Genomic DNA, 57,671 nt, shown 5'->3' on the forward strand with positions numbered 1-57,671 from the left:
GCCATGCCTGTTGCCGTGTGGATCTCGGGCTGGACCTGGCAGCCGGGACACAATGTCTGGTGGTTAAAAGCCCTATACTGGGTAACTGAAACGGTCACTCAGCCCTGGGGAATTATCACCCATGTGATTCTGTGCGTCTGGTTTCTTTGGTGTTTACGCTTTCGCCTCAACGCGGCCATTATGCTATTTGCGATCCTCGCTGCGGCGATTATGCTGGGTCAGGGGATAAAATCCTGGGTCAAAGAACACGTACAGGAACCCCGTCCGTTTGTCATTTGGCTGGAAAAAACGCACCATATTCCTGTTGATGAGTTCTACACTTTAAAGCGTAAAGAACGTGGTAACTTAGTGAAAGAACAACTGTCCGGACAGCATGATATTCCGAGCTTTTTACGCAAACACTGGCAAAAAGAGACGGGTTTCGCATTTCCTTCCGGACACACGATGTTTGCGGCCAGTTGGGCATTGCTGGCCGTGGGGCTGTTATGGCCCCGCAGACGAACTCTGACAATTGCGCTGTTATTGGTTTGGGCGACTGGCGTGATGGGGAGCCGGATGGTATTGGGGATGCACTGGCCTCGCGATTTAGTGGTGGCGACCGTGATATCCTGGCTTCTGGTAACGCTTGCGACCTGGCTGGCGCAACGGCTGTGCGGGCCTTTAACGCCGCCAGTGGAAGAGGTTCGTGAGATAGCTGAACGTGAACAAGAAGACTGATCGTGGTTGATTTTCCGTAATTTGCCCTTAAATCATTTGTTGGCAGGGCGCTTTTCCATTTCGCACTCGTCGTGAAAATGGTAATTTAACAGGATGAATGCGGTAAGTTGAACACGATTTATTCGCTCAAACCACATAACGGGAAGTAATGTGAAATATTTACTCATTTTCTTACTGGTGTTGGCGATTTTTGTTATTTCGGTAACATTGGGTGCGCAAAACGATCAACAGGTGACGTTTAATTATCTGTTGGCTCAGGGCGAGTATCGTATCTCTACCTTGCTTGCCGTCTTATTTGCCGCAGGTTTTGCCATTGGTTGGCTGATTTGCGGCCTGTTCTGGCTGCGTGTTCGCGTTTCGCTGACGCGTGCAGAACGTAAAATTAAACGACTGGAAAACCAGCTTGCACCTGCGACCGACGTTGCGGTAACTCCCGATTCGTCGGTTGCGAAGGAATAATCATTTATGTTGGAGTTGTTGTTTCTGCTTTTACCTGTAGCGGCAGCGTATGGCTGGTATATGGGTCGCAGAAGTGCGCAACAAACAAAGCAGGATGAAGCTAACCGCTTGTCTCGCGATTATGTCGCTGGGGTTAACTTCCTCCTGAGTAACCAACAGGACAAAGCGGTGGACCTGTTCCTCGATATGCTAAAAGAGGATACCGGCACCGTTGAGGCTCATCTCACCCTCGGAAACCTGTTTCGCTCACGTGGCGAAGTCGACAGGGCTATTCGTATTCACCAAACCTTGATGGAAAGCGCATCGCTAAGCTATGAACAGCGTCTGCTGGCGATTCAACAGCTTGGCCGTGATTACATGGCTGCGGGGCTGTACGATCGCGCAGAAGACATGTTCACCCAACTGATTGATGAGACCGACTTTCGTATCAGCGCGCTACAGCAGCTGCTGCAAATCTATCAGGCGACCAGCGACTGGCAAAAAGCGATCGATGTCGCGGAACGGTTGGTGAAACTCGGCAAGGATAAACAGCGTATTGAGATTGCCCATTTCTACTGCGAGTTAGCACTGCAACAGATGGGCAGTGACGATATGGATCGTGCTATGGCGCTGTTAAAGAAAGGTGCCGCGGCAGACAAAAATAGCGCCAGAGTCTCGATTATGATGGGGCGGGTCTACATGGCAAATGGCGACTATGCCAAAGCAGTTGAGTGCCTGCAGCGCGTCATCTCTCAGGATAAAGAGTTGGTAAGCGAAACGCTGGAAATGCTGCAAACCTGCTACCAACAGCTCGGGAAGAATGATGAATGGGCTGAGTTTTTACGTCGGGCAGTAGAAGAGAACACCGGCGCCGCTGCAGAATTAATGCTGGCTGATATTCTGGAAGGGCGCGAAGGCAATGATGTCGCTCAGGTCTATATCACCCGTCAGCTGCAGCGTCATCCTACGATGCGCGTATTCCACAAACTGATGGATTACCACCTAAATGAAGCAGAAGAAGGGCGCGCCAAAGAGAGTCTGATGGTGTTGCGCGATATGGTCGGCGAACAGGTGCGCAGTAAACCCCGTTATCGCTGCCAGAAGTGCGGCTTCACGGCGTATACGCTGTACTGGCACTGTCCTTCCTGCCGTGCGTGGTCGACCATCAAGCCTATTCGCGGTCTTGACGGCCAGTAGTTTTAAAAAAAATCGTAATTTAGTTACAACATCCTTATTGTTTTTCATCCCGCAACCTCCGGCAATCGTGCAACGGGGTCTGGCAGGAACGCAAACGCGCCTGTTAATTTGAGCCTCTCGCGGGTAGAATGCACGCCGTTTACCTATTTCGCGCCACACCCGGCGCCCATCATAAGAAGGTCTGGTCATGACGTTTACTGCTTCATCTTCTTCTCGCGCTGCTACTGATTCTCCTGTCGTTGTTGCCCTGGATTATAATAATCGTGATAAAGCGCTGGCTTTCGTCGACAAAATCGATCCTTGTGATTGCCGCCTGAAAGTGGGCAAGGAGATGTTCACGCTCTTCGGGCCGCAACTCGTTCGTGATTTGCAACAGCGTGGGTTTGATATCTTTCTCGACCTGAAATTTCACGATATTCCCAATACCACCGCCCATGCGGTTGCCGCCGCAGCAGAACTTGGCGTCTGGATGGTCAATGTGCACGCTTCGGGTGGGGCGCGGATGATGACCGCCGCACGTGAGGCATTAACACCTTTTGGTAAAGACGCGCCATTGCTGATTGCGGTAACGGTACTGACCAGTATGGAAGCGAGCGACTTGCTTGATCTTGGCGTGACGTTGTCACCTGCGGAACATGCAGAGCGGCTGGCGCGTTTAACGCAAAACTGTGGTCTGGACGGTGTGGTCTGTTCAGCGCAGGAAGCCGTACGTTTCAAACAGGCGTTTGGTGAAGCGTTTAAACTGGTGACGCCGGGTATCCGTCCTCAGGGGAGTGACGCTGGCGATCAGCGCCGTATTATGACCCCGGAACAGGCGATGTCTGCGGGCGTGGATTATATGGTGATTGGCCGTCCGGTGACGCAGTCAGAAGATCCTGCACAAACCCTGAAAGCCATCAACGCGTCTCTGAAACGAGGAGCATAATGAACGATTCCAACAGTCGTCTGGTGTATTCAACAGACACTGGCCGTATTAATGAGCCAGAAGTTGCGCCTGAGCGCCCTAAAGGTGACGGCATTGTCCGCATTCAGCGACAGACCAGTGGTCGTAAAGGTAAAGGCGTTTGCCTGATTACCGGCATTGATATGGATGATGCTGAGCTGACAAAACTGGCCGCTGAACTGAAGAAAAAATGTGGTTGCGGCGGTGCGGTCAAAGAGGGTGTCATTGAAATTCAGGGGGATAAGCGCGACCTGATTAAATCGTTGCTGGAAGCCAAAGGAATGAAAGTCAAATTGGCTGGCGGCTAACGAAAAAAGCCACGGTATTTTCCGTGGCTTCAAATACAGCTGTAAATATTATTTTAAGTCAGACCAGGTCAGAAATAGTGTATTTTTGTATCGAGCCGGTCAACCGTAAATTATTTACCCACCTGGTGGCCGATAATACCACCCACAGCAGCACCACCCAGCGTACCCAGCGCGCTGCCGTCAGTTAAGACCGCGCCGCCGACTGCACCAGCGCCTGCACCAATTGCCGTGCTGCGGTCTTGTTTTGACCAGTTAGAACATGCGCTCAGAGACATCGCAAGGGTAATTGCCAGAACTGCGGCGGTCATTTTTTTGCTCGTTGCAAACATAATACTTTCTCCTGAATTAATGATTCACGGAAGCAAGTCTCTTTAACTATAGCTAAAATAGAGGCCATCAAAGAAGCATTCCGTAAAACCGTGTTGCGCAGGTGTGTAGTCTATTATCACGCAGGTGATAGTCACTTCCTGTTATATCGCTAACATTAATTTTACGACTTTGATTCATTTACTAAAGGTAAATAGTCTTAATTGGCTGATCGGAAAAATCTCAGAGAGAGGCGATGATTTGCCGGGCGGCAAATCATCTGAAAAGCGGTCAGGGCTGGGATTCAATGATGTTCACCGTCAACCCGGCGAGCTCCAGTTCCTGTTGGTCGTTAGCGCTGATTTTTGAATCAGTAATCACACGGTTGAACCTGGATAATGGGCCGAGCGTATACGGGTGTACGGTGCCAAATTTAGAGCTGTCGGTCAGCACAATGGCCTCCGCTCCTTTTTCAAGAACTGCATTGACCACATCAGAACGCATCATATCCCGTCCCGTAAATCCGGTTTCAGGCTGCCAGCCATCAATCCCGATGAAAGCCTTACTGAAGTGAACCTGTTGGATGAACTGTCGGGTTAAGGGACCGACCATACTTTCACTTTTTTTCTGATAGATCCCACCCAGCAGGATCACCTCGCAAGCCGTTTCCTTCAGCAAATGCGCAATGTAGCTGCTGACGGTAATAATCGTCACGTCTTTTTGTTCAGCCAGCGTTCTGGCCAGCAACGCGTTACTGCTGCCGTTTTCAATAAAGACTGACTCCCCCGGGTTGACCAGAGAAGCCGCAAACTCGGCGAGCTGATGTTTGAGGGTATAGTTAGTCATCATGCGCGTTTCAACATCTTCACTGTCCAGTGAAACGGCAAAACCATGTGCGCGGCGCAGGTAGCTCTGTTTCTCGAGCGTGTTGAGATCCTGTCGAATCGTCACTTCAGAAACACCGGTGATTTTTGCCAGCTCGGCCACACTCATGCGGCCTTTATCAATCACCATTTGTAAAATAGATTGTTGTCGGGAATTCATAGCTTTAATTTTTATAATGGTATCCATACCGTGGAGTAAAAGAATGCTACGTAGTCTGAGTCAGGTTATGCCCGACGTCAGATGGAGCCCTGTATTGTTAGATCTCCCAAGGAGATCTGGGGTGTTTTGACGACGATTCCACATCGTCTTTCACCTGGCTTAACAACTCTGCCTTCAGTATTTCAAGGTTATGAATGGCAGAGTGGTAATCGCCAGCGACAAGGATATCCAGCACGGTATCAATTCGCTCAGCGACACGTTGTGCGTCGATATCAGACATGGTTATCATCCTTACGTCAGAATGTGTTTGATTTTAATGATGCAGAAAATCATCGCAAAAGAGAAGGGAAAAATAGGATTACTCGCAACCCGTGAGAGATATCATATCTTCTGTCATAACAGACAGATAGGTTTGCGGTGAAATGACCTTTATTCTGTACGGTCAACGTCTCCTTGAGCGCCAACGCTAGCGTCTTTTTTTGTTCAGATACCGTTTATACCAGCGTTCAAATGCGGCGGCGGGCATCGGTTTGGCAAACAGAAAACCTTGCCGTTCGTTGATGCCATTCTTGGTTAAGAACGCATCTTCCTTCGTGCTTTCAACCCCTTCAGCAATCACCTGCAGATTCAGCGCCTGCGCCACTGCAACGATGGCGCGGACCAGCGATTGCGAGATGGACTGCTTGTGTATGTCTTTGACGAAGGTGTGATCAAGTTTGATGGCGTCAATCGGGAATCGGGCAAGCTGCGACAGGGAGGAGTACCCGGTGCCAAAATCATCCAGATGTATTTGCGCGCCCAGTTGGCTAAATTGTTGGATAACGGATAACGCAAGATCTTCATTTTCAATCAAACAGCTTTCCGTCAATTCGACATCAATGGGGCAATACTCAAAGTTAAGCTTATTAAGAACCTGCTTCAGGTCAGTAAAAATCGTCTGATCGGCGAGCTGTCGGGCAGAAATGTTAACCGCGACACGCAGATGAATCCCTTTATCGCGCCATTCGGCAACCTGTCGGACGACCTCGAGGATCACCCAGCGCCCCAGCGGAACAATTAAGCCAGACTCTTCCGCATACGAGATAAATTCACTGGGAGGGATCAGCCCGCGCTCGGGGGATTGCCAGCGCACCAGCGCTTCCAGGCTGCGAACTTCGCCTCGCCAGGTCAGTTTGGGCTGGTAGTGAATCAGCAGTTGATCACTTTCGAGGGCTTTACGCAGATGGGTATCCAGCCACAGATATTCGAAAACCCGTTGGTTCATTTCGGGGGAGAAAACGCAGAACTGGCCGCGTCCGCCTTCTTTGGCGGTGTACATTGCCGTGTCAGCGTTGCGAATAACGCTTTCGCTGTCGTGGCCGTGCTGAGGGGCCATCGCAATGCCAATAGAGCATCCGGTATGCACTTCAATCAGGCCGATACGGAAGGGCTGGCGTAAACGCGTTAAAATGCGGGAAGCAACGGCCTCAAGTGAACCCTGAGAAGTGTGGGTGGCAAGAATGATAAATTCATCACCGCCCAGACGGGCCAGTAGCTGATTCTCCTCCAGACAACTGAGGATCGCCAGTGACACGGCCTGCAATAACTGATCGCCAAACATATGTCCGTAGGCGTCGTTCACTTTTTTGAAATTATCCAGATCGAGATAAACAATACCAACCTGACTTTCCCCGGCGCTATCAATGGCGTCATCGATCAGCTCATGAATGGCATTACGATTGGGGAGTCCGGTAATCGTGTCGGTATTGGCTAACACCCGCAGGCGTTCCTGTGCGCGGCGCTCTTCGGTGATGTCGGTCCCCGAGCAGATCAGATAGATTTCATTTTTTCCGCTACCGCTATGGACAAATTTATTGCGAAACAGAAACAGGCGTTGGCCTTTCCGGGTCTTAACCCAGCGCTCGATTTCGTAAGAATTACCGTTACGGAAAAAACCGTCAATGTTACGCCGTGAGGCGGCGGCTTCGCGGCGACTCATAAATAACTTAAAAATGCTTTGCCCGATGACTTCGTGCTCTTTCAGGCCGGTATACTCTTCGCACAGACGGTTAAAGCGCTGAATATTGCCCCGGCTATCGAGGATCACAATGGCGGAATTGGCTTCGGAGACGACCTGTTCGGCAAAGGATAATCCTTGCACCAGATCGCGGGCGACGGAAGGGGTATCGTGCCAGGCGGATGCGCTGCCTGCCCATTCACGTTTATTGATTTTTCGACCCACCAAATGCACTGACAGATCGTAATCGTCGATGGGCAGCGTCATCATCAGGCTGGAGGTAATCACGGTCATTTCCCGAATGCGGTTGGCTTGTTCGGGCGTGAGTTCGACGGCCTGATCCGACTGTGCCGTCTCGGTGACCGATAAGTGCAGGATGTTGCAATCTTCCGACAAGTGCCAGTAAGGGCTGTGCGTCCCCAGGTAGCTAAACAAAGTGACCTGTCCCTGAATGTTTTTCATCATGCATACCGTTCCGTTTAAAGCGCTGTAGCCACCAGGATAAAGGTTAGCCATGGATACTGTTCGGTAACTATGGCTGAACATCTTGTTTTATTTATATTTTAATTTGTAATCCAGATTTAGAAAAATGCATACTCATCACAGAGAAATAGCCAAAAAAAACGTAACGAATAATTTAAGTGTAGTGTGCGTGGGCGGTTCAGGCGGGAAAAAGAAAACGGCCTTTCCTTATCGGGAAAGGCCGTTGTATTCGTCATACTTCACGTTGCAGGTACGGTGGTACGTTATGCGACCGGGCGAGCAATGACGCTACGGGTTTCCATGCGCACTTCGGCAATCGTTACGTCGATAACGTCAGTCACTTTGTAAACCACTTCGCCTTTAATCTGTACGGTTCCGTTTTCCTGGCTACAGACCATTTCGTCACGAACTGCATGCAGGAATGGCGCAGGGATAAAAGCAACGGCGCCGTTATCGACCAGACGAACACGCATTCCACCACGGCTGATATCAATGATTTCTGCCGCGAAACGCGTATCTGTACCGGCTTTGTCACTCAGGAAACGTGCGTACAGCCAGTCGCCGACATCACGTTCCGCCATACGGTTCAGGCGACGACGTTCTGCCATTTGCAGGGTCGTTTCATCCTGCGGACGCGCAACGGACTCACCCTTGATGATAGCTTTCAACAGGCGATGGTTGATCATGTCGCCATATTTACGGATAGGCGACGTCCAGGTGGCGTAGGCCTCCAGACCAAGACCAAAGTGCGGGCCTGGTTCGGTGCTGATTTCGGCGAACGACTGGAAGCGACGAATTCGGCTGTCCAGAAAACCGGAAGGCTGCGCATCCAGCTCACGACGGAGTTTGCAGAAACCCTCCAGCGTCAGGACTTCTTCGGCATTAACGTGCATACCGTGCGATGACAGCAGCGCCGCCAGGGCGTCGACGTTAGCCGGGTCAAATCCCATATGGACGTTATAAATACCAAAACCTAATTTGTCGCGGAGTACGCGAGCGGCGCAGATATTGGCGGCGATCATCGACTCTTCCACAATACGGTTGGCAATGCGACGAGGTTCCGCAACGATATCGAGGACTTCGCCTTTCTCACCCAGGACAAAACGGTAATCCGGACGGTCTTTGAACACCAGCGCGTGGTTGTGACGCCATTCGCCACGGCTCAGGCAAATGCGTTGCAGCAGTCGGATTTGCTGGGCAATGGCTTCGCTCTCTGGCTGCCAGGTTCCGGTGTTTTCCAGCCAATCGGAGACATTGTCATAGGCCAGTTTTGCTTTTGAAATGATGGTCGCGGCGAAGAACGTGATGTCGTCTTCAAGGGTTCCATCAGCAGCAATGGTCATCCGGCAGGCGAGAACAGGGCGAACTTCCTGCGCGCGCAAGGAGCACAGATCGTCAGAGAGTTCACGCGGCAACATGGGAATATTGAAACCCGGCAGATAGTTGGTAAACGCACGGACTTTCGCCGAGTTATCCAGCTTGCTACCTTCGGCAATCCAGGCGGTAGGATCGGCAATGGCGACGGTGAGTTGCAGTTTACCGTCTGCCAATTCTTGTGCGTATAACGCATCGTCCATATCTTCGGTGCTGGCACTGTCGATCGTGACAAAATCCAGCGCCGTCAGATCCTGACGTTCAAGGCCTTCATCCAGCATTTCAGTAGCGACGCCGTTAGGGGCTTCTTTTTCGAGGTTATGACGCGCCAGTGTGACCCACCATGGCACGAAGTGATCGTCGCCAAAGGTGATGAACTGGGTTAATTCGGCGTAAAACGTACGATCGCCTTTCAGGGGATGACGGCGCATCTCAGCGACTGCCCAGTCACCCTCTTTAAATTCATGTTCCACACCACGCGCCGCGCGGCACGGGATGGCGTCTTTCAGCAACGGATGATCCGGCACGATGGACAGACGATCGTTCTTGCCCTGAACTTTGCCCACGAAACGGGTCAGGAAGGGTTCAATCAGTTCTTCTGGTTCAGCAGATTCGCGTTCTTTTTCCGTGTGGATTACCGCGACAATGCGGTCACCGTGCATCACTTTTTTCATCTGCGGTGGCGGGATGAAATAACTTTTTTGCGCGTCGACTTCCAGGAAGCCAAAGCCTTTTTCCGTGGCTTTTACCACCCCTTCAGCGCGTGGCGTCTGGGAATGCAGTTGCTGTTTAAGCTGCGCTAGCAGCGGGTTGTCCTGAAGCATAATTGTCTATTTTCGTGGCCAAAAGAGCGGCTGACAGTTTTACGCGATTCTGCCTGACGCTTCAAGCGCTCTTTAAGCAAATGGATGGGTTAGTGGGTCTCACCCAGCGCGATTTTTAGGTGGTTTAACCATCCGCACAATCCGCTCCAACTGAGCAAGTTGATCGCCTGTTCAGAGGAAAAATCGAGCCCGGATAACGCGCTGAACTGGACGTCGCTAAAACGATCGGGCGCCCTCGTGAGCCATTGTATCGCTTGCAATGTAATGCGCTCAACCGGATGTCGTCGTTCCCACTGCTGTATTTCGCGTTCGTCCTGACGCAGTGCGGTAATGAGCGCGGCATATTCCGGGGAACGTTGCGCCTGCTCATTAAAGCAAGCGACGCTGCCATTAATACGGGCAGTGAGCAAGGTGGCAAGCCCAAAGGAGTTTTGCGGCACCTCAGTGCGCAATGCGCTTGTTATCAGTGCGGAAAGGCGTGAGAGCAGCGCGGGTTCGTGCGCCAGTATGGGCGCCAGCCGCTGTAACTCTGCGACTGGCGGGTGGGACAAACACGCCTGTTGTTCGGCGCAGGCCAGGGGAAACGCAACGGTGACATGCGCCGGAGACCATGTCGCCTCGACGACCGCAAAAGGGAGAGGTGGCGCGAACGGCTGCATGTCGAGTCCGGGCACCCAACGCACCGGCTGGCCGAGAAAAGCCTGGAAGACGGCGACCACCCGCGCCTGAAAACCGACAAAGCCCACGATCTGGCTTATCAGAACACTGTCCCATACCGTCAGTCCAACATCATCCAGATGTTGCCGGGCGCGGGCATCAATCACCGCAGGCGAACTGGCCAGTTGACGGGCATACTGGGTTATTTGTGCAAGCCGATGGTTACTTTCTCGGGAGGAGTCCGGGCCAGGGAGCGGCGCCAGACGAGCCGCATAGTGGTTACACAACCGCTGAACGCCACAGACCTGCGCGACAGTCAATGCGGTGCTCATTCGTTCATAGGCGCTGAACGTATTCATCTGATTTTGTTGAACATGAGCGGGAAACAGAAGGTGAGCAAGTTGACGGGCAGGGTGTAACCAGGATTGAAAGGGGAAAAGCGCGTCTTCAGGAATCGGCAGATCGAGTAGAAAACGGTCCTCTACATGCGCCGCCTCGGGCACCAGCGGCAGGACATCCTGCGTCCAGGCGTTGGACTGTGTTTCATGATACCAGTGGCTTTTGCCTGCAATTCGGCGTTGTTCCATGGGCGTTCCTTGATCTAAATGTGGCGACCCGGACACGTCGTCGAAACACAGCGGGTCGTTTTCGCTGCATTATCCTGACGTAAGCAAGAGGTGGGATGAAAGATTGTTACGTGATAATAAATATCGGAAAGCTATATGCTGCGCGGGAAATGCGTAAGGAGAGGGGAAAGCAGGCCGAGATCGATGGGCGACGAACGCCGCCCATACCAGGATCCTGAAACGATTATTTCAGTTCCAGCTCGTTCATTGCAGCGATGCTAAAACCGCCGTCAACGTGAACCACTTCACCAGAAATACCGGCAGACAGATCGGAGCACAGGAAGGCTGCAGAGTTGCCGACATCTTCAATGGTAACGGTACGACGAATCGGAGTAACTGCTTCGCAGTGCGCCAGCATCTTACGGAAATCTTTGATGCCAGATGCAGCCAGCGTACGGATTGGGCCAGCGGAGATACCGTTGACGCGCACGCCTTCCGGACCCATCGCATTCGCCATATAACGCACGTTGGCTTCCAGAGACGCTTTCGCCAGACCCATGACGTTGTAGTTCGGAATTGCGCGCTCTGCGCCCAGGTAGGAGAGCGTCAGCAGCGCAGAACCTGGGTTCAGCATGGAACGGCATGCTTTCGCCATCGCAACGAAGCTGTAGGAGCTGATGTCGTGAGCGATTTTAAAGCCTTCGCGGGTGACTGCATTCACGTAGTCGCCGTCCAGCTGGTCGCCAGGTGCGAAACCGATGGAGTGTACGAAACCATCGAATTTCGGCCAGACGTTACCCAGTTCAGCGAACATTGCGTCGATGCTGGCATCTTCAGCCACATCGCACGGCAATACGATGCTGGAATCCAGTTGAGCGGCAAATTCTTCCACACGGCCTTTCAGTTTGTCGTTCTGGTAGGTGAACGCCAGTTCAGCACCTTCGCGGCGCATAGCTTGCGCGATACCGTAGGCGATGGACAGTTTGCTGGCAACGCCAGTCACCAGAATGCGCTTACCGGAAAGAAAACCCATAGCTTTAATCCTTATGTCATTGCTTATTTTTGGCTTTATATTCATTTAGTTACAACGAACGGAGCCAGAATAATAGAGATAGCAGGCCGAAATTATAGCCCACTATACGCATGAATTGTCACGTGATTTTTACATAGCGCTGAAAGTGGAGAGCGCCAATGAGTAGAAAACCAACACTTTTCTATTATACCAGCAGCCGCGGTCTGTACTGATCCAACCTCATTCAATACTTTTGCGGCAAATGATGGATAGCAACAAGCCGTCCATTTTCGATGCTGATATAACCGCCCGTTTTGAGATCGGCGAGGATTTTCATGATGCTGCTGCGGGACAGATGGGTTCTGTCACGAATGAAGCGTTCAACGGAGATTTTACTGCGCAAAGGTTCAGGTTCATGCATCAATTGTACGAGCTGGCTGCAAATCACTTCATAAGCGGTCGGTGCACTCAATTGTTTACTGTAAGAAAACAGTTTGCTGCTCACCACGACCATATGTTTGGCCAGCACTTCCCATAAACCCAGTTCCTGAATGTGCTGATGTACCTCGTCTAAAGAGAGGGTCGCTATTTTGCACGGCTCAGCGGTAACAATATAGACGTCGTTGAGACCCAGACCGAGGATAGTAAAAGAAGGGGCTCTAACAATCAGAAGATTGTCTGATGAACGGTGCACATCTGCTGAGCCACTGATAATTAACCGGCAAACAGGTTTATCGTCCTGACGCAAATCAAGCCGAATCCCTTTTCGATATGATTGAGGCGTCGCGAAGGGCAGTAACGCCTCAACGAGAGTTTTTGACCATGGGTAGGGCGTATTTAATGCAGGTTGGGTTATCGCTTTTTCATCCATAAAACAGTTATACCGAATGACATGTTTCTTTGATAAGTATATACAAAGAGTTGCAAAACATTACAGCAAAGCTCACCAGATCATGCTTAAGTTCAAAACTTTGTCGGTAAGTAATTGATTGAATTTAACTTTCCATTGTTTATTTCAATGTAATTTCCCCGGCGTAAGGTTGAAAGGACCGCCATAATCCCGCTGCGAGACAGAAAACTGCGGCTTTGGATGTAATTGACCACCGATTCTGATTTTCTGAACTCCTCTGACTCCAGCGAAAGTTCAAACAGCAAATAGCGTACGGTGCCATACGCGCCCGGCTGAGACATCCGCGTACAGTGGGTAAATATGCGGGATGAGATATGCGCCATCACATGGGAAAGCGGCTCCCATAGCGCGTGCTGTTTGATAATATCCATCGCCAGGTCAAGCGGGAGTCGGCTCAGGACCGCATCTGCTGACGCGCATAGTGTTAATCGACAGGGGTTATCACTCAACATGCAAAAACCAAAGATAAAAGGCGCGGTTTCTGTGTTTAACGATAACCCATCTTTTGTGCGGTTGATCACCACATGCCCTCTATGCAGCAAATAACAGTAATTTATCTCATCGGTTGCATACTGCAACAATGTTCCCTTGCGAGTCAGTAGGGGAGTGGCCTGCGGTTCTAAAGCTGTGAACAATTGCTGCAAGGAACGTTCCGGCTTATTTTCATGCAAGAAAATGCCAATGGTCGGTGAATCTGACATGGTGAGGCTGAATCCTGGTAATGAAAATGAAATAGAATAACGTTTGAATTATGACGTATTCGAGCCTGTAACCGGAGCCAGAATAAGTGTCTAAAATTACACCGCGGAATTATTGCAATTTGTAATTAAATGGCGTGAGGGGGTGTGTAATTTTGGATTGCGGCTATATTGCGTTTAATTGTTCCTATAAATACAATCTTCCTTGTCATTGAATAGCCAGGTTTTTGTGATAGACATTTTCACTCATGTTTTCTATTCAAACCGTATAGGCGATATAGAGGTTGAATGAGATAATTATTAATTATTTATGGAAGGAATGGTTTGCAGCGGCGAATGTAACGCCATTGTATACCCCCTTCTTTTTATAATTAAATAAAGTTATCTCAGAAACAACTATGGACTTACAGTCAGGGCATCATTCTATTTTTAGGAACGAAAATGAAACTATCTGTATTTTGTAAAGTGGGGCTTATTGCATCCGCGTCTGTGGGCATGGTGAATGCCTCTTATGCTGCCGCTGGAGCATCAAGCGGCACAATTACCTTTGATGGGAGAATTACCGCCTCTACCTGTGAGGCGACAGTCAATGGTGTTGCTGCCGACGGTAACGTAACATTGCCACCGGTCGCCGTCTCTGCATTTCATGCTGATACCGCCGGGCGCACACCGTTTACCATTGAACTGGCAAATTGTGAGTTAACCACGCCTGATACCAAGGTCGGAGCGTTTTTTGAACCCGATGGTGTTCAGGTGGATTCCGCAACCGGGCATCTGAATAACACCGCAGCAGCAGGTGCGGCGACCGGCGTCAGTCTGCAATTGTTAAATGGCACTGACGATTCACCGATTAATGTCGGCGATGCAGGGCAGGCAGGTGCTGATTCTACGCAATATGTGGTGCCTGACACTACGAGCAAGAAGGGAACCCTTTCTTATTTTGTAGAGTACTACAAAATAAACCCAGCCACTGCCCCTACTGCCGGTGCGGTACAAGGCAAAGTTGTCTACGACCTTATTTACAAATAACCTACTTAAGAGTGTTATGACCAAATGTTTATTCCTATGATTCTGTCCAGACGTAACGTAAAGTTTTTATTAGTAGCGCTATCAGGGATGACGGCATCATGTTATAGCACTCTTTCTTGTGCTGGCATTGTATTAAGCGGAACCCGCGTTATTTATCCCGCGGAACAAAATGAAGTTACTGTGAATATGAAAAATTCCGGTAAAGCCCCCGTGCTGGCACAAAGCTGGATTGATGATGGTAATCAATCCGCAACGCCGGATAAAATCACATCTCCGTTTGTTTTAACGCCGCCCATTAATCGGGTAGATGCCGGAAAGGGGCAGACATTAAGGATCAGTCTGGTAGATGGCAAGGGGATTCCGACAAATAAAGAATCCGTTTTTTATCTGAACGTACTGGAAATCCCTGCAAAGTCAAAAAATGCCGCTGGGAATAACCATCTTAGTATCGCGTTCAGAACCCGGATAAAGTTATTTTATCGTCCGGAAGGTTTAAGCGGAAGTGCGGGTGAAGCACCAGACGCATTGCAGTGGTCAATCAGTAATGGCGGTGTAAAAGCCACCAATCCTACACCTTATTATATTACTCTCGGGACAGTGACCTATACCCAGGGTGGAAGTAAACATGTTGAAGATGGAAAAATGATCGCACCTGGAAGCAGCACTGACTTTCATTTTAAAAATATAAGTGCGATTAGTGATATTCACGCAATTACTTTTACGTCAATTAATGACTATGGCGCTGCGGTCAAACATAACCAGGGCAAATAGTCTTAAGCTCTGCCTCTGGTGGAAATATTATGATTATCTTGTTCCCCATTATTTTATTTTTGGCGTTAAACATTCTTATTGTGCAATGTTCGGTGGCTGCCACAGGGGATATGCCGACTCCACCGGCAGAGGATCAAGTGGAGTTTGATTCTGATTTTGTGAAACAGCCAGCGGGACAGTCCGTAGATTTAGCCCGTTTCTCCAACGGGGCTAACGTGCTGCCGGGTGTTTATAAAATCGCTGTAGCGTTGAATCAACAAACGCTGACAGTGACAGAAGTTGAGTTTAAGGCGGCAGATAACAAAAATGTCATCCCTTGCATTCCGCTGAGTGTACTCAATTTGATTAATTTCAAAAAAGATCAAATTAATTTCACTCAGTGGGATTCCCTCACTGAAAATACGCAATGTATCAACCTTAAGACGATCATTCCTGAAGCGGAGCTGGATTTTGACAACCAGAATCAGCAGTTAAACATTTCTATACCGCAAATATTTTATCAATAAACAGCCACGAGGATCAGTGCCTGCCTCTATGTGGGACAGCGGTATTCCAGCGATGATGTTGAGCTACAACATGAACGCGTATCAATCTAAAAGTAATGGCTATGATTCAAAGTCGTTTTATACCGCGATTAACGGCGGATTGAATATTGGCTCCTGGTATTTACGCCATAATGGTTCGTATAACTGGGCTGATACGACTGGTGGGCGTTACAGCGTCCTGAATACTTACGTTCAGCATGATTTACCGCGCATTTCCGGCCGTCTGGTGATGGGGCAGACCAACACCAGCGGTCAGCTGTTCGATACTGTACCGTTAACCGGCGTTCAGGTCGCCAGCGACGAGCGTATGCTGCCGGAATCACAGCGAGGTTATGCGCCAGAAATTCGCGGTATAGCGAAAACTAACGCGAAAGTTACGGTGAAACAAAGCGGGCAGACCATTTACGAAACCACTGTTTCTCCTGGCGCTTTTGTCATCAACGATCTTTATCCCACCGGTTACGGCGGTAACCTGGATGTCACCATTGAAGAGGCCGATGGTTCGCAGCAGAATTTTTCGATTCCTTATGCTTCAGTGACCCAGCTCTTACGCCCCGGCAGTCAGCGTTACAGCCTGAGCTTAGGTAAGCTGCGTAGTGACAGTGTTTCCAGCGACCCGAAATTGCTTGAAGCGACATTTCAACGCGGTTTCTCTAACCTGATTACCGGCTATGCCGGTTTGCAGGCGAATAAAGATTACCAGGCGGTAAAAGTGGGGACCGCACTGGGGTTGCAAATTGGCGCGATCGCTTTTGATGTCACCCAATCGAAGACGCATTTACCGTCGCCAGATGCGCAGGATATCTCCGGACAAAGCTATCAGGTCAGCTACAGCAAGCTGATTAATGAAACCAACAGTAACATTACCCTGGCGGCATACCGTTTTTCGAGCAGCGGTTATATGGATTACATGACCGCAATGGAAAGTATTCAGGCGGTTAAAGACGGTGAAGACAGAAACACCATTCAGCGCGAAAAAAACCGGTTTACGGTCACAATAAGCCAGGGACTGGCTGACGACTGGGGACAGCTCTATCTCAGTGGTTCTTTGCAGGACTACTGGGGACAAGATAATTATGAACGCCAGTATCAGTTTGGTTACTCGAATCACTATAAACAGCTGAGCTACAGCATCAACGTAACCCGTAGCCAGGATGCCTGGGGCGAATCGCAGACCAGCTATTATCTGAATCTGTCATTCCCGCTGTGGGAGAACCACGACAGCAACTATGCGCCACAGATGAGTCTGAGCTACAACCAGGACACCAATGGTCGTTCAGGTGAACAGGCGATGATTTCAGGGAGTGCGGGAGAGGACAACCAACTGTCCTGGAACGCCAGCGGTATGCATGACAGTGAGGCAGGGACTTCCGCGAGCTTTGGCGGCTCGTATCGGGGCAGCGTGGCGCAGATGTCAGGCAGTTACAGCCAGGGGCCGGACTATCACAGCACGTCTCTGAGCATGTCCGGGGCGATGGTTGCCCACTCTGGTGGACTGACGCTCTCTCCTTATAACAGCGATACCTTCACGCTGGTGGAAGCGAAAGGCGCGGAAGGGGCGACGGTACCGTCATATCCGGGGATTAAGATCGATAGATTTGGTTATGCGTTGTTGCCGGCTTCCAGTCCGTATCAGCTGAACGATGTCTCGATCGATCCGAAAGGCACATCCCGGAATGTTGAGTTAGATAATACGTCGCAAAAAGTAGTCCCTCGTTTTGGCGCAGTCGTGAAAGTGAAATTCAATGCTGAGAAGGGCACGCCGATTTTAATTACCTCATCGTACTCAGGCAACGCGCTGCCGTTTGGCGCTGAGGTCTATGACGAAAAAGACCATAGCGTCGGCACGGTTGCGCAGGGGAGCACGATCTATGCCCGTGTCGCGGAACCGAAAGGAACGTTGAAGGTGAAATGGGGTGAGGATGGCACATCACAATGTTCTGTCAGCTATATGCTTGCGCCCGGTATCGAAGACGACACCAAGCAAACGGCTATTCAGCGGTTTAGTAATGAGTGTCGTTAGCCATAAGTTATTAATTAAGAATGTCTCATTTATTCACTGGTTCATCGATGCTTCATGTTATTGATGTTAGCTTGTTTAATGAGGTTTTTGATTGATCATTTAATATTAATTTTTTTGGTAAAATATAGATGAGAGTTATTAAACTTTGTTTTTTATTTATGCTATGCACATTTGCCCAACATGCGTGTGCCTGCTGGTACGCAGCGGGAGGGGCCACAAAACTCACCATAAATATGGGAAATATTACAACCCAATCAGAAGCCGGTAATGGCGTTCTCGCTACAGCCTCTGGGTTGATGACCAGTTTCGGGGGGGCACCAGCTGGGTTTTACTGTGGTAATGGCTCAAAATATTTGAGTGGTCAAATTGGTGTGTCGGGTGACAATAGTTTTAATCCAGGCATAACGTATGCCACAAATATTCCCGGCATAGGTGTTAAGATTTATTATTACAGCAGTGTTGCTTATAAATCAGAACCAACATCTCCTGTGCAGACCGCGTTAACTATGGATTTTACCCTCCCCAACACCTCAACGATGTATCAGAACAAAAACGCCGCGATTAAAGTTGAATTAGTGAAAACAGGCCCCGTCTCTGCTGTGTCAGGGGGAAGCTTAACCTTTACTGCAAGCAATTTTATGGTAGCAGATAATCTTTTGGGAGATGAGAGTCCTGCACTTGATTTAGCCGACCTTAAAATAAACGCCACCATTACCGTCAACACCTGCAATGTCGACGCAACATCACCTACACGAGTAGACCTGGAACCCGCTGATGCCAACACCTTACCGCGCAAAGGGGCGACGACTGGGGATACCCCGTTTGAGATTCGGCTAAAATGTACAGGTAAAACAGACGTCAATTTATTGCTTGATGGACAAGAAGATACCGATGTTACCGGCCAGGGCGTGTTGGCAATTAAAAAAACGGCAGAGTCAGCAAAAGGGATTGGTCTTCAGCTTCTGTATAATGATCTGCCTGTTGAGTTGGAAAAAGAATTCTCTGCTGGCATGTCTGCAGAAGGTACTTTCACTATTCCTCTGACTGCCAGGTATTACCGAACCACAGAAATACCAGTGAAGGCTGGTGATGTTTCCGCTACGGTGGTTTATAGCCTGACCTATAAATAACGCTGTTCGGTTGCGTCTCCTGATTAAGCGCACTTCTAAGCGGCTATCAGTCACTCTATTTCCGTATATAAAATCTGTAATGACGTATAATTTAACCTATAAATAAAATCACTATGTGCCGTACCGATCACGATTTAAATTTCACATCATGGGGTTAAGAAAAGGCAGAATGATTTCTGCCTTTATCTTTTTCTTTACCGATCCTTCCGCCATGCATCCGCTGTTAACGCCTCACCAAAATGCCCGGCAATCAGCCGTTTGGTCAGCTCATGCAACGGCGAGGCAAGCACGTCGGAGGTGCTGCCGCGCTCGACGACTTCGCCCTGGTGCATAACTAAAACCTGATCGCTGATATGTTTCATCATCCCGATATGCTGGGTAACATAAATATAAGAGATACCCTGTTTCTCCTGTAATTCCAGCATCAGATTAATGAGCTGCGAACGCATCGACATATCCAGCGACGCCAACGCTTCGTCCGCGATGATCACCTTCGGGCGCAAAATCAGCGCACGGGCCAATCCCAGACGCTGTTTTTGCCCTGGCGCCAGCATGTGCGGATAATAACTGACGTGATCGGGAAGCAAACCGACCATCCGCATGGTTTCCACAATTTGCTTCTGGCGCTGTTCAGGCTCGAGATCCGTGTTCAGACGCAGCGGGAAATCGAGGATCTGCGAGATACGCTGGCGCGGGTTGAGCGACGTCGACGGGTCCTGAAAAATCATTCGAATACACTGGCTACGAAACGAATAATCGCCGTAGTGCAGGGGATGATCGTCAATCAGCAGCTCGCCGCTGGTCGGTTCGATCATGCCCGCCAGCATTTTCGCCAGCGTCGATTTACCGGAACCATTCTCGCCAATAATGGCGAGGGTTTGCTTTTCACGCAGGGTAAAGCTCAGCGGTTTTACCGCCTCAACGGTCTGACGGCGAAACCAGCCTGTACGATAGCGAAAGGTTTTGCTCAGATTGCGGACTTCAAGCAGCGTTTCCACCATGTCACTCTTTCTCCATATTCAGCGGGAAATGACAGGCGTAGAGATGATTCTTTACCCCGGTCAGGCGCGGGGTTTCAATACATTCTCGTTGAGCATACGGGCAGCGAGGCCCCAGACGACAACCTATCGGTAATTGTTCAAGCAAGGGGATCGCCCCAGGCATCGTATTCAGGCGGCTTTTATGCGGCATGGCGCTGCCAAAGTCGGGGATAGCGCGGATCAACGCCTGGGTATACGGATGGTGCGGGGTCGTCACCAAATCTTTGCTGAGCGCGGTTTCCACCGTTTGCCCGCAGTACATCACGTTGATTTTGTCTGCCCACTGACTCAGCATCTGCAGGTCGTGGCTGATCAGCAAAATCGTGGTGTTGCTGTTCTGATTCAAACGGGTCAGCAGGCGAAAAATTTGCGCCTGCGTGGTGGGCTCCATCGCGTTAGTCGGTTCGTCGGCAATCAACAAACGCGGCTGGTTAGCCAGCGCGATGGCGATCATCACTTTCTGGCACTCACCATCGGTCAGCTCATAGGGAAAACTGCGCATCGCATCTTTATGATCTTTAATGCCGACACGGTGCAACAATTCAATGGCGCGGCGTTTGCGCCAGCCAATCCGCTGCCACCAGCGTCCTTTGTAGGTCCAGGCCGGAATATTTTGCATCAACTGGCGACCCACGCGCTCGGACGGATCAAGACAGGACTGTGGCTCCTGAAAGATCATGGAGACGTTGTGACCGACCAGCTTACGACGCTCACGCGAGGAGAGACGCAGCAGGTCGATATCATCAAAGCGCATACGGTCGGCGGTGACGCGCCAGTTATCTTTCGCGACCCCGCAAATCGCTTTGGCGATCAAACTTTTTCCAGACCCTGATTCACCCACCAGACCACGGATTTCGCCTTCGTTTAAGGTCATGCTGATCCGATCGACGGCTTTTACCCATCCTTCGTCGGTTCTGAATTCAATGGTGAGGTTACGAATATCCAGTAATGGCATTATTCCACCCCCGCAATAATCGCCCGACGCAGGCCGTCGCCAAGCAGGTTAACCAGCAGCACGCTGATCATAATGGCACCGCCTGGCAGCATTACGGTCCACGGCGCAACATAAATCAGCTCCAGCGCGTCTCCGAGCATAGCTCCCCATTCGGGAGAGGGTAGCTGCGCGCCAAGATCCAGAAAACCCAACGCCGCAATGTCGAGGATCGCCATCGAGAGCGCGCGGGTGATTTCGGTGATCAAACCGGCCGTGATGTTGGGCAGAATCGCAAACCAGAGAATATTCAGTGTGGTCGCGCCATCCAGACGGGCGGCAATCACGTACTCTTTTTCCAGCTCATCATGCACCATGCTGTAGACAGAACGCACCATACGCGGCAGTAACGCCAGCCAGACCGCAAACATCGCATGGCTTAAATGCGGACCCGCAAACGCCACCACGATAATTGCCAGCAGCAGCGACGGAATAGAGAGCAGCGTATCCAGAATGTGATTCAGTACGGCGGAGCGTAAGCCGTGGGTCGCCCCGGCAACCACCCCAAGCACCAGACCGCAAATCGTGGCGGCGAGCGTCACCACAAATGCGCCGCCGACGGTGGGCGCGGCGCCACTCAGCAATCGACTTAAGACGTCGCGCCCCAGATCGTCGGTGCCGAGAAAGAACGACACTTCGCCGTAGCGAGACCAGGAAGGCGGCAAAAGCTGATAGCCGAGGAACTGTTGATCAATACCGTAGGGAGCAAACCAACTGCCAAAAATGCACAATAGCACCAGTCCCGCGCAGCCATACAGGCCGACCATCGCAGTGGTATCGCCATAAAATTTCCGCCAGGCCGTGCGTAGCGTACCCGGTGGGCGTTTTTCGCTGTATACGCTATCGTAGGGCATACCATTCCTTATGTTTCAGCGGGTTAGCCATGGCACCCAAAATATCAGATAACACATTGACGATGATGACCAGGGAGCCAATTACCATCACACCGGCGGAAATAGCGGCATAGTCTTGTTGGCGAATGGCGTTGATCAACCAGCGGCCCAGTCCCGGCCAGCTAAAGACCATCTCGGTGATCATCGCCAGCGTCAACATAGTCGAAAATTGCAAACCAAGACGTGGGATCACCGGGGGAAGCGCGTTGTGCAACACGTGACGGCGCAGAATCGTCAGACGTGATAAGCCTCGGGTGGCCGCCGCTTTCACATAGTTCTGGTCGTACACGTCAATCGTGCTGATCCGCATTAAACGAATCACCTCTGTGGTCGGGGCGACCGCCAGCGTCAGGACCGGCAATACCATGTGGCGCAATGCGCTCATCACCATCTCGTCACGCCAGGGCGAGTCAGAAATCCACGCATCAATAATGGCGAATCCGGTGACGGGTTTAACTTCATAGAGCAGATCAAAACGGCCAGACACCGGCAGCCAGCCGAGCGTCAGCGAAAAGAACAACGTCAGCAGCAGTGCCAGCCAAAACACGGGAATAGAAAATCCCAGCAGGGCGAGGGCGCTGATAACGCGATCGGGCCATTTATTGCGGGTCACGCCAGCCACCATCCCAATCGGGATGCCGACCATCAGGGCAAAGCCGAAGGCGAGAATACACAGCTCCATGGTGGCGGGAAACACCTCTTTAAGCTGCTCAGAGATTAACTGACCATTAATGCTGGAGACGCCGAAATCCCAGTGGATCAGGCCATTGAACCAGAATACCCACGCATTCCACAACGAGGCACCCTGAAGCGGCGCGTGCGGCGTAAAGTAACTCAGACTGAAGCCGATAAAGGTCAGGAAAAAGAGCGTGACCAGCAACAGCAAAAAACGACGCAGGGTGAAGATAATCATGGTTTTTTCACCTCTTTGGCTTTTTCCCGCGAGACACCCGCAAAAGAGGCGTTGCCAAACGGACTGAGCACTAACCCTTTGATGTCATAGCGATAAGCCTGCAGACGCAACGATGAAGCCAGTGGCAGGATCGGCAACTCTGTCGCCAGGATATTTTGCGCTTCATCATACGCGTCAATGCGCGAGGCAAGCTGCTGAGAAGAAAGCGCTTTACGCAGAACGTTGTCAAACTCGGGATGACACCAGTGGGCGAAATTCGTTTGCGAGTTAATGGCGGCGCAACTCAGCAGCGGACGGAAAAAACTGTCCGGATCGTTACTGTCCGTTGCCCAGCCAGACAACGTCAAATCATGGTTCATGTCCATCAACCGCGCCTCCTGGAAACGCCCCTCTACAGGGACAATCACCACTTTTACCCCTACCTGAGCCATGTCTGCCTGGATCAGTTCAGCCGTTTTCAGCGGACTTGGGTTCCATGCCTGAGAACTGGTTGGCACCCACAACTTCAGGGTTAAATTTTCCAGCCCCAGCGCTTTTAACTGCTCGCGGGATTTGGCGGGATTGTATTCTGTAATTTTAGCCTCGTTGTCATAGGCCCACGAGGCGCGCGGTAAAATAGAGGCGGCGGTTTCCGCCGTGCCGTAGTAGATCGACTGCATCAGACGCTGGTTATTGATGGCCAGCGCCAGCGCATGCCGCACTGCGGGGTTATTCAGCGGGGGTTTATTGGTATTAAACGCCAGATAGGCGATGTTCATTCCCGGGCGTAGCGTGAGTCGCAGGCGAGGATCGTCGCGTAAAATCGTTAACTGGCTGGCGGCAGGCCAGGCCAATACGTCACACTCACCGGTCAGCAATTTAGATAAACGACCCGTACCGCCAGACCCTAAATCGACGACAACCTGAGGCATCAGCGGCGTACCCCGCCAGAATTCGCCATGTCGTTGTAGACGAATGTACTGCCCTGACCGGTATTCAGAAAGCTGGAAAGGACCGGTACCGACAGGCTGACGATCCAGCAATTCCTGGTGATCCTGTTTGGCCAGGTTCGCCGCATATTCTGCAGACATCACCGAGGCGTAATGCGTCGCCAGATGCCATAAGAATGATGCATCAGGCTGCGTCAGACGGAACTCGACGGTGTAATTGTCCAGTTTGCGCACGCTTTCTACGTTATCGGCAAACTGCAGGCTGTCGAAGTAGGGGAAATTTCCGCCATTGACGTAATGCCACGGATGATGACGGTCAAAAATACGCTCGAAGGTGAACACCACGTCATCCGCATTCAGTTTACGGGTGGGGGTAAACCAGGCCGTTTTTTGAAACGGAACGTCCCGGCGTAGGTTAAAACGGTAGGTTGCTCCGTTGTCGAGCACCTCCCAGCTTTCCGCCAGCTCAGGCATCAGGCGATAGGTATAAGGATCCACATCCAACAGCCGGTCGTACAGCTGGGCGGCAAGCGTGTCGACAATCAGACCGCTGCTCGCCTTTTGCGGATTAAAGGTGTTGACCTGCCCGCTGACACAGTAGACAAAGCCGCTCTCGCGAATATCAGCACGCGGGGGCTGTTCAGGCGCAGCTGCAGCCTGACCACTGAGAAGTCCAGCTATCACTACCAGAGACGATAAAACCAGGCGCATAATTTTTAAGGTTTTTAGATTCGATCTACAAAGTGTATCGCACTACGACCCACCAGGTAAAAATGTCTGCGGGTAACTGGTGCAAATGTCATCAATTCTGGTGAAGGAATCACTAAATCTGATGTTTTTTGAGCAATGCGCGCAGTTGATGGTAGGTCAGACCCAATAATTCAGCGGCGCGTTTCTGATTAAATTTTGCCTGCTGTAGACTGCGTTGCAGTAAATCTCTCTCCTGCTGTTGCTGAAATTCACGTAAATCCACCGGCAGTGCAGGGGAAGCAGCGGGAGATTCCGTGTTCTCAACGGCAACGGTATGTCGCTTAAACGGATTGAGAATGATCTCGTCGAGCGGGTAATCGCTGGTGCCATGTCGGTAGACCGAACGTTCAACCACATTTTTCAGCTCACGAATATTGCCAGGCCAGCGGTAGTGCAGCAGGGTCTCTTTTGCGCGCTCGCTGAATCCGGGGAAAAGCGGCAGACGGATTTCACGACACATCTGAATCGCAAAATGTTCCGCCATTAACATGATATCGGTCTGGCGCTCACGAAGCGGTGGGAGCTGCACCACATCGAAAGCCAGCCTGTCCAGCAGGTCGGCGCGAAACGTCCCGTCATCAACCATCCGGGGCAGATCGGCGTTGGTGGCGCAGACCAGTCGCACATTGACCTGCAGCGGCTGACTACCGCCGACGCGTTCCAGCTCACCGTATTCGATGACCCGCAGCAGTTTTTCTTGCACCAGCATGGGAGCGGTGGCCAACTCATCGAGAAACAACGTGCCGCCATCGGCACGCTCAAAACGACCTGGATGGCGCTTTTGCGCGCCGGTAAATGCACCCGCTTCATGGCCAAATAATTCCGTGTCGAGCAGGTTTTCATTAAGCGCGGCGCAGTTCAGCGAAATAAACGGCCCCTGCCAGCGAGAAGAGAGAAAGTGCAGGCGGTTGGCGATGAGCTCTTTCCCCGTCCCGCGTTCACCAATAATCAGCACCGGTTTATCCAGCGGCGCCAGATGAGAAACCTGCTCCAGCACTTCAATAAAACTGTTGGCTTCACCGAGAAGGTTATCTTTGTATTCTGTCATGATGAAATTCACCACTTGTTAGCGTTATTCACCACTTTAACCTGAATTGCCTCCGAGGTAAAATTATACATATTATTATTAATCAATAGCTTAAAAAGTTGGCACGTGAATTGTATTAGAGCTACAGCAGGGCATAGCCCGACATCAGAAAAATTGTGAGGATTGAATTATGGGTATTTTTTCTCGTTTTGCCGACATCGTGAACGCCAACATTAACGCGCTGTTGGAAAAGGCTGAAGATCCGCAGAAACTGGTGCGACTGATGATTCAGGAAATGGAAGACACCCTGGTTGAAGTCCGTTCCAACTCTGCGCGAGCGCTGGCGGAAAAGAAACAGTTGTCCCGTCGCATTGAGCAGGCCGTAGCCCAGCAGACAGAGTGGCAGGAGAAAGCGGAACTGGCGCTGCGTAAAGAGAAAGACGATCTGGCGCGCGCCGCGTTAATTGAAAAGCAGAAACTGACCGATCTGATCGCCACCCTGGAACATGAAGTGACGTTGGTGGACGACACGCTGACGCGCATGAAGAAAGAGATTGGCGAACTGGAGAACAAGCTCAGTGAAACTCGTGCCCGTCAGCAGGCGCTGATGTTACGTCACCAGGCCGCAAGCTCCTCCCGTGATGTACGCCGTCAACTGGACAGCGGCAAGCTGGACGAAGCCATGGCCCGCTTTGAATCGTTTGAGCGCCGTATTGATCAGATGGAAGCGGAAGCGGAAAGCCATAATTTTGGCAAACAGAGAACGCTGGATCAGCAGTTTGCCGACCTGAAAGCAGATGATGAAATCGGCGAGCAACTGGCGCAGTTGAAAGCCAAAATGAAGCAAGATAATCAATAATAACCGCAGGCGGCGTCTGAGTACGCCGCCGCTCATCACCTGTAAGGAGTACTCATGAGCGCGCTATTTCTGGCCATTCCGTTAACCATTTTTGTGTTGTTTGTGTTGCCGATTTGGTTATGGCTGCATTACAGCAACCGTTCCAGTCGTGGGGAACTGTCGCAAAGTGAGCAGCAACGTCTGGCGCAATTAACCGACGACGCGCAACGGATGCGTGAACGCATTCAGACGCTGGAAGACATTCTTGATGCTGAACATCCGAACTGGAGGGATCGCTAATGGGAGGGATTAATTTGAATAAAAAGCTCTGGCGCATTCCGCAGCAGGGCATGGTGCGTGGCGTCTGTGCCGGGATCGCAAACTACCTTGATGTGCCGGTGAAACTGGTGCGGATCCTGGTGGTGCTGTCGATTTTCTTCGGGCTGGCGTTCTTTACGCTGGTTGCGTATATCATTTTGACGTTTGTGCTTGATCCGTTGCCGGACAACATGACCACTGGCGAGCAATCCCCCTCAAGCGGTGAATTGCTGGATGCCGTCGACAGGGAACTGGCCGCGGGCGAAAAGCGTCTGCGTGAAATGGAGCGCTATGTTACGTCCGACACCTTCACGCTGCGTAGCCGTTTCCGTCAGTTGTAATGAAGAGAGCTCATAAGATGGATACACGCTGGCAACGCGCCGGGCAAAAGATGAAGCCGGGCGTTAAACTCGCAGGGAAACTGGTTCTGCTGACCGCGTTACGCTATGGCCCGGCCGGTGTGGCAGGGTGGGCTATTAAATCCGTCGCTCGTCGCCCGCTGAAAATGTTGCTGGCGTTGGCGCTGGAACCCCTGTTAAGACGTGCGGCGGCAAAAATCTCCCGCCGCTATGGTGGCAGCCATTCCTGATCACAGGGTTGCACATAAAAACAAACAATTTATTCACAATCGACTGGCGAATTTGCGGCAGCTCACAAATACGATTTTTGGGCTGCTGAAATCCTTTTTTTTACCCCCTCCAAACCCCCTTGCTTGATTGACAGCTTATTTTCTGCAAGGTAGTCTCCCTATCCATGGGACCGCTACCACGGAAAATGAAAGTGAACCAAAAAATCAAACATTACCTGACAGAAGTTTACGGAGATACATTTACATCCCGTCACTATGGTGTGTTGTCTGACCGCATTAAACGATCGCAATCATTAATTAAAAAAACACGTAAACCACACTGGGATGAGAACGATGTGGTTCTCATTACTTATGCCGATCAGTTTCACAGTTCGTCAGCAAAACCGCTTCCAACGTTTAACCAATTTTATCATTACCGGTTAAAAACAATTTTTTCCCATGTTCATTTATTACCTTTTTATCCCTGGTCTTCTGACGACGGTTTTTCCGTTATCGATTATCACCAGGTTGCGAAAGAAACAGGGGAGTGGACAGATATTGCTGAACTGGGTCAAGCCAGCCAATTAATGTTTGATTTTGTCTGCAATCATATGTCGGCGAAAAGTGAATGGTTTAAAAACTATTTACAGCAAACGCCTGGCTTTGAAAATTTCTTTGTTGAAATGGACCCGAATACCGATCTTTCGGCAGTAACACGCCCGCGGGCTTTACCGTTACTGACGCCATTTACCCTGTCGGATAATTCGGTTCGCCATTTATGGACAACGTTTAGCGATGACCAGGTCGATCTTAATTACAGCAACCCGGATGTTCTGCTGGCGATGGTCGATGTTTTGCTGAACTACCTTGAGCAAGGCGCGGATTATGTGCGTTTAGACGCCGTGGGTTTTATGTGGAAGGAGCCTGGCACGTCGTGTATTCATCTGGAGAAAACACATACTCTGATCAAACTGTTTCGTGCGATTACGGATGAAGCGGCGCCGGGCACCGCGATGATTACTGAGACCAATGTTCCGCATAAAGACAATATTTCCTATTTCGGCGATGGGCATGATGAAGCCCACATGGTCTATCAGTTCTCGCTGCCACCGCTGGTGCTGCATGCCATAAAGCGCCAGGATGCCTCCGCCCTGTGCCAGTGGGCGCAGTCGTTGGCATTGCCTTCGGAAAAAACGACCTGGTTCAACTTCCTGGCGTCGCACGACGGCATTGGTCTGAACCCGTTACGTGGGCTCTTGCCAGAAGAGGAGATCTTAGCGCTGGTCTCTGAGCTGCAGCAAGAGGGCGCACTGGTCAACTGGAAGAACAATCCTGATGGCAGCCGCAGCCCTTATGAAATCAACGTCACGTACATGGATGCGTTGAGTACGCGTGATAGCAGCAACCAGGAACGGCTTGCCCGATTTACGCTGGCGCATGCCATTTTATTAAGTTTTCCAGGTGTACCCGCTATTTATATTCAGAGCATTCTGGGTTCACGTAATGACTATGACGGCGTTGAAAAATTAGGTTACAACCGGGCTATTAACCGTAAAAAATATGATATTGATGAGATTGAAGCGGAATTAAGTTCGACGGAGACGTTACGCTATGACGTTTATCGCGCGCTGTCACGCTTGATTAAATTGAGACGCGAACATTGCGCTTTCCATCCCGACAGCGGTTTTGACATCGGTAATATCACGCCATCTGTAATGCAAATTACCCGTACGGCTGAGAATGGCGAGGTCATTATTGCGTTATTTAATATTAGCGAAAAATGCCAGACGATTTCCGATGATGCAGTGACCGGTTTTGATTTGATTTCTGAAAAAGAAATCAATACGAAAGAATTAACCCTGGATCCATGGCAGGTTATGTGGATTAAAAAATAAAAAGGAGCATCTAATGCTTAAATCAAAAATTGTGCTGTTATCAGCACTGGTTTCCTGCGCCCTGATTTCCGGATGCAAAGAAGATAAAAAAGAAAACGTCTCCATTGAATTTATGCATTCTTCTGTGGAACAGGAACGCCAGGCCGTTATTTCAGCGCTCATTGCTCGCTTTGAAAAAGAAAACCCTGGCATTACGGTTAAACAAGTGCCGGTTGAAGAAGACGCCTATAACACGAAGGTGATTACCCTGGCGAGAAGTGGTTCTTTACCTGAGGTCATTGAGACCAGCCATGACTACGCCAAAGTGATGGATAAAGAACAGCTTATCGACCGCAAGGCGGTGGCGAATGTTATCCAGGCGGTAGGTGAAAACGCGTTTTATGACGGCGTGTTGCGTATTGTTCGTACGGAAGATGGTTCAGGATGGACCGGCGTGCCCGTTAGCGCGTGGATCGGCGGTATCTGGTATCGCAAGGATGTGCTGGCAAAGGCCGGGCTGGCAGAGCCGACAAACTGGCAGCAATTGCTGGTGGTCGCCAAAACGCTCAACGATCCGGCGCACAAAAAATATGGCATTGCGTTGCCAACGGCTGAAAGCGTGCTGACGGAACAGTCCTACTCGCAGTTTGCGCTGTCGAACAAAGCGAACGTCTTTGATGCCCAGGGGAAAATCACGCTGGATACGCCAGAAATGGCGCAAGCGCTGGACTATTACCGTGAGCTGGCGGCGTACACCATGCCCGGCTCCAACGACATTATGGAAGTCAAAGACGCCTTTATGAATGGCACGGCACCAATGGCGATCTACTCGACGTACATTCTTCCGGCGGTCATTAAAGAGGGCGACCCGCAAAATGTTGGGTTTATGGTGCCAACAGAACAAACGTCGGCGGTGTACGGCATGCTGACCTCTCTGACTCTGACCTCGGGTCAGAAAGAGGAAGAAACCCAGGCGGCAGAGAAGTTTGTCACCTTTATGGAGCAGGCGGACAACATCGCGGATTGGGTCATGATGTCGCCCGGAGCGGCACTCCCGGTGAATAAAGCGGTTGTGAACACGGCAACATGGAAAGACAACAGCGTTATCAAGGCGCTGGGGGAATTGCCGAATCAGCTCATTGCTGAACTGCCGAATATTCAGGTGTTTGGTGCGGTAGGGGATAAAAACTTTACCCGCATGGGTGATGTCACCGGTTCAGGCGTGGTGAGTACGATGGTACACAACGTCACGGTAGGCAAAGCCGATCTCTCTTCAACAATCAAGGAAAGCCAGAAACAACTGGATACCCTTGTTGAGCAGCGTTAATGCGGATGTGGAAAGCAGTTATGAATAGGTTTTTTTCAGGTCGTTCCGACATGCCCTTTGCCATGCTGCTGCTGGCGCCCAGCTTGTTGCTGCTGGGCGGCCTGGTCGCCTGGCCGATGATATCGAATATCGAAATCAGCTTCCTGCGGTTACCGCTGAACCCGCGCATTGAGTCTACCTTTGTCGGACTTGAGAACTACATGCGTATCCTGACCGACCCGGGTTTTTGGCATTCGCTCTGGATGACGGTCTGGTATACCACGCTGGTGGTGGCGGGGAGTACGGCGCTGGGACTTGGCGTGGCGATGTTCTTTAACCGCGAATTTCGCCTGCGTAAGACCGCGCGCTCGCTGGTGATCCTCTCGTACGTGACGCCATCGATCTCGCTGGTCTTTGCATGGAAGTACATGTTCAACAATGGCTACGGCATTGTGAACTACCTGGGTGTCGATTTACTCCATCTCTACGACCAGGCGCCGCTGTGGTTTGACAACCCCGGAAGCAGCTTTGTTTTAGTGGTGCTGTTCGCCATCTGGCGTTACTTCCCTTACGCATTTATTTCGTTTTTAGCCATTTTGCAGACCATTGATAAATCGCTGTATGAAGCGGCAGAGATGGACGGCGCTAATGCCTGGCAACGTTTTCGTATCGTCACATTGCCCGCCATTATGCCGGTGCTGGCGACGGTCATTACGTTACGCACCATCTGGATGTTCTACATGTTCGCCGACGTTTATCTGCTGACGACCAAGGTGGATATCCTCGGGGTGTATCTCTACAAAACAGCATTTGCATTTAATGACTTAGGTAAAGCAGCCGCAATCTCTGTGGTGCTCTTTATCATCATCTTTGCCGTCATTTTGCTGACCAGAAAACGGGTGAATCTCAATGGCAACAAATAAACGCATACTGGGTCGTATCGGCTTTTACTGCGGCCTGGCGCTGTTCCTTATCATCACGCTGTTTCCTTTCTTCGTGATGCTGATGACGTCGTTCAAGAGCGCGAAAGAAGCCATCTCCCTGCACCCGACGCTGCTGCCACAGCAGTGGACGCTGGAGCACTACGTCGACATTTTTAACCCGCTCATCTTTCCGTTCGTGGATTACTTCCGCAACAGTCTGGTGGTGTCGGTGACGTCATCCGTTGTGGCGGTCTTTTTGGGGACGCTGGGGGCGTATGCCTTGTCGCGCCTGCGTTTTAAAGGGCGTATGACCATCAACGCCAGCTTTTACACGGTGTACATGTTCTCCGGGATTTTGCTGGTTGTTCCGCTGTTCAAGATCATCACGGCGCTCGGTGTTTATGACACAGAGATGGCGCTGATCATCACCATGGTGACGCAAACGCTGCCGACCGCCGTCTTCATGCTGAAAAGCTACTTCGACACCATTCCGGATGAAATTGAAGAAGCGGCGATGATGGATGGGCTGAACCGTCTGCAAATCATCTTCCGCATCACGGTGCCGCTGGCGATATCGGGGCTGGTGTCGGTATTTGTTTACTGCTTTATGGTGGCCTGGAACGACTATCTGTTCGCATCGATTTTCCTCTCCAGCGCCAGCAATTTCACACTTCCGGTGGGGCTGAACACCTTGTTTAGCACGCCTGACTATATCTGGGGACGCATGATGGCCGCCTCGCTGGTTACGGCATTGCCTGTCGTCATCATGTACGCGCTCTCCGAACGTTTTATTAAGAGTGGTTTGACCGCGGGTGGCGTGAAGGGCTAAAGCGGCCAGTTCAATAAAGGAGTTGTAAATGAAAAAGTTAATTGCCACTGAACCGCGCGTTGCGGCGCTTGTGGAGTATGAAGATCGTCCGGTTTTGGCGAACGAAGTGAAAATCCGGGTGTTGTTCGGCGCGCCGAAGCATGGCACTGAAGTGGTCGATTTCCGCGCCGCCAGTCCGTTCATTGATGAAGATTTCAATGCCGAGTGGCAAATGTTTATGCCGCGTCCGGAAGGCGCGCCACGCGGTATCGAATTCGGTAAATTCCAGCTCGGCAATATGGTGGTGGGCGACATTATTGAATGTGGCAGCGACGTGAGCGATTACGCAGTGGGTGACCGCGTCTGTGGATACGGTCCGCTCAGTGAGACCGTCATTATCAATGCCGTGAATAACTATAAGTTACGCAAGATGCCGGAAGGCAGTTCCTGGAAAAATGCGGTCTGCTATGACCCTGCGCAATTTGCCATGAGCGGCGTGCGTGATGCCAACGTGCGTGTGGGTGATTTTGTGGTGGTTGTCGGCTTGGGTGCGATTGGCCAGATTGCCGTTCAGTTAGCGAAGAAAGCCGGGGCCTCGGTGGTGATTGGTGTTGATCCTATCGCTCACCGCTGCGATATCGCGCTGCGTCATGGCGCCGATTTCTGTCTGAATCCTCTGGGCACCGACGTGGGCATGGAAATTAAAAAGCTCACCGGGAAGCAGGGTGCTGACGTGATCATCGAAACCAGCGGTTACGCCGATGCGCTGCAATCCGCGCTGCGTGGCCTGGCGTACGGCGGCACGATCTCCTATGTGGCATTTGCTAAACCGTTCGCAGAAGGGTTTAACCTTGGCCGCGAAGCGCATTTTAACAACGCCAAAATTGTCTTTTCTCGCGCCTGCAGCGAACCGAACCCGGATTACCCGCGCTGGAGCCGCAAACGTATTGAAGAGACCTGCTGGGAATTACTGATGAACGGTTATCTCGATTGTGAAGAGCTGATCGACCCGGTTGTCACCTTTGCCGACAGCCCGGAAAGCTACATGCAGTATGTAGACCGTCACCCGGAGCAGAGCATCAAAATGGGCGTCACGTTTTAATTCGAAAGGAATGTAAAAAGATGAAAATCGGAACACAGAATCAGGCGTTCTTCCCGGAAAATATTCTGGAAAAATTTCGTTATATCAAAAAAATGGGATTTGATGGCTTCGAAATTGACGGCAAATTACTGGTCAATAACCTTGAAGAAGTCAAAGCGGCGATTAAAGAAACCGGCCTGCCGGTGACGACCGCCTGCGGCGGATATGATGGCTGGATTGGCGATTTTATCGAAGAGCGCCGCCTGAACGGATTAAAGCAGATCGAGCGCATTCTGGAAGCACTGGCAGAGGTCGGCGGTAAAGGCATTATCGTCCCGGCGGCATGGGGCATGTTCACCTTCCGTCTGCCGCCGATGACCTCTCCGCGCAGCCTGGAAGGCGATCGCAACGCGGTGAGCGACTCGTTACGGGTACTTGACAAGGTTGCGCAACGCACCGGCACCGTGGTGTATCTGGAGCCGCTCAACCGCTATCAGGATCACATGATCAACACGCTCGCCGATGCCCGCCGTTATATCGTTGAAAACGATCTGAAACATGTACAGATCATCGGCGATTTCTATCACATGAATATCGAAGAAGACGATATGGCGAAGGCGTTGCATGACAACCGCGATCTTCTCGGTCATGTGCATATCGCGGACAACCATCGTTATCAGCCGGGTTCCGGCACCCTGAACTTTGGCGCGCTGTTCGATCAACTGCGTCAGGATAATTATCAGGGCTACATCGTGTATGAAGGTCGGGTCAGGGCAGACAACTTGCCGGAAGCCTACCGTCAGTCATTGGCCTGGCTGCGTACGTGCTAAGAGGATCTCTGTGAAGAGTGCAACGACAAACTCGCCCCTGCGTGTCGCCATTATCGGCGCCGGTCAGGTGGCGGATAAAGTTCATGCGTCGTACTACTGCACCCGTGCTGATCTTGAACTGGTGGCTGTCTGCGACAGCCGCCTGTCTCAGGCGCAGATGCTGGCAGAAAAGTACGGTAATGCGCAGGTATGGGACGACCCGCAGGCCATGCTCGAACAGGTCAAGCCCGATGTTGTCAGTATCTGCTCACCAAACCGTTTTCATTATGAGCACACCATGATGGCGCTCAACGCCGGTTGCCACGTGATGTGCGAAAAGCCGCCGGCCATGACACCGGAAGAAGCGGAGGAGATGTGCAGGACTGCCCGTCGAATGGGTAAGGTGCTGGCTTATGACTTCCACCACCGATTTGCACTCGATACCCAAATGCTCCGTGAACAGGTGACGGCCGGTGTATTAGGTGAAATCTATGTGACCAACGTTAAAGCGCTGCGTCGCTGCGGTGTGCCGGGGTGGGGCGTCTTTACAAACAAAGAATTACAGGGCGGCGGCCCGCTGATTGATATCGGTATTCATATGCTGGATGCCGCGATGTATGTACTGGGGTTTCCGGCGGTCAAACGCGTCCATGCCCACAGTTTTCAAAAGATTGGCACCCGCAAAAATAGCGGTCAGTTTGGTGAATGGGACCCGAGTACGTACACCGTTGAAGATGCGCTGTTTGGCACCGTTGAATTCCACAATGGGGGCATTTTGCGGCTCGAAACGTCCTTTGCGCTCAATATTGTCGAACAGTCGGTGATGAACGTGAATTTCTGCGGCGATAAAGCTGGCGCGACGCTGTTTCCTGCGCAGGTTTATAACGATCAGAGCGGGGAATTAAACATCCTGTTTAAGCGCGAGCTTGCGGATGACAATCGACATTTTCGCAGTATGGACGCGTTTGTGAATCACGTTCAGGGGGTGCCAGTCATGATTGCTGATGCTGAGCAAGGATTTGTGATTCAACAACTGGTCGCTGCGTTATACCAATCCGCCGAAACAGGAAAAAGCGTGGAATTATGACTAAGCCTGTAATGCTAACTGACGGCGCATTTTGCCTGCACAGCCTGAATAAATACGCATCGTTGATGACGACAGGCAATGGTTACATGGGGATCCGTGCCACCCATGAAGAAGATTACACGGTTCAAACCCGCGGCATGTACCTTGCCGGGATTTATCATCGTGCGGGGAAAGGCGAGATCAACGAACTGGTCAATCTTCCCGATGTTGTCGGGGTACACATAACCCTGAATGGCGAGATTTTTTCTCTGCAAAGCGGTGTGGTTGAAGACTGGCAGCGTGAACTTGATCTTGCCAGCGGGGAGTTGCGTCGCTCTCTCCTCTGGCATGCGCCAAAGGGCGGGCGTTTTCGTATTGAAAGTCGTCGTTTTGTCTCGACGGAGTCATTACCTCTGTTCGCGATGGAGCTCTCGATTACCCCGCTGGACGGTGACGCCGCGATCACGCTGTCAACAGGCATTGATGCCACGGTCACCAATCACGGTCGCCAGCATCTGGATGAAACACAAGTCCGGGTATTCGGTCAGAACCTGCTGCAAGGGGTTTACACCACCCAGGATGGCCGTACCGATATTGTGATTTCTGCGGCCTGTCGTGTGGATGGCGAGGTGCAGCGCTGCTTCACGGCGAAAGACCGCCGCCTGATGCAACACAACAGCGTGCAGGCGAGCGCAGGACAGCGTATCACGCTGGAAAAACTGGTCTGGATTGAATGGACCAGCGAGCGCAGCACCTCAATTGAAAATTGGGCAAGCCAGTCGCTCAATCAACTGGAAAGCTGTGCCGGACAGGGCTACGCGGCGTTGAAAGCGCATTCAGATGCAAACTGGTGCCACTGGTGGCAACGTCACCGCGTCGTCCTTGAAAGTACAAATGAGGAAGATCAGCGCGCGCTGGACTTTGCCCTCTATCATTTGCGCATTATGACGCCGTCGCACGATGAGCGTAGCAGCATTGGCGCGAAAGGTATGACCGGTGAAGGTTACAAAGGCCACGTATTCTGGGATACCGAAGTCTTTTTGCTGCCATTCCATCTGTTTACCGATCCGGCAATCGCCCGTGGGTTGCTGCGATATCGTTGGCACAATTTACCGGGCGCGAAAGAAAAAGCCCGTCGAAATGGTTGGCAGGGCGCGCTGTTTCCCTGGGAAAGCGCACGCAGCGGTGAAGAAGAGACACCGGAATTCGCGGCGATCAATATTCGTACCGGTCTGCGTCAGAAAGTGGCCTCCGCGCAGGCAGAGCATCACCTGGTGGCGGATATCGCGTGGGCCGTTGTGGGCTACTGGCAGGTGACAGGCGACATCGATTTCATGAAGCGTGAAGGGATGACGCTGTTGCTGGAAACCGCAAAATTCTGGTTAAGCCGCGCCACCGAGATTAATGGTCGGCTGGAAATCCATGATGTGATCGGGCCCGATGAGTATACCGAGCATGTGAATAACAATGCCTTCACCAGTTACATGGCCTATTACAACGTCGAACAGGCGCTCCATTTTGCCCGCATGTTCGGTAGTGCTGATGAAGCCTTTCTTCACCGTGCTGAGAACTTCTTGCAACGGTTGTGGCGTCCGGAAGTTCAGGAAGATGGTGTGCTCGCACAAGATGATACCTTCCTCAGCAAGCCGTGTATTGAACTCAGCAAGTATAAGGTAAAGGCAGGAAAACAAACGATTTTACTCGACTATTCGCGTGCCGAAGTCAATGAGATGCAAATTCTCAAGCAGGCGGATGTGGTGATGCTGACCTATATGTTGCCTGAACTTTTCAGCCCGCAGTCATGTCTGGCGAACCTGCGTTTTTACGAACCGCGAACCATCCATGACTCCTCTCTGAGCAAAGCGATACATGGCATTGTGGCTGCACGCTGCGGTGACCCGGCGCTGGGCTACCGCTTCTGGCAAGAGGGAACGCAGATCGATTTGGGCGAGGATCCGCACAGCTGTGATGACGGTATTCATGCTGCGGCGACGGGAGCTATCTGGTTAGGGGCGATACAGGGATTTGCCGGTTTAAGCCTGTATCAGGGGGCATTGCATCTCGCGCCGCGTTTACCTTCCGGCTGGAAACGCCTCTCTTTCCCGCTCATTTGGCAGGGCAGCGAAATGCACTTTTCCATCACCGCGGATGAAGTCAGCGTCACCAGTGCGACTGCCGTTCAGTTCTGGCTTAACGGACATTTGATGACGGTACAGGGCCAGCACATTTTGAAATTAAATGATTTTATTGCGCCCAAAATTGGGACCGCTACCATGGAGGCGGAATGAAACCTCAGGCTATCATCTTTGACCTGGACGGTGTGATTACCGATACCGCGCATCTCCACTTTCTGGCCTGGAAGCAGATTGCTGATGAAATCGGGATTCAGATCGATGAGGTTTTTAACGACAGCTTAAAAGGCATTAGCCGGATGGATTCGTTGCGACGCATTCTCCAGCATGGCGGCAAAGAAGGGGCGTTCAGCCCTGAGGAATGTGTTGCACTGGCGACCCGTAAAAATGCGCTTTACGTTGACTCCCTGCGCGAGTTGACCTCCCGCTCAGTGTTGCCGGGGATCCGGGAACTGTTGGGTGAGTTGCGCACGCAAGGGATCCCGATTGGTCTGGCATCGGTATCGCTGAATGCGCCGGTCATTTTGCAGGCTCTGGACATTGAGCACTATTTTGATTTCTGCGCGGATGCCGCAAAAATTACCTTATCAAAGCCGGACCCTGAGATTTTTATCGCAGCGTGCCGTGGATTAGGTGTCACTCCCGCAGAGTGTATTGGCATTGAGGACGCTCAGGCTGGCATTGATGCGATCAACGCCAGCGGTATGCGCTCCATCGGCATTGGTTCTGGCTTAACCGGCGCTGGAATGCTACTTCCTTCAACGCAATATTTGACGTGGCCGTGCTTATCGGCTTTCTGGCAAAACGAAAAGTAAGGGAATCAACATGGCACAGCTTTCGTTGAAACATATTCAAAAGATTTACGATAACCAGGTCCATGTGGTTAAAGACTTCAACCTGGAAATCGAAGATAAAGAGTTCATTGTCTTTGTCGGGCCATCAGGTTGCGGCAAATCGACCACGCTGCGCATGATCGCCGGACTGGAAGAGATCAGCGGTGGAGAACTGCTGATCGACGGCAAACGCATGAACGACGTTCCGGCCAAAGCGCGCAACATTGCCATGGTTTTCCAGAACTATGCGTTGTATCCGCATATGAGCGTGTACGACAACATGGCGTTTGGGCTGAAAATGCAGAAAATTGACCCAGGTGTTATTGATGAACGTGTGAACTGGGCAGCGCAAATACTGGGTTTACGTGACTATCTGAAGCGCAAACCGGGGGCGTTGTCCGGCGGTCAGCGCCAGCGTGTGGCGCTGGGGCGTGCGATTGTCCGTGAGGCAGGGGTGTTCCTGATGGATGAACCGCTCTCTAACCTTGATGCCAAACTGCGTGTTCAGATGCGAGCCGAAATCAGCAAGCTTCATCAAAAACTGAACACCACGATGATCTACGTAACCCATGATCAGACTGAAGCGATGACCATGGCGACCCGCATTGTCATTATGAAAGACGGGATTGTTCAGCAGGTTGGCGCGCCCAAAACGGTATATAACCATCCTGCCAATATGTTTGTGGCCGGATTTATTGGTTCACCATCAATGAATTTTATTCGTGGCGCGATTGATGGGGATAAATTTGTTACTGAAACGCTAAAGTTAACCATCCCAGAAGACAAACTCAGCATTTTGAAAAAACAGGGGTATGACCATAAAGCCGTTGTCATGGGGATTCGTCCTGAAGATATCCAGCCTGACGCATTATCTGATAATAACGTTGCGGCGCGGGTAAGTGTGGCGGAATTAACCGGGGCTGAATTTATGCTTTATACCACGGTAGGGGGGCACGAAATGGTGGTACGTGCTGGCGCAATGAATGACTATTCGGCAGGAGATAATATCACCATACATTTTGATATGGCTAAATGCCATTTCTTTGATGATGAAACGGAAATTGCGATCCAATAAAGCTCACAAAATAATTTGAATGGCGATAGTGCTGAAAGTGCATTAATCCAGAGGGGATACCGATGGTATTCCCTTTAGAGATATTAGCTGCCAGAAGTCGTCTCAATTTAAAAATGACGAGTTTACATATATCGGGGGATTCCTCCCGGTTGTAATTGCTTTTTTGTTAGACTTTTAACAAGGAACATAAATGAAAACCTTACTGTCCTCTACAGCGCTGCTGATGTGCGCCGGGATGGCCTGCGCGCAGGCTGCTGAAAACGATGACTGGCATTTCAATGTGGGTGCCATGTATGAAATAGAAAACGTAGAAGGCCATGCCGAAGATATGGACGGTTTATCAGAACCGTCAGTCTGGTTTAATGCCTCGAATGGTCCGTGGAAAATCTCACTGGCTTATTATCAGGAAGGTCCTGTTGATTACAGTAGCGGTTCTCGTGGTACCTGGTTTGATCGTCCTGAATTAGATATTCGTTATCAGATTACTGAAAGTGATGATTTCTCTTTTGGTCTGACGGGCGGATTACGTAATTATGGTTATCATTTTGAAGATGATCATGGCGGCGATGCGGGTACAGCAAATATGCAACGCTGGAAAATACAGCCCGACTGGGATGTTAAACTGAATGATGACTGGCGCTTCAGCGGCTGGTTCTCTATGTACAAGTTTGTCAACGATCTGGATGAAACGGGTTATTCGGATAGCCGCGTGGAAACAGAAACCGGTTTAACGTACAGAATCAATGATACCTTTTCTGTTGTGGCCAACTACTATTTAGAACGTGGCTTTAATATGGACAGTTCGCGCAATAATGGTGAATTCTCCACGCAGGAAATCCGTGCATATTTGCCTATTTCATTAGGCAATACCACGCTGACGCCGTATACCCGTATCGGTCTCGATCGCTGGTCTAACTGGGACTGGCAGGATGACATCGCACGCGAAGGGCATGATTTTAACCGTCTTGGTATGCTTTACGGCTATGATTTCCAGAATGGACTGTCAGTGTCGCTGGAGTATGCGTTCGAGTGGGAAGATCATGATGAAGGTGAAAGCGATAAATTCCATTATGCTGGCGTAGGATTCAATTACGCCTTCTAATGGGGAAGGGGCATGAAAATGCCCCTTTTTTTATTTAAGTGTCTTTGGCAACGATATTTGCGTGGCAATCGTGATATTTTGTAATTGTTTTTGACCAGCGATCAATTTAAACAGGAGATCGCAACTTTTTTCTCCCAACGCTTGCGTCGGTACATCAATACCGCCCGGTGGTGGGGTCAAAATAAACGAAAGCATTTCATTGCTGTAACCCACAACGGCCAGTTTATCCGGAATGACAATGTTTTTTTCCGCGGCTACGCGATAGATGCTCATCAGTTTAAGACTGTCTGTGGCGAATACCGCATCCGGAAGCGACTCTTGACTTAATAATTCCCGTGCGGCAGTTAATGCACTCTCGTGGGTATATCCACCATCGACGATCCATTCTGGTCGGGTAGGGAGTGCATGTGCTTGCAAACTGTATTTATATCCGTTAACGCGATCAATGGAAACATGATAATCAAGCGGGGCGTGCAGACAGGCAATATTTTTATGACCGCTTTCAATGAGGCTATTCGTCAGCGCAACACTATCCTGAAAGTTATCCGTATCAACGGAATAAACATGCGAATACTGCCCTTCAACTTTCCCAATGACCACCACCGGAATTTCGTATTTATTCAGGCGAGCAAAGAAGGTTTCATCTGCCGGAGAACTCAGCATGATAATCCCTTTGATCATTTTTTGTTTTATCTTGCTTTCACATTTTTGTAAATCATCTTCGGTATTTCTTGATGTTTGTAAGATGACATCAAAACCTTCCTCTTCGGCACTGGCCGTGATCACGTGCAGTACTTCAGAGAAAAAGGGGTTTCCGGCGGTGGTTTTAGCAGAACGGGTTGAAATAACCATTATTGCATCAAACCCGGAAGAGGTTAGAGCACGCGCAAGTTTATTTGGCTGATACTGCAGTTCATCAATGGCGCGTAATACTTTCTCTCGCGCCTCTGGTGAGATATTGGTTTGCTTATTGAGAACGCGTGACACTGTTGATTTTGAAACGCCAGCGACACGCGCAATATCATATATGGTAGGAGACATGTACCCCGAGCCCGTCCGAGAGTTAATGACGCACATCTTATGGAGTTAACTGGCGAATGACAACACAAGGCAGTTGATTATCAACAGCCTGACCCCACATTAATACGAATACGTTATAATTTTTTCGGGTCTTCAGGCACAACGGGATGGCGATGAAGCGATTTAAAAACGAATTCAATGCGCTGGTCAATCGTGGGGTCGACAGACATCTGCGCCTGGCGGTGACCGGACTGAGCCGCAGTGGCAAAACGGCGTTTATCACGGCGATGGTGAACCAACTGCTGAATGTGCATACCGGCGCTCGTCTGCCACTGCTCAGCGCCGTGCGGGAAGAACGTCTGCTCGGGGTAAAGCGGGTGCCGCAACGTGATTTTGGTATTCCGCGTTTTACCTATGATGAGGGGCTGGCCCAGCTCTATGGTCAGCCTCCGGGTTGGCCGACGCCGACGCGTGGCGTGAGTGAAATTCGTCTCGCGTTACGTTACAAATCTAATGATTCCCTTCTGCGCCATTTCAAAGATACGTCCACCCTGTATCTGGAGATTGTGGACTATCCCGGCGAATGGCTGCTCGATTTACCGATGCTGGCACAGGATTACCTGAGCTGGTCACGACAAATGACAGGGCTGCTGCAGGGCAAACGGGGCGAGTGGTCAACCAAATGGCGTCAGTTATGTGAGGGACTGGATCCACTGGCACCTGCCGATGAAAACCGTCTGGCTGACATTGCGGCCGCGTGGACTGATTATCTGCATCAATGCAAACAAGAAGGTTTGCATTTCATTCAACCGGGACGCTTTGTGTTACCAGGGGATATGGCGGGGGCACCGGCCCTGCAATTTTTCCCGTGGCCGGATGTGGATGCGTTTGGTGAATCGAAACTGGCGCAGGCCGACAAGCACACCAACGCCGGAATGCTGCGCGAGCGCTTTAATTACTACTGCGAAAAAGTGGTAAAGGGGTTCTACAAAAACCACTTCCTGCGCTTTGATCGTCAGATCGTATTGGTGGACTGTTTGCAGCCGCTCAACAGCGGGCCGCAGGCGTTTAATGATATGCGTCTGGCCTTGACGCAACTGATGCAGAGTTTCCATTACGGTCAGCGTACGTTGTTCCGGCGGCTTTTTTCGCCCGTTATCGACAAACTGCTGTTTGCCGCCACCAAAGCGGATCACGTGACCGTCGATCAACACGCCAATATGGTCTCTTTGCTCCAGCAACTGATCCAGGATGCCTGGCAAAATGCCGCCTTTGAGGGGATCAGTATGGATTGTCTGGGGCTGGCGTCCGTACAGGCGACCACCAGCGGGCTAATTGATGTGAATGGCGAAAAAATCCCTGCGTTGCGCGGAAATCGCCTTAGCGATGGTAAACCCCTGACCGTCTATCCCGGGGAAGTGCCCGCGCGTCTGCCCGGACAGGCGTTTTGGGACAGCCAGGGGTTTCAGTTTGAAGCGTTTCGCCCCCAGGTGATGGATGTCGACAAACCGCTGCCACACATTCGTCTGGATGCCGCGCTGGAGTTTTTGATAGGAGATAAATTGCGATGACCGAACCGTTGAAACCGCGTATCGATTTCGCCGGGCCGCTGGAAGCAGAAGTACGTCCGACCTTTAAGTCGCAACAGTCCTTCAGCGAAACAGAGGCGCAGACCTTCGCGCCAGCGAAGACAGAAGAGCCGCTGGAGGACGAAGGACAAGCAGAAGCGGTCATTGATGCCGCATTACGTCCGAAACGCAGTCTGTGGCGCAAAATGGTGATGGGCGGCCTGGCGCTGTTTGGTATAAGCGTCGTCGGTCAGGGCGTTCAGTGGACAATGAATGCCTGGCAAACCCAGGACTGGGCCGCGCTTGGCGGCTGTGCGGCAGGCATGTTGATTATCGGCGCGGGTGTTGGGTCGGTGGCGACCGAGTGGCGTCGGCTGTGGCGGTTACGCCAGCGCGCGCATGAGCGTGATGAAGCGCGTGAGCTGTTACACAGTGTCGGTACCGGTAAAGGGCGCGCATTTTGCGAGAAACTGGCGCAGCAGGCGGGTATTGATCAGTCACATCCGGCGTTACAACGCTGGTACGCCTCGATTCATGAGACGCAAAACGATCGGGAAGTGGTCAGTCTGTATGCGCATCTGGTGCAACCGGTGCTGGACGCGCAGGCCCGGCGAGAAATCAGCCGCTCGGCGGCGGAATCGACCCTGATGATTGCCGTCAGCCCGTTAGCGCTGGTGGATATGGCCTTTATTGCCTGGCGTAATTTACGCCTGATTAACCGCATCGCCACGTTGTACGGCATTGAGCTGGGCTATTACAGCCGCTTGCGGTTATTCCGTCTGGTGCTACTGAACATTGCGTTTGCGGGCGCCAGTGAACTGGTGCGTGAAGTCGGGATGGACTGGATGTCGCAGGATCTGGCGGCACGTTTGTCCACCCGCGCCGCGCAGGGGATAGGCGCAGGGCTGTTGACGGCCCGCCTGGGGATTAAAGCTATGGAGCTTTGCCGTCCTTTACCGTGGATTGATGATGATAAACCGCGGCTGGGGGATTTTCGGCGCCAGTTGGTGGGTCAGCTCAAAGAGACGCTGCAGAAAAACAAATCTTCCCGCGAAAATTAAACCTGATCTGGGTGCTGACCGTACAACTTTACGCGTCAGCGCCCAAATTTCCACCATGCTGTCAATATTTGTTGACAGACTCCTTCCTGCTAACCGAATAGTGGCTTATCATCTGTTTAATAGTTCATTGATTAGGTGAAGGTTCCCATGCGTCTGGAAGTCTTTTGTGAAGATCGTCTAGGTCTGACCCGTGAATTGCTGGATTTACTGGTACTTCGCAGCATTGATTTACGTGGTATTGAGATTGACCCCATTGGGCGGATTTACCTTAATTTTGCTGAACTGGAGTTCACCAACTTCAGCAGCCTGATGGCGGAGATTCGTCGCATCGCGGGCGTCACTGATGTGCGCACCGTGCCGTGGATGCCGTCCGAGCGCGAGCATCTGGCGCTTAGCGCCTTGCTTGAGGCGCTCCCGGAGCCGGTTCTGTCGCTGGACATGAAAAGCAAAGTGGAGATGGCGAACCCCGCGAGCTGTCAGCTTTTCGCGCAAAACCCGGAGCGCATGCGCAATCACACGGCGGCGCAATTGATCAATGGTTTCAACTTCCAGCGCTGGCTGGAGGGCAATCCGCAAGGCTCCCACAACGAACATGTGGTGATCAACGGTCAGAATTTCCTGATGGAAATTACGCCGGTCCATCTGCAGGGCGAGAATGACGAACATATGCTGACAGGCGCGGTGGTGATGCTGCGTTCCACCCTGCGGATGGGGCGTCAGTTGCAGAACCTCAACACCCAGGATTTGAGCGCCTTTAGCCAGGTGATTGCCGTTAGCGCCAAAATGAAACATGTGGTTGAGCAGGCCCGTAAGCTGGCAATGCTGAGCGCGCCGCTGTTGATCACCGGTGATACCGGGACAGGGAAAGATCTCTTTGCACACGCCTGTCATCTGGCGAGCCCGCGCGCAGCAAAACCGTATCTGGCGCTGAACTGCGCGTCCATTCCGGAAGATGCGGTTGAAAGTGAGCTCTTTGGCCACGCGCCGGAAGGCAAAAAAGGGTTCTTCGAACAGGCGAACGGCGGCTCGGTGTTGCTGGATGAAATCGGCGAGATGTCGCCGCGTATGCAGACGAAACTGTTGCGCTTTCTCAATGACGGTACGTTCCGTCGTGTGGGCGAAGATCAAGAGGTTCACGTGGATGTCCGGGTGATTTGCGCCACCCAGAAGAACCTGGTGGAACTGGTGCAAAAAGGACTGTTCCGCGAAGATCTTTATTACCGCCTGAATGTTCTGACGCTCAACCTGCCGCCGCTGCGCGACTGCCCGCAGGACATTATGCCGCTCACCGAGCTGTTCGTGGCGCGTTTTGCCGATGAGCAGGGCGTGCCGAGACCAAAACTGGCGGCCGATCTTGGAACGGTACTCACCCGTTACGGTTGGCCCGGTAACGTACGTCAGCTCAAAAACGCCATTTACCGTGCGCTGACTCAACTGGAAGGTTACGAGCTGCGCCCACAGGATATTTTATTGCCGGATTACGATGCCGCGACCGTTGCTGTCGGAGAAGATGCGATGGAAGGGTCACTGGATGATATTACCAGTCGCTTTGAGCGTTCTGTGTTGACGCAGCTTTATCGCAATTATCCCAGCACGCGTAAGCTGGCGAAACGGTTAGGGGTGTCACATACCGCGATTGCCAATAAATTGCGTGAGTATGGCTTGAGTCAGAAGAAGAACGACGAGTAACCGCAAAAATGAAAATGCCTCCAAATCTGGAGGCATTTTTGTATCCGCGACGATTACGCTTTCAGGACGTCCAGCGCGGCGGTGTAGTCAGGTTCGTTGGTGATTTCATTCACCAGCTGGCTGAAAATGACGTTGTCGTTTTCATCGACCACCACCACGGCGCGTGCCGCCAGGCCCTTCAGAGGACCTTCGGTGATTTCCACACCGTAGTTTTTCAGAAAATCACTGTTACGCAGCGTGGAGAGGGTGATAACGTTGCTCAGGCCTTCCGCGCCGCAGAAACGAGACTGGGCAAACGGCAGGTCGGCAGAAATGCACAGCACCACGGTGTTGTCGATTTCTGTCGCGAGTTGGTTAAACTTACGTACCGATGCCGCACATACGCCGGTATCAATACTCGGGAAAATATTCAGCACTTTACGTTTGCCAGCAAACTGAGTCAGTGCGACGTCAGACAGGTCTTTTGCCACGAGGGTAAAAGCCTGCGCTTTGCTACCAGCCTGAGGAATGGAGTTGGCGACTGCAACGGGGTTGCCCTGGAAATGAACGGTTTGTGACATGGTTATCTTCCTGTTTACATATAGTTAACGTCGCGGTTAGTTTATGCCATCAGTAGTTAACACAGCAAACGCTATTTGTGGTGAATCGCACACCGCCGCAACATAAGGAGCACGAATGAGATCGGTGAAGGTGTATGAGGAAGCCTGGCCACTGCATACCCCCTTTGTTATTGCGCGAGGAAGTCGGAGCGAAGCGCATGTGGTGGTTGTGGAGCTGGAAGAAAACGGTGTGAAGGGGACGGGCGAGTGTACGCCTTACCCCCGATATGGCGAAAGCGATGCCTCGGTGCTTGCGCAGGTTATGAGCATAGCCCCGCAACTGGAAAAAGGGTTAACCCGCGAAACCTTACAACAGCTGTTACCTGCTGGCGCGGCGCGTAACGCGGTCGATTGCGCATTGTGGGATTTAAGCGCCCGTCAACAGCAGCAAACACTGATCGAGTTCGTTGGTATCGAGTTGGATTCACCGGTGATTACAGCGCAAACCGTGGTAATTGGAACGCCAGATCAAATGGCGGCCAGCGCGGCGGCCCTGTGGGAAAACGGGGCGACACTTCTGAAAGTGAAGCTCGATGATCATCTGATCAGCGAACGTATGGTGGCGATTCGTTCGGCGGTTCCTGAGGCGACGCTGATTGTCGATGCCAATGAGTCCTGGCATGCGAGTGGTCTGGCGGCCCGCTGTCAGCTACTGGCCGATTTGGGTGTGGCGATGTTGGAGCAGCCATTACCGGCGCACGATGATGCCGCGCTGGAGAATTTCGTTCACCCGTTGCCCATTTGCGCAGATGAGAGTTGCCATACCCGTAGCAGCCTGAAATCGCTGCAAGGGCGCTATGAGATGGTCAACATTAAGCTGGATAAAACCGGAGGGCTGACGGAAGCATTAGCATTAGCAACCGAAGCCAAAGCGCAAGGTTTCGGTTTAATGCTGGGCTGCATGTTATGCACGTCGCGTGCGATCAGCGCAGCGCTACCGCTGACGACGCAGGTGAGTTTCGCCGATCTTGATGGCCCGACCTGGCTGGCGGTGGATGTCGAGCCAGCACTGCATTTTACGACCGGAAAACTCCATCTTTAGGATGCCAGCGAAGCAGATTCGACATTGCCAGCAGATACGTCTCGCTGGCTTCGTCGGAAGAAATAGGCGGAAACTCAGCGGTGATGCAGTGCAGGTTGAGATCGGCGCACCAACTGCCAAAGGATCCTGGCGTTTCGTAACCCACGCTTGTTACCAGCGGCAGTTCGAACATCTGCGCCAGCCACGCGCCCAATTCACTGTTTTTTGGATCTTCAATGCAGGCCAGTGGGTCGTGGAACGATACGACCCAGGCAGGGTGTATACGGTGTATGAGCTGGCACAACGCCTGGGTTTCCGGCTCCGATCCCGAATGTTCTCCGGTAAGTAACACAACATCGCGCTCTTCAGCGGCGCTATTCCAACGATACACCGTCTCGCCCGCCCTCCAGTTTGCCGCCGGAAAGTTACGATTTAAATCGACACCGTTGGCATTGGCGCGCAGCCCGAGCTGGCAACCATCCGGATTGACGGCCAGCACCACATGATGACGACGTAAAGACGGGGTGAGGGTGCGCAGCGCGCAGGAGAGCGTGACCATCGATGAATTTTCATCACCGTGGGTGCCCGCTAAAATCAGACCGCTTTCACGATCGGCCGCAGGAGCCGGGAACCAGAGCAACGGCGCCCCTAAGAGTGAACGTCCATAGTGTTCTGTGCCAGGCGGAAATGCGCCGCGTTCGGCGCGAGGGCGAGTAACGGTCATAAGCGTCTCTGAATGCTGGAGTTATTATTCGCAGTGTTGTGCAAAATTAGCGGATAATCAAATCGTTTTCATAGACTTCTTATTCTCGTTGTAATATCAATTTTGTGTGGGAAGTTATTTGCTTTTCCCATAGTTAAAACAAATAATTACGCCGTCATTATATTCAGGATTAACTTATCGATTGGGGTACCTTATGAAGCTCTCTGTTTCAGTAACCTGTTGTGCGCTGTTGGTTAGCAGCATTTTTCAGACACATGCTGCCGATGTTCCCAACGGAACGGTTCTGGCAGAAAAACAAGAGCTGGTGCGCCATATCAAAGATGAGCCTGCGTCGCTTGATCCGGCTAAAGCCGTTGGATTACCGGAAATTCAGGTGATTCGTGACCTGTTTGAAGGGCTGGTCAATCAAAACGACAAAGGTGAAATTATTCCGGGTGTCGCCACCCAGTGGAAGAGCAATGACAACCGTGTCTGGACGTTTACCCTGCGCGACAACGCCAAATGGGCCGACGGAAGCCCGGTTACGGCACAGGATTTTGTCTATAGCTGGCAGCGTCTGGTGGATCCTAAGACACTGTCACCGTTCGCCTGGTTTGCAGCGCTGGCGGGAATTAATAATGCGCAGGCCATTATTGATGGGAAAGCCACGCCCGATAAACTGGGCGTCATCGCCGTTGATGCGCGAACGTTAAAAGTCCAGTTGGATAAACCGTTACCCTGGTTTGCGAATCTGACCGCCAACTTTGCATTTTATCCGGTGCAGAAAGCCAACGTAGAGAGTGGAAAGGACTGGACTAAGCCAGGCCATTTGATCGGCAATGGCGCTTACGTTTTAAAAGATCGCGTGGTCAATGAAAAGTTGGTCGTCGAGCCGAATACGCATTATTGGGATAATGCGAATACCGTCATCCAAAAAGTGACGTTCCTGCCGATAAACCAGGAATCATCCGCGACCAAACGTTATCTGGCGGGTGATATTGATATCACGGAGTCCTTCCCGAAAAATCTGTATCAGAAATTGATGAAGGATATTCCCGGCCAGGTTTATACCCCACCGCAACTGGGGACGTATTATTATGCCTTCAACACACAAAAAGGACCGACCGCGGATTCTCGTGTGCGCCTGGCATTAAGCATGACCATCGACCGACGTATTATGGCTGAAAAAGTGTTAGGCACCGGGGAAAAACCGGCCTGGCATTTTACCCCGGATGTGACGGCAGGATTTACACCTGAACCTTCACCGTTTGAGCAAATGAGTCAGGAAGAACTGAATGCGCAGGCCAAAACGTTACTGAGGGCGGCAGGCTACGGTCCGAATCGTCCGTTAAATCTGACGCTGCTGTATAATACGTCTGAAAATCATCAGAAAATTGCGATTGCCGTGGCATCGATGTGGAAGAAAAACCTCGGTGTGGATGTGAAACTGCAAAACCAGGAATGGAAAACCTATATTGATAGCCGTAATACCGGTAATTTTGATGTGATCCGTGCGTCCTGGGTTGGGGATTACAACGAGCCGTCTACTTTCCTTTCGCTGCTGACCTCAACGCATTCCGGTAATATTTCTCGTTTCAACAACCCGGCATACGATAAGGTTCTGACTCAGGCAACCCTGGAAAATACCGCGCAGGCACGTAATGTGGATTACAATGCCGCAGAAAAAATCCTGATGGAGCAGGCGCCGATTGCGCCAATTTATCAGTACACCAATGGCCGCTTAATTAAACCCTGGCTTAAAGGTTATCCCATCACCAACCCGGAAGACGTAGCCTACAGCCGGACCATGTATATTGTGAAACACTGATATACCGTCAACAATAAACCCAACGCTGGCGCAATTATAGCGCCAGCGTTTCTTTATCCGTTCAACCGTTTACTACTGTAATAGTTCGGCAAATTTTGCCAACCATTGTGGATGTGCAGGCCAGGCCGGGGCGGTGACCAGATTGCCGTCAACATGTGCCTGGTCAATGCCGATGTCAGCATACTGCCCCCCGCTGAGTCGGACTTCCGGCGCACAGGCTGGGTAGGCGCTACAGGTGCGTCCTTTGAGTATTCCGGCGGCAGCCAGCAATTGGGCACCGTGGCAAACGGCGGCAATAGGTTTACCCGCAGCGTCAAACGCCTGCACCAGCTTGATGGCTTTATCATTTAAGCGCAGATATTCCGGTGCCCGACCACCGGGGATCAACAGCGCGTCATAATTCTTTTCTTCCGCCGCCGCAAAATCGGCGTTGAGCGTAAAACGATGACCGGGTTTCTCGCTGTAGGTTTGGGCACCATCAAAATCATGAATCGCTGTCATGATATAGTCGCCTTTGGTTTTGTCAGGGCAGACCGCATCAACCTGATGACCAATCATCTGCAATGCCTGAAACGGCACCATGGTTTCGTAATCTTCAGCGTAATCACCCACCAGCATTAGAATTTTCTTGCCCATCCTCACCACCCCTGTATGAATAAAGATGTCTAAGATATAGCCTGGAGGACGCAGGAATGCGAACCTTCACCGCTTCTCAGGGCTGGTGTCAGCGCCTATGTTTAACTTATCATCCAGGCTGTATCGCCGGGCTTTCAGGGAAGAGGGAAATGACAGGATATTGGTGGAAAGACCTTGTTGACCGAAATAACCACTGGCAGGGTTTAACGCTGACGGTGCAGGAAGATTCGCGGGCAGGACAGGCAGTCGAAATACTTAGTGGTCATCATGGCCGGATGGCGTTAACCCTTTATGGCGAGACACTGTTCTGGGCCGCCATGCTCAAAGATCATTCTGGCGTTTGGGTGGTATTGAATACCGATTACGCCGGACGGCGGGATTTATTACCTCCCGTGACATCGGAAGATGTCGAGTTCATCAAACGCAAGCCGCAGGAGAACTGGACTGGCGAGTGGTGTCGCTATTTTGCCCGTCAGTTGATGAATACGCCTGTTCCACTCCTGTCGCCGCGCCGTTGGTTGCTAAGGCCAATGTCAGCTGCCGGACGCTCAGCGCCTTATTCCTGTCAGCAGCCCGTCGCTGTGAAAAACTGGCGCTTTGAATCGCCGGAGAGTAGCGGGAATTTCGGCTGTCACTGGACTCTTTATGGTGAAGATTTTCCCGACCTAGTCAATCCCGACAGCGTCACATTCGTCGACTGGTGGTGGGGCGGTAATTTGTTGCTAGGACGTTATCCCCTACAACCCGCTGCCGGGCGCCTGAAATGGTGGCGCAAAAAGTGCCGTGAGGGGACATTGCCGCCGATATTGGTCTGGTACATTGCAGGGTTGGGATCGTATGTGATCCTCGATGGTCATTATCGCCTGCAGGCGGCCATTGAAGAGGGGATTCCTCCCGACTTTCTGGTACTCAGTGAGCTTAATGAGCGGGAATTGTCAGCGCCTCCTGAAGAACGGACTCGTATTGTCCGGGCGCTGGAGAAACAGCAGCAAAACCCGGACTGTAATACAGAAGGGATAAATCAGACGCTGATTAATCTGTACGACACCCGTTATCTGTACGCAGCAACCCACAGCCGCGCGATTCTCGGGGAAGGCGCTGCATGGGCAAAACAGCTGGAAGACTATTTACGCCGACATAAGCTTGAAACGTATTTGGCGAGAATAGTGGGTCGGGTTAATGGCTGATTTTTTCAGGCTCATCAATATACAGCGTCTGGCTGGGAAACGCGAAATCAGCACCGTGGTTCTGCACGATATCAATAATGTTCAAATAAACATCTTGCTGGACCGCGAGCCATTCTTTCCATACCGTGGTTTTGCTAAAACAATAGACCAGAATATTCAGTGATGAATCGCCGAACTCGTTGAGATAAACCAGCAGCGTCTGTTTTTGGTCAATATCTGGATGGTGTTGAAGCATGGTTGTTACCGCCCCGACAATCTCGCGGACTTTCCCTGCATCCTCATAACGTAACCCGATCACCGTTTTGATGCGTCTGTTGGTCATTCTGCCTGGGTTTTCTACGCTAATTGAAGAGAATATCGAGTTCGGAACGTACAGTGGACGGTGGTCGAAAGTATTAATTTTGGTGATCCGCCAGCCAATTTCAGCCACTGTGCCTTCGATGTTTCTGTCGGGAGAACGGATCCAGTCGCCGATGCTAAACGGTCTGTCGAAATAAAGCATGATGCCTGAAAAGAAGTTACTCAGAATATCTTTACCCGCCATCCCGACAGCGATACCGCCGATCCCACCAAAGGTGAGCAGACCGGATAAACTCATGCCAAAATGCTCGCCGTACAGTAAAACGATCGAAATAATAATTGTGATCTTGATAATACGTGACACGATTCTGGCGCTGGTCAAATCCCGGCCTTTATCGATCTGCGCTTTCTCAAATTGGTTGATCACTAAAAACAGTTTGGTCGTCAGGATCAGCGCAATCAGCGAGGTGCAGATAAAGTCGATTACGCTGGCTGAAATGAACGTTAGCCTGTAGCTCTCGATGGCGTTATTGATGATGCAACCCATCGTACCGATGATAATCGCGTAAATAAAGAATTGGGCAGCATGAAAAATAAAACCTTTCTGCCATTTTAATTTACGGTAAAGCCAAAATCGCATCATGACCAGTGCGGCGCTACAACTGACAATCACCGCCAGATTGAATGAATTTTTTAAAATGAGATCCGCAGTCATAGGTATCGTTGTTGTTCCTGGAGGAGTATTTATGCATTACGGCCAACCTGAAGGGGTGACATTTTATCCAGCACAGACGCATCGCGGATAATGGAATGGGCGAAAAAAATAGCGCATTTAGCGCTAATTGTAGAAGAATGCCGATAATGTGAACGTAATGTCACGGTTTCTCGGGCAGACAATCGCGTATTGTCATGGTATTGTTACGCGCAAGTAACAGAGCTTTCATCTGCAAAAGGACGATACTATGATCATGACAACGCTGAAGACAGCAAAGGGGAAGAAGTTTCTGTTGTGCCTGCTGGGGGTATTTATCATCGCGGCGTCAGTGGTGACGCGAGCGACCATCGGAGGGGTGATAGAGCAATACGATATCCCGCTGTCTGACTGGACGACGTCAATGTATGCCATTCAATCTTCGATGATTTTCGTCTACAGCCTGGTCTTTACGATCTTGCTGGCGATTCCGTTGGGGATCTATTTCCTGGGCGGTGAGGATAAACACTGAGCAGAAAAAGGCCCGACGCATCGGCCGGGCCTTGATGGCAGGCCGGATAGGGTGCTGATACCGCCATCCGGCATTTTCATTAGCTAATTAATCGTCTTCTTCGTCGTCCAGTTCAACCGGCGTCTGATACTGATCGGGTTTGATGACCAACAGGTCACAGCGCAGATGGTCGATGACCTGTTCCGCCGTATTACCGAGGAACGCTGCGGAGAGCCCCGTGCGTCCGACCGTACCCAATACCACAATCCCCGCTTGCAGATGTTCTGCTAAATCAGGAATCACTTCTTCCGGCAGGCCTTTTTCAACGTGCGTGACATCCTCATTAATACTGAATTTCTGACGCAGCGCCTTCATCGCCAGCAGGTGCTGTCCGCGGATCGCATCGTTATAAACGCTCGGATCAAATTCAGGCAACTCAATGGCAATATTGATAGGTGTGACAGGATAAGCGCCAACCAAATGCACTTCGGTATGGTTGACCTGCGCTGCGAGTTGTATCGTCTCTTTGACCAGTTTTTCGTTCAACGCATTATGGTACGGTTCTTCACTTGCCAGATTTACCGCAACCAGCGCTTTACCCCCTTCAGGCCAGGGCTGATCTTTCACCATCCAGACCGGACTTGGACATTTCCGTAACAGATGCCAGTCAGTAGGGGTAAAGATGACAGCTTCCAGACGGTCATGCTGGTGCGCCATTTTCAGGACCAGGTCGTGCTTGCTACTGACGACTTCCTGGATAATCGCCTCAAAGGGACGGTTGTGCCAGACCACTTTAATATCAACAGGAATGCCTGCATCAATATAGTATTTTGCTTGTTCACGTATCCATGCTGTTCGCTGGCTGATGACGCCCTGACGCATTGCCGTGCGCTCATCAGGCGACAGCAGGGTAGTCATCTCATAGGAAAAGTCATAGATCGGCAGAAAGGCTTTGATTGTGCCACCAATCCGTTGATGCAAATAAACAGCTCGCCGTAATGCTGGTTGATCGTCCTGGTTCGGATCGATGACCACCAGCATGTTTTGATACATAGCCATACAGGGTCTCCTTACAACTGTCACCGCAGTTTGTATTTAAAAGAGTAACCCATATATGCTAATTGAAACAGGGAAGAACCTTCTGCCAGATCAATAAATCGGGGAAATCTACCGATTTGACAGAAGGATAACTGACACGTTTGCGAAATGATTAGGCAACGTTACGCGTATGACCCGCCAGAACTGCCAGCGCATCGCTGTTTTCGATCGTAATGTATTTACCTTTGACCGCCAGCATGCCGCTTTTCTGAAAACGCCCCAGCAGACGGCTAATGGTTTCAACCGTTAACCCAAGGTAATTACCGATATCGCCACGCGTCATGGTCAGGCGGAATTCACGCGGTGAGAAACCACGTTGCGCAAACCGGCGAGACAGATTGTAGATAAAGGCAGCCAGACGTTCTTCCGCATTTTTCTTCGACAATAACAGGATCATATCCTGATCGCCTTTGATCTCGCCACTCATCAGACGCATCATCTGTTGACGCAGATTCGGCATTTTGCCCGACAGGTCATCCAGCGTCTCGAACGGGATTTCGCATACCATTGAGGTTTCCAGCGCCTGGGCAAAACTCGGGTGATGACCGGTACCAATGGCGTCAAAACCGACCAGATCCCCTGCAAGATGAAAACCGGTGATCTGCTCATCGCCTTGTTCGGTGATGGTGTAGCTTTTAATCGTGCCGGAACGGATAGCATAGAGTGACTTCAGCTCATCACCTGCTTTGAACAGCGTCTGGCCTTTTTGAATAGGCTTTTTACGCTCGATGATATTATCAAGCTGGTCAAGCTCATGCTCGTTAAGTGTGAACGGGATGCAAAGCTGGCTGATGCTGCAATCCTGGCAATGGATAGCACAACCGCCAGACTGAATGCGCCGTATAATTCGCTTTTCCGGGATCATAGGTCTGCTCAAGCCGTAATTGATATTTGTCAATTTTAACATCTTTTTGGTGAGCACGTAAGTCTGAGCTACTCCCAATAGGGGATAATTCAGACATAAGTGGAGTGAATATTTATATCTCTTTGAAAAACATTAAAATATCTGCAGTTACTTTACAGTAAACTGTGAAGTAGATGGCACGAATTGCCTGGATTTTAAAGTAGCAGGTAACCTTCATGGCGCAGTAGCCACTCTTTTCGCTGCACGCCGCCGGCATACCCGGTCATCGTGCCATTACGTCCAATGACGCGGTGGCAGGGCACAACAATGCTGACGGGATTCGCGCCATTGGCGGCACCGACAGCGCGTGCGGCGCCAGGACGACCTAACTGTTCGGCTAACTGACCGTAATGCATGACATGTCCGCACGGAATGGACCGTAGCGCCCGCCACACCTCACGTTGAAAATCGGTGCCGCCGGTGGCGGTTTCCAGCGTATCGATAATACTGAGATTGCCCTCAAAATAGTCAGCGAGTTTATCGCTCAGGCCGCCGGGGTTTTTGGCGACAACACGCTCGTACCCTTCGCTGCGATAGTGAATATCCAGCAATTGCTCCATACGCTCGCTGTGCTGCTCCCACTCGATAGCGCGCAGGCGAAATTGTTCATCGCAAATCACCCACAGCGGCCCCAGCGGGGTCGCAATGTTGTCTTGAAGTAATTTCAGCATCCGTTTCCCTTATTCTGAACGGGGATATCACCGACACGGTCGGTAAAAAAGACAAGATATCATGCGACGATGATCGCCATCTATACCCTAAAAAGAGAAGGTGGGGTCGCTCTGCGCCCCACACTGCGGTGCATCCAGACCTGTTATTGGAAACAACTGTAAAGCGTTGTCGGCATAATATCGTGCGGTTATGATAGTGCAGAGGCTAAAGCTGGAGGATGAATCATGAACCTTGACGACACATCGCTATTTCTTGACGCCATGGAGGATGTCCAGCCGCTAAAGCGTTGTACGGATATACACTGGCAGCCCACGCGTAATCAGCGCGCCCCGCAGCGTCTGGATACGCTCCAGCTTGATAATTTTCTCACCACCGATTTTTTGGATGTTATCCCGCTCAGTCAGCCACTGGAATTTCGCCGGGAGGGTTTGCAGCAAGGGGTAACCGATAAACTGCGTTTAGGTAAGTACAGTCAGCAGGCGAGCCTGAATTTGTTGCGCCAACCGGTTGAAGAGTGCCGCAAGATGCTGTTCAGTTTCATTTTACAGTCATTGCAGGACGGCTTACGTAATGTACTGATTATCCACGGTAAGGGACGGGAAGACCGTTCACATGCTAATGTTGTCCGCAGCTATGTCGCCCGATGGCTGACAGAATTCGACGATGTACAGGCCTATTGTTCGGCGTTACGGCATCATGGCGGTAGCGGTGCATGCTATGTTGCGCTGCGCAAAACCGCGCAGGCGAAACAAGAAAACTGGGAACGTCACGCCAAACGCAGCCGCTAGTATTATCACGGTAAAAATGCGCCTGCGCCGCCAGGGGCGGGCCGCAACGTCAGGACAGAATAACCAGCGTCTTCCATGACGCATCAACTGTTTCACGCGACGTCAGGCGGCGAGTACCCTGTTACGTCCGTCATTTTTGGCTTTGTATAACGCATCGTCCACGCGTTTAAACAACTCGTCGATACTTTCATTCTGTTCATGTCGCGCCACACCAATACTGACCGTAAAACGCGGTAAGCCAGCGATACTGATTTTGGCGACACTGGCGCGCAGGGTTTCGGCGATGGTCATTGCCGTATCCAGCGGTGTACGCGGCAACAGCAACACAAACTCCTCGCCCCCCCAGCGAAAAACCAGATCGCCTTTACGGGCATGGGCTTCAAGCGTGCGTGAAAGGGCACACAACACCTCATCGCCTTTCAGATGGCCATAAAGATCGTTGATACTCTTAAAGCGATCGGTGTCGATCAGCAGCAAACTGTAATCCTGCGTCAGCGCTAAATGGGGCGTCTGGCTCTGCTCGGTAAGCTGGTAAAATTGCCTTCGGTTCAATAAACCGGTGAGCTCGTCATGCATGGCGGCGCGTTCAAGCTCCTGCTCAAGCCGCTTTTGCTCGGTGATGTCGTGGATGATACACAACATCAGCCGTTCGCCGTAGATTTCGATAGGGCCTGCATACGTTTGTACGTGACGGGTGGAGCCGTCAGCCAGTTTGTGCACGAAATTGAGCGGCTTATGCCCTCCGGGCAGGCGCGCGACTTCATGCATAACAGGCAACACATGACGGCCTAATTCATTAATTTCCCACGTATGCTTTTGGCATATCACCTCGTGGCTGTAGCCGTAGAAGTTCATGGCCGCCAGGTTAGCATCCACAATCAGCCCCTCACGTGAAGGATCGATCAACAGCATGGGCGCGGTGTTCGTCTGGAAAAAACGGGCATAGAAGCCCTGTTTCTTGCGCTGATAGTTTGCCGAACGGCTAGCCTTGAGTCCCTGAACCGCCTGTACTTCGAACCCCTCAAAGACAATCACATCGTCCTCAGGCGCGAGTGTTTTGATGGAAAGTCGGCAGGTCAGCGCATTTTCCTGACCATGAGAATTCACTGTCAGGATTTCTACAATATCCCGCTTATTTCGTAGGTCAG

The 57,671-nt window shown here is 51.2% G+C and carries 57 protein-coding genes (2 of these 57 only partly in view); 33 read left to right on the plus strand and 24 right to left on the minus strand.

The window, feature by feature from the left end; all coding sequences use genetic code 11:
- The 5 genes from pgpB to yciH form a co-directional block, all read left to right on the plus strand.
- Positions 1–717 carry the 3' portion of a phosphatidylglycerophosphatase B gene (gene pgpB, locus JM656_RS10175; RefSeq protein WP_203361030.1) on the plus strand. The gene continues 48 nt to the left of window position 1, outside the view, so only the last 717 of its 765 coding nucleotides appear in the window; the start codon falls outside the window, past its left edge; the stop codon is at positions 715–717.
- Positions 718–867: 150 nt separating this feature from the next.
- Positions 868–1,176 (plus strand): lipopolysaccharide assembly protein LapA, encoded by a 309-nt coding sequence (lapA, locus tag JM656_RS10180; protein WP_203361031.1) that lies wholly within the window; start codon positions 868–870, stop codon positions 1,174–1,176.
- 6 nt (positions 1,177–1,182) lie between these two features.
- On the plus strand, positions 1,183–2,352 hold the full coding sequence (gene lapB, locus JM656_RS10185) for a lipopolysaccharide assembly protein LapB (RefSeq protein WP_203361032.1): 1,170 nt from the start codon (positions 1,183–1,185) through the stop codon (positions 2,350–2,352).
- 187 nt (positions 2,353–2,539) lie between these two features.
- Positions 2,540–3,277: an orotidine-5'-phosphate decarboxylase gene (gene pyrF / locus JM656_RS10190; protein WP_203361033.1), complete on the plus strand. Its 738-nt coding sequence runs from the start codon at positions 2,540–2,542 to the stop codon at positions 3,275–3,277.
- Positions 3,277–3,603 (plus strand): stress response translation initiation inhibitor YciH, encoded by a 327-nt coding sequence (yciH, locus tag JM656_RS10195; RefSeq protein ID WP_203361034.1) that lies wholly within the window; start codon positions 3,277–3,279, stop codon positions 3,601–3,603. Before pyrF ends, yciH begins: the two co-directional genes overlap by 1 nt.
- A gap of 110 nt (positions 3,604–3,713) precedes the next feature.
- Here the strand turns inward: yciH and osmB are convergent, their stop codons facing one another.
- From osmB to JM656_RS10240, 9 genes are all read right to left on the minus strand, one after another.
- Entirely contained in the window at positions 3,714–3,932 is a 219-nt protein-coding gene (gene osmB, locus JM656_RS10200) for an osmotically-inducible lipoprotein OsmB (protein WP_162383533.1), read from the minus strand.
- Between the two features lie 268 nt (positions 3,933–4,200).
- Positions 4,201–4,953, minus strand: coding sequence for a DNA-binding transcriptional regulator YciT (locus tag JM656_RS10205; protein ID WP_203361035.1), 753 nt, complete (start codon positions 4,951–4,953; stop codon positions 4,201–4,203).
- Positions 4,954–5,050: 97 nt separating this feature from the next.
- A complete protein-coding gene (locus JM656_RS10210; RefSeq protein WP_203361036.1) occupies positions 5,051–5,242 on the minus strand; it encodes a hypothetical protein in 192 nt (63 codons plus the stop codon).
- A 177-nt stretch (positions 5,243–5,419) separates the two neighbouring features.
- A complete protein-coding gene (pdeR, locus tag JM656_RS10215) occupies positions 5,420–7,411 on the minus strand; it encodes a cyclic di-GMP phosphodiesterase (RefSeq protein ID WP_370552332.1) in 1,992 nt (663 codons plus the stop codon).
- A gap of 284 nt (positions 7,412–7,695) precedes the next feature.
- Positions 7,696–9,630 carry an exoribonuclease II gene (locus JM656_RS10220; RefSeq protein ID WP_203361038.1) on the minus strand — a complete coding sequence of 645 codons (1,935 nt, stop codon included), beginning with the start codon at positions 9,628–9,630 and terminating at the stop codon, positions 7,696–7,698.
- 89 nt (positions 9,631–9,719) lie between these two features.
- Entirely contained in the window at positions 9,720–10,874 is a 1,155-nt protein-coding gene (locus JM656_RS10225) for a CMD domain-containing protein (protein WP_203361039.1), read from the minus strand.
- A gap of 223 nt (positions 10,875–11,097) precedes the next feature.
- The gene (gene fabI, locus JM656_RS10230; RefSeq protein WP_203361040.1) at positions 11,098–11,886 is read right to left on the minus strand and encodes an enoyl-ACP reductase FabI; all 789 of its coding nucleotides are present in this window, start codon (positions 11,884–11,886) and stop codon (positions 11,098–11,100) included.
- Between the two features lie 223 nt (positions 11,887–12,109).
- The gene (locus tag JM656_RS10235; RefSeq protein WP_203361041.1) at positions 12,110–12,736 is read right to left on the minus strand and encodes a winged helix-turn-helix transcriptional regulator; all 627 of its coding nucleotides are present in this window, start codon (positions 12,734–12,736) and stop codon (positions 12,110–12,112) included.
- Positions 12,737–12,828: 92 nt separating this feature from the next.
- Entirely contained in the window at positions 12,829–13,476 is a 648-nt protein-coding gene (locus JM656_RS10240) for a helix-turn-helix domain-containing protein (protein ID WP_203361042.1), read from the minus strand.
- A 438-nt stretch (positions 13,477–13,914) separates the two neighbouring features.
- Here JM656_RS10240 and JM656_RS10245 point away from each other — a divergent pair, with 438 nt between their 5' ends.
- The 5 genes from JM656_RS10245 (at position 13,915) to JM656_RS10265 (ending at position 18,971) form a co-directional block, all read left to right on the plus strand.
- Positions 13,915–14,502: a fimbrial protein gene (locus tag JM656_RS10245; RefSeq protein ID WP_203361043.1), complete on the plus strand. Its 588-nt coding sequence runs from the start codon at positions 13,915–13,917 to the stop codon at positions 14,500–14,502.
- A 24-nt stretch (positions 14,503–14,526) separates the two neighbouring features.
- Complete coding sequence (locus JM656_RS10250) at positions 14,527–15,273, plus strand: molecular chaperone (RefSeq protein WP_203361044.1); 747 nt, start codon at positions 14,527–14,529, stop codon at positions 15,271–15,273.
- A gap of 29 nt (positions 15,274–15,302) precedes the next feature.
- Complete coding sequence (locus JM656_RS10255; protein WP_203361045.1) at positions 15,303–15,779, plus strand: FimD/PapC N-terminal domain-containing protein; 477 nt, start codon at positions 15,303–15,305, stop codon at positions 15,777–15,779.
- Between the two features lie 16 nt (positions 15,780–15,795).
- Positions 15,796–17,841 carry a fimbria/pilus outer membrane usher protein gene (locus tag JM656_RS10260; protein WP_203361046.1) on the plus strand — a complete coding sequence of 682 codons (2,046 nt, stop codon included), beginning with the start codon at positions 15,796–15,798 and terminating at the stop codon, positions 17,839–17,841.
- Between the two features lie 128 nt (positions 17,842–17,969).
- A complete protein-coding gene (locus JM656_RS10265) occupies positions 17,970–18,971 on the plus strand; it encodes a fimbrial protein (protein ID WP_203361047.1) in 1,002 nt (333 codons plus the stop codon).
- 194 nt (positions 18,972–19,165) lie between these two features.
- On the opposite strand, the gene sapF is transcribed toward JM656_RS10265, so the two are convergent.
- The 6 genes from sapF to pspF form a co-directional block, all read right to left on the minus strand.
- A complete protein-coding gene (gene sapF, locus JM656_RS10270; protein WP_192612366.1) occupies positions 19,166–19,972 on the minus strand; it encodes a peptide ABC transporter ATP-binding protein SapF in 807 nt (268 codons plus the stop codon).
- A gap of 1 nt (position 19,973) precedes the next feature.
- Entirely contained in the window at positions 19,974–20,966 is a 993-nt protein-coding gene (gene sapD, locus JM656_RS10275) for a peptide ABC transporter ATP-binding protein SapD (RefSeq protein WP_203361048.1), read from the minus strand.
- A complete protein-coding gene (sapC, locus tag JM656_RS10280; RefSeq protein ID WP_203361049.1) occupies positions 20,966–21,856 on the minus strand; it encodes a peptide ABC transporter permease SapC in 891 nt (296 codons plus the stop codon). The genes sapD and sapC overlap by 1 nt, the downstream gene beginning before the upstream one ends.
- A complete protein-coding gene (gene sapB / locus JM656_RS10285; RefSeq protein ID WP_203361050.1) occupies positions 21,843–22,808 on the minus strand; it encodes a peptide ABC transporter permease SapB in 966 nt (321 codons plus the stop codon). The genes sapC and sapB overlap by 14 nt, the downstream gene beginning before the upstream one ends.
- Positions 22,805–24,448, minus strand: coding sequence for an ABC transporter substrate-binding protein SapA (sapA, locus tag JM656_RS10290; RefSeq protein WP_203361051.1), 1,644 nt, complete (start codon positions 24,446–24,448; stop codon positions 22,805–22,807). Before sapA ends, sapB begins: the two co-directional genes overlap by 4 nt.
- Before the next feature lie 112 nt (positions 24,449–24,560).
- Positions 24,561–25,535 carry a phage shock protein operon transcriptional activator gene (gene pspF, locus JM656_RS10295; protein ID WP_203361052.1) on the minus strand — a complete coding sequence of 325 codons (975 nt, stop codon included), beginning with the start codon at positions 25,533–25,535 and terminating at the stop codon, positions 24,561–24,563.
- A gap of 169 nt (positions 25,536–25,704) precedes the next feature.
- Between pspF and pspA the strand changes: the two genes are divergently transcribed.
- From pspA to JM656_RS10370, 15 genes are all read left to right on the plus strand, one after another.
- Complete coding sequence (gene pspA / locus JM656_RS10300) at positions 25,705–26,373, plus strand: phage shock protein PspA (RefSeq protein ID WP_203361053.1); 669 nt, start codon at positions 25,705–25,707, stop codon at positions 26,371–26,373.
- A gap of 54 nt (positions 26,374–26,427) precedes the next feature.
- The gene (pspB, locus tag JM656_RS10305) at positions 26,428–26,652 is read left to right on the plus strand and encodes an envelope stress response membrane protein PspB (RefSeq protein ID WP_203361054.1); all 225 of its coding nucleotides are present in this window, start codon (positions 26,428–26,430) and stop codon (positions 26,650–26,652) included.
- Positions 26,652–27,011, plus strand: coding sequence for an envelope stress response membrane protein PspC (gene pspC, locus JM656_RS10310; protein WP_192612358.1), 360 nt, complete (start codon positions 26,652–26,654; stop codon positions 27,009–27,011). The genes pspB and pspC overlap by 1 nt, the downstream gene beginning before the upstream one ends.
- 17 nt (positions 27,012–27,028) lie before the next feature.
- Positions 27,029–27,259: a phage shock protein PspD gene (pspD, locus tag JM656_RS10315; protein ID WP_203361055.1), complete on the plus strand. Its 231-nt coding sequence runs from the start codon at positions 27,029–27,031 to the stop codon at positions 27,257–27,259.
- A 164-nt stretch (positions 27,260–27,423) separates the two neighbouring features.
- Positions 27,424–29,133 carry a sugar phosphorylase gene (locus JM656_RS10320; RefSeq protein ID WP_304521087.1) on the plus strand — a complete coding sequence of 570 codons (1,710 nt, stop codon included), beginning with the start codon at positions 27,424–27,426 and terminating at the stop codon, positions 29,131–29,133.
- Between the two features lie 13 nt (positions 29,134–29,146).
- Positions 29,147–30,439 (plus strand): ABC transporter substrate-binding protein, encoded by a 1,293-nt coding sequence (locus tag JM656_RS10325; RefSeq protein WP_203361057.1) that lies wholly within the window; start codon positions 29,147–29,149, stop codon positions 30,437–30,439.
- A gap of 20 nt (positions 30,440–30,459) precedes the next feature.
- The gene (locus tag JM656_RS10330; RefSeq protein ID WP_203361058.1) at positions 30,460–31,341 is read left to right on the plus strand and encodes a carbohydrate ABC transporter permease; all 882 of its coding nucleotides are present in this window, start codon (positions 30,460–30,462) and stop codon (positions 31,339–31,341) included.
- Complete coding sequence (locus JM656_RS10335; RefSeq protein ID WP_203361059.1) at positions 31,328–32,170, plus strand: carbohydrate ABC transporter permease; 843 nt, start codon at positions 31,328–31,330, stop codon at positions 32,168–32,170. The genes JM656_RS10330 and JM656_RS10335 overlap by 14 nt, the downstream gene beginning before the upstream one ends.
- Positions 32,171–32,198: 28 nt before the next feature.
- Complete coding sequence (locus tag JM656_RS10340; RefSeq protein WP_203361060.1) at positions 32,199–33,251, plus strand: zinc-binding alcohol dehydrogenase; 1,053 nt, start codon at positions 32,199–32,201, stop codon at positions 33,249–33,251.
- Between the two features lie 20 nt (positions 33,252–33,271).
- Positions 33,272–34,060, plus strand: coding sequence for a sugar phosphate isomerase/epimerase (locus JM656_RS10345; protein ID WP_203361061.1), 789 nt, complete (start codon positions 33,272–33,274; stop codon positions 34,058–34,060).
- A 10-nt stretch (positions 34,061–34,070) separates the two neighbouring features.
- Entirely contained in the window at positions 34,071–35,126 is a 1,056-nt protein-coding gene (locus tag JM656_RS10350) for a Gfo/Idh/MocA family protein (protein ID WP_203361062.1), read from the plus strand.
- Positions 35,123–37,393, plus strand: coding sequence for a glycoside hydrolase family 65 protein (locus tag JM656_RS10355; protein ID WP_203361063.1), 2,271 nt, complete (start codon positions 35,123–35,125; stop codon positions 37,391–37,393). Before JM656_RS10350 ends, JM656_RS10355 begins: the two co-directional genes overlap by 4 nt.
- Positions 37,390–38,052, plus strand: a complete 663-nt coding sequence (pgmB, locus tag JM656_RS10360; protein ID WP_203361064.1) for a beta-phosphoglucomutase — start codon at positions 37,390–37,392, stop codon at positions 38,050–38,052. The genes JM656_RS10355 and pgmB overlap by 4 nt, the downstream gene beginning before the upstream one ends.
- 10 nt (positions 38,053–38,062) lie before the next feature.
- Positions 38,063–39,145, plus strand: a complete 1,083-nt coding sequence (locus JM656_RS10365; RefSeq protein ID WP_192612347.1) for an ABC transporter ATP-binding protein — start codon at positions 38,063–38,065, stop codon at positions 39,143–39,145.
- A 190-nt stretch (positions 39,146–39,335) separates the two neighbouring features.
- A complete protein-coding gene (locus JM656_RS10370; RefSeq protein WP_203361065.1) occupies positions 39,336–40,247 on the plus strand; it encodes an OmpG family monomeric porin in 912 nt (303 codons plus the stop codon).
- 30 nt (positions 40,248–40,277) lie between these two features.
- Here the strand turns inward: JM656_RS10370 and JM656_RS10375 are convergent, their stop codons facing one another.
- On the minus strand, positions 40,278–41,288 hold the full coding sequence (locus tag JM656_RS10375; protein WP_203361066.1) for a LacI family DNA-binding transcriptional regulator: 1,011 nt from the start codon (positions 41,286–41,288) through the stop codon (positions 40,278–40,280).
- A 152-nt stretch (positions 41,289–41,440) separates the two neighbouring features.
- Between JM656_RS10375 and JM656_RS10380 the strand changes: the two genes are divergently transcribed.
- From JM656_RS10380 to tyrR, 3 genes are all read left to right on the plus strand, one after another.
- On the plus strand, positions 41,441–42,838 hold the full coding sequence (locus JM656_RS10380; protein ID WP_203361067.1) for a YcjX family protein: 1,398 nt from the start codon (positions 41,441–41,443) through the stop codon (positions 42,836–42,838).
- Complete coding sequence (locus JM656_RS10385) at positions 42,835–43,896, plus strand: YcjF family protein (RefSeq protein ID WP_203361068.1); 1,062 nt, start codon at positions 42,835–42,837, stop codon at positions 43,894–43,896. The genes JM656_RS10380 and JM656_RS10385 overlap by 4 nt, the downstream gene beginning before the upstream one ends.
- Positions 43,897–44,043: 147 nt before the next feature.
- Positions 44,044–45,585 carry a transcriptional regulator TyrR gene (gene tyrR / locus JM656_RS10390; RefSeq protein ID WP_203361069.1) on the plus strand — a complete coding sequence of 514 codons (1,542 nt, stop codon included), beginning with the start codon at positions 44,044–44,046 and terminating at the stop codon, positions 45,583–45,585.
- Between the two features lie 53 nt (positions 45,586–45,638).
- Here the strand turns inward: tyrR and tpx are convergent, their stop codons facing one another.
- Complete coding sequence (gene tpx, locus JM656_RS10395) at positions 45,639–46,145, minus strand: thiol peroxidase (protein ID WP_203361070.1); 507 nt, start codon at positions 46,143–46,145, stop codon at positions 45,639–45,641.
- A gap of 115 nt (positions 46,146–46,260) precedes the next feature.
- On the opposite strand from tpx, the gene ycjG reads away from it, so the two are divergent.
- On the plus strand, positions 46,261–47,226 hold the full coding sequence (gene ycjG, locus JM656_RS10400) for an L-Ala-D/L-Glu epimerase (protein ID WP_203361071.1): 966 nt from the start codon (positions 46,261–46,263) through the stop codon (positions 47,224–47,226).
- On the opposite strand, the gene mpaA is transcribed toward ycjG, so the two are convergent.
- On the minus strand, positions 47,201–47,929 hold the full coding sequence (gene mpaA, locus JM656_RS10405; protein WP_203361072.1) for a murein tripeptide amidase MpaA: 729 nt from the start codon (positions 47,927–47,929) through the stop codon (positions 47,201–47,203). The two genes, ycjG and mpaA, sit on opposite strands and share 26 nt — an antisense overlap.
- 193 nt (positions 47,930–48,122) lie before the next feature.
- Between mpaA and JM656_RS10410 the strand changes: the two genes are divergently transcribed.
- Complete coding sequence (locus tag JM656_RS10410) at positions 48,123–49,736, plus strand: ABC transporter substrate-binding protein (protein ID WP_203361073.1); 1,614 nt, start codon at positions 48,123–48,125, stop codon at positions 49,734–49,736.
- A 72-nt stretch (positions 49,737–49,808) separates the two neighbouring features.
- Here JM656_RS10410 and JM656_RS10415 read toward each other — a convergent pair whose 3' ends face one another.
- Entirely contained in the window at positions 49,809–50,372 is a 564-nt protein-coding gene (locus JM656_RS10415) for a DJ-1/PfpI family protein (RefSeq protein WP_203361074.1), read from the minus strand.
- A gap of 149 nt (positions 50,373–50,521) precedes the next feature.
- Here JM656_RS10415 and JM656_RS10420 point away from each other — a divergent pair, with 149 nt between their 5' ends.
- Positions 50,522–51,559, plus strand: coding sequence for a ParB/Srx family N-terminal domain-containing protein (locus tag JM656_RS10420; RefSeq protein ID WP_203361075.1), 1,038 nt, complete (start codon positions 50,522–50,524; stop codon positions 51,557–51,559).
- Here the strand turns inward: JM656_RS10420 and JM656_RS10425 are convergent.
- Positions 51,549–52,574, minus strand: coding sequence for a mechanosensitive ion channel family protein (locus JM656_RS10425; RefSeq protein WP_203361076.1), 1,026 nt, complete (start codon positions 52,572–52,574; stop codon positions 51,549–51,551). The two genes, JM656_RS10420 and JM656_RS10425, sit on opposite strands and share 11 nt — an antisense overlap.
- Positions 52,575–52,821: 247 nt before the next feature.
- Between JM656_RS10425 and JM656_RS10430 the strand changes: the two genes are divergently transcribed.
- Complete coding sequence (locus JM656_RS10430) at positions 52,822–53,082, plus strand: DUF2534 family protein (protein ID WP_192612335.1); 261 nt, start codon at positions 52,822–52,824, stop codon at positions 53,080–53,082.
- Positions 53,083–53,169: 87 nt separating this feature from the next.
- On the opposite strand, the gene uspE is transcribed toward JM656_RS10430, so the two are convergent.
- The 3 genes from uspE to ogt all read right to left on the minus strand — a co-directional run bounded on the left by uspE (position 53,170) and on the right by ogt (position 55,734).
- Positions 53,170–54,120 (minus strand): universal stress protein UspE, encoded by a 951-nt coding sequence (uspE, locus tag JM656_RS10435; RefSeq protein ID WP_203361077.1) that lies wholly within the window; start codon positions 54,118–54,120, stop codon positions 53,170–53,172.
- 151 nt (positions 54,121–54,271) lie between these two features.
- On the minus strand, positions 54,272–55,024 hold the full coding sequence (gene fnr, locus JM656_RS10440; protein WP_015964308.1) for a fumarate/nitrate reduction transcriptional regulator Fnr: 753 nt from the start codon (positions 55,022–55,024) through the stop codon (positions 54,272–54,274).
- Positions 55,025–55,218: 194 nt separating this feature from the next.
- Complete coding sequence (gene ogt, locus JM656_RS10445; protein WP_203361078.1) at positions 55,219–55,734, minus strand: methylated-DNA--[protein]-cysteine S-methyltransferase; 516 nt, start codon at positions 55,732–55,734, stop codon at positions 55,219–55,221.
- 225 nt (positions 55,735–55,959) lie between these two features.
- On the opposite strand from ogt, the gene smrA reads away from it, so the two are divergent.
- Positions 55,960–56,523 (plus strand): DNA endonuclease SmrA, encoded by a 564-nt coding sequence (gene smrA / locus JM656_RS10450; RefSeq protein WP_203361079.1) that lies wholly within the window; start codon positions 55,960–55,962, stop codon positions 56,521–56,523.
- Positions 56,524–56,625: 102 nt separating this feature from the next.
- Here smrA and JM656_RS10455 read toward each other — a convergent pair whose 3' ends face one another.
- Positions 56,626–57,671: the 3' portion of a sensor domain-containing diguanylate cyclase gene (locus tag JM656_RS10455; RefSeq protein ID WP_203361080.1), read on the minus strand. 187 nt of this gene lie beyond the right edge of the window; 1,046 of the gene's 1,233 nt are visible here — the last part of the coding sequence; its start codon lies beyond the right edge, outside the window; its stop codon occupies positions 56,626–56,628.

It is taken from the genome of Citrobacter sp. R56 (assembly GCF_016811995.1).
Lineage (GTDB): Bacteria > Pseudomonadota > Gammaproteobacteria > Enterobacterales > Enterobacteriaceae > Citrobacter_D > Citrobacter_D enshiensis.

Excerpts from the sequence above, each read along its gene's own strand:
- lapB (WP_203361032.1), top strand. The coding sequence starts at position 1,183 with ATGTTGGAGTTGTTGTTTCTGCTTTTACCTGTAGCGGCAGCGTATGGC.
- pyrF (WP_203361033.1), top strand. The coding sequence starts at position 2,540 with ATGACGTTTACTGCTTCATCTTCTTCTCGCGCTGCTACTGATTCTCCT.
- yciH (WP_203361034.1), top strand. The coding sequence starts at position 3,277 with ATGAACGATTCCAACAGTCGTCTGGTGTATTCAACAGACACTGGCCGT.
- osmB (WP_162383533.1), bottom strand. The coding sequence starts at position 3,932 with ATGTTTGCAACGAGCAAAAAAATGACCGCCGCAGTTCTGGCAATTACC.
- JM656_RS10205 (WP_203361035.1), bottom strand. The coding sequence starts at position 4,953 with ATGAATTCCCGACAACAATCTATTTTACAAATGGTGATTGATAAAGGC.
- JM656_RS10210 (WP_203361036.1), bottom strand. The coding sequence starts at position 5,242 with ATGATAACCATGTCTGATATCGACGCACAACGTGTCGCTGAGCGAATT.
- pdeR (WP_370552332.1), bottom strand. The coding sequence starts at position 7,411 with ATGAAAAACATTCAGGGACAGGTCACTTTGTTTAGCTACCTGGGGACG.
- JM656_RS10220 (WP_203361038.1), bottom strand. The coding sequence starts at position 9,630 with ATGCTTCAGGACAACCCGCTGCTAGCGCAGCTTAAACAGCAACTGCAT.
- JM656_RS10225 (WP_203361039.1), bottom strand. The coding sequence starts at position 10,874 with ATGGAACAACGCCGAATTGCAGGCAAAAGCCACTGGTATCATGAAACA.
- fabI (WP_203361040.1), bottom strand. The coding sequence starts at position 11,886 with ATGGGTTTTCTTTCCGGTAAGCGCATTCTGGTGACTGGCGTTGCCAGC.
- JM656_RS10235 (WP_203361041.1), bottom strand. The coding sequence starts at position 12,736 with ATGGATGAAAAAGCGATAACCCAACCTGCATTAAATACGCCCTACCCA.
- JM656_RS10240 (WP_203361042.1), bottom strand. The coding sequence starts at position 13,476 with ATGTCAGATTCACCGACCATTGGCATTTTCTTGCATGAAAATAAGCCG.
- JM656_RS10245 (WP_203361043.1), top strand. The coding sequence starts at position 13,915 with ATGAAACTATCTGTATTTTGTAAAGTGGGGCTTATTGCATCCGCGTCT.
- JM656_RS10250 (WP_203361044.1), top strand. The coding sequence starts at position 14,527 with ATGTTTATTCCTATGATTCTGTCCAGACGTAACGTAAAGTTTTTATTA.
- JM656_RS10255 (WP_203361045.1), top strand. The coding sequence starts at position 15,303 with ATGATTATCTTGTTCCCCATTATTTTATTTTTGGCGTTAAACATTCTT.
- JM656_RS10265 (WP_203361047.1), top strand. The coding sequence starts at position 17,970 with ATGAGAGTTATTAAACTTTGTTTTTTATTTATGCTATGCACATTTGCC.
- sapF (WP_192612366.1), bottom strand. The coding sequence starts at position 19,972 with ATGGTGGAAACGCTGCTTGAAGTCCGCAATCTGAGCAAAACCTTTCGC.
- sapD (WP_203361048.1), bottom strand. The coding sequence starts at position 20,966 with ATGCCATTACTGGATATTCGTAACCTCACCATTGAATTCAGAACCGAC.
- sapC (WP_203361049.1), bottom strand. The coding sequence starts at position 21,856 with ATGCCCTACGATAGCGTATACAGCGAAAAACGCCCACCGGGTACGCTA.
- sapB (WP_203361050.1), bottom strand. The coding sequence starts at position 22,808 with ATGATTATCTTCACCCTGCGTCGTTTTTTGCTGTTGCTGGTCACGCTC.
- sapA (WP_203361051.1), bottom strand. The coding sequence starts at position 24,448 with ATGCGCCTGGTTTTATCGTCTCTGGTAGTGATAGCTGGACTTCTCAGT.
- pspF (WP_203361052.1), bottom strand. The coding sequence starts at position 25,535 with ATGACAGAATACAAAGATAACCTTCTCGGTGAAGCCAACAGTTTTATT.
- pspA (WP_203361053.1), top strand. The coding sequence starts at position 25,705 with ATGGGTATTTTTTCTCGTTTTGCCGACATCGTGAACGCCAACATTAAC.
- pspB (WP_203361054.1), top strand. The coding sequence starts at position 26,428 with ATGAGCGCGCTATTTCTGGCCATTCCGTTAACCATTTTTGTGTTGTTT.
- pspC (WP_192612358.1), top strand. The coding sequence starts at position 26,652 with ATGGGAGGGATTAATTTGAATAAAAAGCTCTGGCGCATTCCGCAGCAG.
- pspD (WP_203361055.1), top strand. The coding sequence starts at position 27,029 with ATGGATACACGCTGGCAACGCGCCGGGCAAAAGATGAAGCCGGGCGTT.
- JM656_RS10320 (WP_304521087.1), top strand. The coding sequence starts at position 27,424 with ATGGGACCGCTACCACGGAAAATGAAAGTGAACCAAAAAATCAAACAT.
- JM656_RS10325 (WP_203361057.1), top strand. The coding sequence starts at position 29,147 with ATGCTTAAATCAAAAATTGTGCTGTTATCAGCACTGGTTTCCTGCGCC.
- JM656_RS10330 (WP_203361058.1), top strand. The coding sequence starts at position 30,460 with ATGAATAGGTTTTTTTCAGGTCGTTCCGACATGCCCTTTGCCATGCTG.
- JM656_RS10335 (WP_203361059.1), top strand. The coding sequence starts at position 31,328 with ATGGCAACAAATAAACGCATACTGGGTCGTATCGGCTTTTACTGCGGC.
- JM656_RS10340 (WP_203361060.1), top strand. The coding sequence starts at position 32,199 with ATGAAAAAGTTAATTGCCACTGAACCGCGCGTTGCGGCGCTTGTGGAG.
- JM656_RS10345 (WP_203361061.1), top strand. The coding sequence starts at position 33,272 with ATGAAAATCGGAACACAGAATCAGGCGTTCTTCCCGGAAAATATTCTG.
- JM656_RS10355 (WP_203361063.1), top strand. The coding sequence starts at position 35,123 with ATGACTAAGCCTGTAATGCTAACTGACGGCGCATTTTGCCTGCACAGC.
- pgmB (WP_203361064.1), top strand. The coding sequence starts at position 37,390 with ATGAAACCTCAGGCTATCATCTTTGACCTGGACGGTGTGATTACCGAT.
- JM656_RS10365 (WP_192612347.1), top strand. The coding sequence starts at position 38,063 with ATGGCACAGCTTTCGTTGAAACATATTCAAAAGATTTACGATAACCAG.
- JM656_RS10370 (WP_203361065.1), top strand. The coding sequence starts at position 39,336 with ATGAAAACCTTACTGTCCTCTACAGCGCTGCTGATGTGCGCCGGGATG.
- JM656_RS10375 (WP_203361066.1), bottom strand. The coding sequence starts at position 41,288 with ATGTCTCCTACCATATATGATATTGCGCGTGTCGCTGGCGTTTCAAAA.
- JM656_RS10380 (WP_203361067.1), top strand. The coding sequence starts at position 41,441 with ATGAAGCGATTTAAAAACGAATTCAATGCGCTGGTCAATCGTGGGGTC.
- JM656_RS10385 (WP_203361068.1), top strand. The coding sequence starts at position 42,835 with ATGACCGAACCGTTGAAACCGCGTATCGATTTCGCCGGGCCGCTGGAA.
- tyrR (WP_203361069.1), top strand. The coding sequence starts at position 44,044 with ATGCGTCTGGAAGTCTTTTGTGAAGATCGTCTAGGTCTGACCCGTGAA.
- tpx (WP_203361070.1), bottom strand. The coding sequence starts at position 46,145 with ATGTCACAAACCGTTCATTTCCAGGGCAACCCCGTTGCAGTCGCCAAC.
- ycjG (WP_203361071.1), top strand. The coding sequence starts at position 46,261 with ATGAGATCGGTGAAGGTGTATGAGGAAGCCTGGCCACTGCATACCCCC.
- mpaA (WP_203361072.1), bottom strand. The coding sequence starts at position 47,929 with ATGACCGTTACTCGCCCTCGCGCCGAACGCGGCGCATTTCCGCCTGGC.
- JM656_RS10410 (WP_203361073.1), top strand. The coding sequence starts at position 48,123 with ATGAAGCTCTCTGTTTCAGTAACCTGTTGTGCGCTGTTGGTTAGCAGC.
- JM656_RS10415 (WP_203361074.1), bottom strand. The coding sequence starts at position 50,372 with ATGGGCAAGAAAATTCTAATGCTGGTGGGTGATTACGCTGAAGATTAC.
- JM656_RS10420 (WP_203361075.1), top strand. The coding sequence starts at position 50,522 with ATGACAGGATATTGGTGGAAAGACCTTGTTGACCGAAATAACCACTGG.
- JM656_RS10425 (WP_203361076.1), bottom strand. The coding sequence starts at position 52,574 with ATGACTGCGGATCTCATTTTAAAAAATTCATTCAATCTGGCGGTGATT.
- JM656_RS10430 (WP_192612335.1), top strand. The coding sequence starts at position 52,822 with ATGATCATGACAACGCTGAAGACAGCAAAGGGGAAGAAGTTTCTGTTG.
- uspE (WP_203361077.1), bottom strand. The coding sequence starts at position 54,120 with ATGGCTATGTATCAAAACATGCTGGTGGTCATCGATCCGAACCAGGAC.
- fnr (WP_015964308.1), bottom strand. The coding sequence starts at position 55,024 with ATGATCCCGGAAAAGCGAATTATACGGCGCATTCAGTCTGGCGGTTGT.
- ogt (WP_203361078.1), bottom strand. The coding sequence starts at position 55,734 with ATGCTGAAATTACTTCAAGACAACATTGCGACCCCGCTGGGGCCGCTG.
- smrA (WP_203361079.1), top strand. The coding sequence starts at position 55,960 with ATGAACCTTGACGACACATCGCTATTTCTTGACGCCATGGAGGATGTC.